Origin of the sequence: Rhizomicrobium sp., assembly GCA_037200985.1 — a bacterium.
GTDB lineage: Bacteria > Pseudomonadota > Alphaproteobacteria > Micropepsales > Micropepsaceae > Rhizomicrobium.
The window spans coordinates 4,439,925-4,495,269 of record JBBCGJ010000001.1; the positions used below are offsets into that span (position 1 = coordinate 4,439,925).

Consider the following 55,345-nt stretch of genomic DNA (forward strand, 5'->3'; position numbering starts at 1 on the left):
ATGCAGCCGCGTCGCGGCATGGCGCTGGATGACGAAGCGCGACTTGCCCTTGCCCTTGGCGACCTTGCCGCGCGGCTCGCGCGTGATCCCGAAATCGCGCTTGGCATAGTAAGTGGATAGTCCGGCCATGAAGCGGAAACTGTCACGGTCCGGTGGAAGTTCCCAGCGCCTTGCCGGCCGCCGCCTGCGCGAAGGGCAGGGCGGTCGCCACGACCTCCTCGACCGGCTCGGCGAAGCCGCGCTCGATCCAGGCCCGGGCGATGTCGATCACCGCGCCCAGCACGCCGGCGGACGCCAGCACGGTGCGCGTCCGGGGCGCGAAGAGCTGCACCAGCCGCGTCGCCGTCTCCTGCCCCGCCGCCTGCATCGCCGGCTCGCGGCCATGGGCGTCGAGCAGGAAGACCCGCGCCGGCCCCGGATGCTCGGCCAGGGCGGCGAAGAATCCGGTCAGGGCGCTCTTCACCGGATCGGCCGGATCGACCGCCGCGGCGAGCCGCGCCAGCAATTCGCGCTGCACCGCGCCATAGGCTTCCAGGAACAGGGCGTCGCGGCTCGGGAAGGATTCGTAGAAATAGCGCGCCGTCAGCCCCGCCTCGGCGCAGATCGCCGCCACCGTCGCGCCGTCGCGACCCGCCCGCCCGAACACGTCGATCGCGGCCCCGATCAGCCGTTCGCGGCGTTCGGACTGCCGGTCCGCGAAACTCGCCCCGCCATAGCGGCGGCGTTCTTTTTCCAGGGTCGCCATCTTGACTCCGGGATGCCATCTGACTATCTGATAATCAAGATTGTCAGATAGTCAGATCGAGGTTCCGCCATGGCCGACGTTCCCACCCTGGACCTGAACCCCCGCCGCGACTGGAAGGGCGCGTTTCACGCCATCCGTGCGCTGATCGCCGAGCCCAACGACACTGCCCAGGTCTTCCTGATCATGCGCGCCCTCAACGGCAGCGTAACGGCCCGCAATTATAACAGGCTGCTCCAGACCGCCGAAGGCGGCCGCATCGCCTATGAGCGGGTCGAGCTGGTCGACAAGTTCATGGATCCGGACTTCCTGCGCGGCTTCGCGCCGGGCACGGTCGGCGCCGCCTATCGCGCCTTCCTGGAGAAGACCGGCTTCTCGGCCGCCGGCCTGAAAGAGGTCGGCGAGCAGGTCCACGGCGCCGCTTTCGTCGCGCATCCCTATGCCTGGTTCGGCCGGCGCGAGCGCGACATCCACGATATCTGGCACGTGCTGACCGGCTATCAGGCCGACGATCCCTTGGGCGAGCTCTGCCTCGTCGCCTTCTCCTATGCGCAGACCAAAGGTCTCGGCTGGGGCTTCATCGCGGCGATGGGTGTGCTCGACAACCTGCGCGAGCCGCAGGGCCGCCTCGTCGCCCGCGCCGTGTGGGAGGGCTATACCCATGGCCGCGACGCCGCCTGGCTGCATGGCGAGGACATCGAGAAGCTGTTCGCCGAACCGCTCGACGCCGCCCGCGCGCGGCTCAAGATCGCGGAGCCGGTGGAATATCAGCGCCTCAAGGCGATGGAGACCGCGCCGTCTGCGTTGGCAGCAACGGCCTCGGCGTCGTAGCAAAAAAGTTGTCATGGCCCGCGAATGCGGGCCACCCAGGTGACATCTGCTCAGTCGGTTTCAACTGGGTCCGCCGCATTCGCGGCGGATGACACCTGTTGTTGTTGCCATTGTTGAATGCAGCGAACTTCAATCGCGCCGCTCAACCCTTCTTCACCCGCGCATCGCGCAGCGCCGTGCGCCGCACCTTTCCCGCGTCGTCGCGAACGTTCTCGTCCACCAGCTCGAAGCTGCGCGGCTGCTTGTAGATCACCAGCCGCTCCGCCAGATGCCGCTTCAGCTCCTCGATATCGAGCCCCGGCCGCGGCTGCACGATCGCGTGCACAAGGTTGCCCAGCTCCTCATGCGGCAGCCCGATCACCGCGCTCGACGCGACCAGCGGATGCTCGTCCAGCGCCGCCTCGATCTCCGCCGGATAGACATTGGCGCCGCCGACCAGGATCATGTCGGTGCGCCGGTCGGCGAGATAGAGATAGCCCTCTTCGTCGAACCAGCCGATATCGCCGATGCTCTCCCAGCCGCCGGGCAGGGTGCGCGCCTCCGCCCCGACATAGCGATAGGTCGGCGGCAGGCTGGGATCGTGGCGCATATAGATCTCGCCGGTCTCGCCCGGCGGCAGCGCCCGGCCCTGCGCGTCGAACGCCTTCATCTCGCCGCCCGGCATCACCCGGCCGACCGAGTCGCGATGGGTCAGCCATTCGGGCCCGGAAATCGTCGTCGCGGCCTGCGCCTCGGTGCCGCCATAGAGCTCCCAGATCGCGTCGGCGCCCAGCCATTCGATCCATTGCTCCTTCAGAAGCGGCGGGCAGGGCGCCGCGAGATGCCACACGGTCTTGAGGCTGGAGACGTCGAAATCCGTGCGGTTGGGCAGCCGCCAGATCCGGCTCATCATCGTCGGCACCAGATAGATCCAGTTCGCGCGATGGCGCTCGATCTCGCGGAGCGTCGCCTCGGCGTCGAATTTCGGCATCACGATGACATGCGCGCCGGCGTTCAGCGCGCCGAAGACATTGGCGAACGGCCCGTTGTGATAGAGCGGCCCGGGCATCAGCGCCACCGTATCGGCGGTGTGGCGCCAGAAGCTCGTCGCCCCGCCGCCCTTGGCCGTCAGGCCCGCGGTGCCCGAGACGATCAGCTTGGGCCGCCCGGTCGAGCCGCCGCTGGTCGGCGCCTTCCAGGACGGCGAGACCGCGTCGGGCAGGTCGCTCTCGTCGGCGGAGGCCGCCAGCAATTCGCCGCTCGACACCACCGGCCTTGGCGAGGCCAGCGGCGTATCGCTGACCACGATGGGCGCATCGGCGAGCTCGACGATCGCGGCCAGTTCGCTTGCCGGCAGGCGCGACGACACCGGCTGCGGCACCGCGCCGATCTTCCAGCAGGCATAGCAGACCTCGACGAAGGGCACGCCATTGGGCAGCGCGATGGTCAGGAAATCGCCGTGGCCGACGCCCTTAGCCAGAAGGCCGCGCGCCATCCGGTTGGAGCGCCGATGCAGTTCGGCCCAGGTCAGCGTCACATCCTGCGAGGTGATTGCGGGCGCGTCCGGCTTCTGCGCCGCGATCTCCGCCAGCCGCGCACCGATGGAGATGGCTTCGACGCCCGCTGCCGACATGATTCCGCCCGTTATCGATTTTGCCGCATCGTTACGGCGGGCACCGCGCGAGTCAAATCCGCTGCGGCGCGAGGCGCCAACAATCTCACGCGGAGCCGCGGAGACGCGGAGTTCGTCACGAACCTCCGCGACTCCGCGCCTCCGCGTGAATCCCATTAACGGAACAGCCCGCTGTCGCTGAGCCCGTCGAAGATGAACTGCATCGCCAGCGCCGCCAGCAGCACGCCGGAGACGCGCGCGATGACCGCGGCGCCGGTCTTGCGCAGCACCCGCATCAGCCGGTCCGACGCCAGCATCGCCAGGAAGGTCAAAAGGATGATCGCGCCCAGCGCCGCCAGCACGGCGGCGGCGTCCAGCGGTCCATGCGTCTTGCCCATCAGAAGCACCACCGCCGTCATGCTGCCCGGCCCGGCGGTCAGCGGAATGGCGAGCGGGAAGACCGCGACGTCGGTCTCATGGCTCTGCGCCTCGTTCGCCTCGGTCGGCGTGATGGAGGAGATCGCCGAATGCTGCGCCAGGAGGAGGTCCGCCGCCACCATGAGCAGCAGCACGCCGCCTGCGGTGCGGAAGGCGGGCAGGCCGACGCCGATCAGGTCCAGGAGCTGGACGCCGCCGAGCGCGAAGGCCGTCAACACCACCGCCGACACGATGGCCGAGACGATGGCGGTGTTGCGCCGCTCGGCCTTCGCCATGCCGGCGGTCAGCGCCAGGAACATGGACCCGACCTCGACCGGCCCGACGGCGACGAACAGCGTGGCGAAAGCGGTGGGAAAGAGATGGAACATGGCGGAGCCCATATCCGTCGTCGCGGCGCCCGGCAAGGGCCGCCGTGCTTGCACGTACGGCGTCCGTACGCTAGGTTCAGCCTTGGAGATACCACACATGGCCGGCCCCACTGCCATCCGCGACGACCGCATCGAACTGCGCGCCAGCAAGGAAGAAAAGCGCCTGCTGGTCGCCGCGGCCGCCGAGGAACGTCTGGACGTGACGAGCTTCATCATGCGCCGTGTCATGCCGGCCGCGCGCGAGGTCGTGGAGCGGTCGGAGCGGATTGCGCTGTCGGAACGCGATTCCGCACGGGTTCTGAAGCTTCTCGAGAATCCGCCCAAGCCGACGCCCGCTCTGTTGGCCGCCGCGCGCAGGCGCTTGCTGCGCAAGTGAGCGTTGCCTGGCATGAGACGGCCATCGGCAAGCAGCATGATCGCAGGCGGTTCGACTGCGGAGTCGCGGCGCTGAACGACTATCTCATGCGCTTCGCCCGGCAGAACCACGAGAGCGGCGGCGCCAAGACGTTCCTGGCGGTCGCCCCCGATGAGCCGAACCGCGTTCTCGGCTACTACACGATCAGCCCCGGCGCCGTCGCGTTTGCCAGCGTTCCGCCAAGGATGGCGCGCGGCCTCGGGCGCTATGAGGTGCCGGTTTTTCGGCTCGGGCGCCTGGCCGTCGATCGTTCGGCGCAAGGCCAGGGCCTGGGCGCCGACCTTCTGCTCGCGGCCGGCGAGCGATGTCTGGCGGTCGCCGCCGAGGTGGGCGGCATCGCGCTCGCGATTGACGCCAAGGACGACGCTGCCGCCCGATGGTATCTGCGTTTCGGCGCGTTGCGATTGCTCGACGAACCTCTTCGTCTGGTTCTTCCGCTCGACACCGTCGCGCAAGCCCTGGCGCGCGCTGCGCCGGGTCGATGACATTCACCCCTTGAGGAATTCCACCATGTCCGGCAGCGCGGCGCGGTCCTGGAGGATGAACATGTGGCCGCCCTCGTAGAACCGCAGCACCGATCCCGCGATCCGCGCCGCCATCTTCTCCTGCGTCGCCGGCAGCGCGACGCCGTCATAGCGGCCCGCCGCGATCATCACGGGACACGCGATCTGCGCCAACCGGTCATAGGTGTCGTGATGCGACCGGGCTTCGACCTGGCGGCGCGCGCCCATCGCATGGCCGGGCTCGCCGGCGTATGGATCGGTCGCGGCGACGAACTGCTCGTACATGTCCGGATTGGCTTTCTGCCAGGCCGCGTCGCGCCGCGTGTCGTAGACGGGGATGAGGCGCCGCGCCCGCTCCACGCGGTCCAGTTCCTCCAGCTCGTGGAGCGCAAAGGACGCGCCGCCCGCCCCGCCCGGCGAGGTGCAGCCGAGCACCAGCCGCTCGACCTTCGCAGGATGCCGGAGCACGAATTCCTGCGCCACCATCCCGCCGAACGACAGGCCGATCACCCGCGCACTCGCCCAGCCGACGGCGTCCATCAGCCGCGCCGCATCGTCGGCATAGTCGGCCATGGAATAGGGCACGTCCGGCTTGGAGGTCTGCCCCAGCCCGCGCTGGTCGTAGGACAGGATATCGAACGCCTTGGGAAACGGCCCGTCCATCGGACTGGGCTTCATCCGAAGATCGGAACCCGAGCCGGAAATGAACAGCAGCCGCGGCCCGCTGCCCGCCCGCTCGTAATAGATGTCGATGTCGCCGGCCGTTACGAATGGCATGGTGTTCTCCGATGCGGCCGTCCGGATCGTGATGCCGGACCGCCTTCTGACAGGTAAGACGAGGCGAAGAGCGTACGACGCCTCACCGCAGGTCGGCGAACTTCTTGCCCTCGGCCGCCAGCGTCTCCAGCAGTGCCGCGGGCTTGAACGCATCGCCCATCGTCGCCTGGAATTCCTTCAGCTTGGCGAGCACCTTGTCGAGGCCGATCTGGTCGGCGAAGAACATCGGGCCGCCGCGATAGACCGGCCAGCCATAGCCGTTCACCCACACCACATCGATGTCGCTGGGGCGGATCGCCTTCTTCTCCTCGAGAATCTTCGCGCCCTCATTGATCATCGGATAGAGGCAGCGTTCCAAAATCTCGTCGTCCGGAATCGTGCGCGGGTTCTTGCCCGACTTGGCGACGAAATCGCGGATGATCTTCTCCGTCACCGGGCTCGGCTTGGCGGCACGCGTTTCCGGGTCGTAGTCGTAATAGCCGGCGCCGGTCTTCTGGCCGCGGCGGTCCGCCTCGCACAGGACGTCGCGGATGGTCTCGCCATGGCTCTTCTCCTTCACCCAGCCGATGTCGAGGCCGGCGAGGTCGCTCATCGCGAACGGCCCCATCGGAAAGCCGAAATCGTAGAGCACGCGGTCGATATCCCACGGCATCGCGCCTTCCAGCACCATCTTCTGCGCCTCGCGCCCGCGCGCGCCCAGGATGCGGTTGCCGACGAAGCCCGGGCACACGCCTACCAGCACCGCGATCTTGCCGATCGTCTTGGCGAGCTTCATCGAGGTCGCGATCGCCTCCTTCGAAGTGTGATCGGCGCGCACGATCTCCAAGAGCTTCATCACATTGGCCGGCGAGAAGAAGTGCAGGCCGATGACGGCTTCCGGGCGCTTGGTCACGCTCGCGATCTCGTCGATGTCGAGGCCCGAGGTGTTGGTCGCCAGGATGGCGCCCGGCTTCACGATGGCGTCGAGCCTGGTGAAGATGTCTTTCTTGATGTCCATGCGCTCGAACACCGCCTCGATCACGAGGTCGCAATCGGCGAGCGCGGACATGTCGAGCGAGCCGGTGAACATCGCCATGCGCTTGTCGACCTCCGACAGCGGGAAGCGGCCGTTCTTGGCGCTGCGCTCGTAATTGCCGCGCACGACTTTGAGGCCGCGGTCCAGCGCGTCCTGCTTGACCTCCACGATGGTCACCGGAATGCCGGCATTGACGAAGTTCATCGCGATGCCGCCGCCCATCGTCCCGGCGCCGATGATGCCCACCTTCTTGATCGGGATGAGCTTGGTGTCGTCCGGCACGTCGGGAATCTTGTTCGCCTGGCGTTCGGCGAAGAAGTAATAGCGCTGCGCCGCCGATTGCGGCCCGGTCATCACCTCGATGAACAGCTTGCGCTCGACCTTGAGCCCGTCCTCGAAGGGCAGGTTCACCGCCGCTTCGATGCACTGGATGTTGGCTTCGGGCGCCTTGAAGCCGCGGAATTTGCGCGCATTCGCCTTGCGGAAATTCGCGAAGATCTCCGGACGGCCCTTGGCCGCGTCGGTCTTGGTGTTGTTGTCGCGCACCTTCACCAGCGGCTTGTTCTCGGCCAGCACCTTCCGCGCGAAGGCGATGGCGCCCTCCTTCAGCTTGCCCTCGTCGGCCAGCGCGTCGACCAGCCCCATGGCGAGGCATTCCTTGGCCGGCACATGGCTGCCGCTCGTCACCATCTCCAGCGCCTTCTCCACGCCGGCGATGCGCGGCAGGCGTTGGGTGCCGCCCGCGCCCGGCAGCAGGCCGAGATTGACCTCCGGCAGGCCGCAGCGCGCGCTTGGGCTCGCGACGCGGTAATGCGCGCACAGCGCGACCTCGAGCCCGCCGCCCAGCGCGGTGCCGTGGATCGCCGCGATCACCGGCTTCGGGCTGTCCTCCATCATCGCCTGCACGTCGAATAGCGAGGCGCCCTTCATGGCGCCGCCGAATTCGGAGATGTCGGCGCCGGCGATGAAGGTGCGGCCCTCGCAGATCAGCACGATGGCCTTGACCTCAGGATCTTCGATCGCCGCCTGGAAGCCGCCGAACAGCCCGTCGCGGACATTCGCCGACAGCGCGTTGACCGGCGGGGAGTTCAGCGTGATCACGCCGATCTCGCCGTCCTTGGAAAAGTCGGTCACGGAATTGATGGCCGTCATGGCGCTGCTCCCGGTGGTTTCTGGATGTTCGGCGGCCGACAAAAAATCAGGGCGGGGGACGGAAGTCGAGTCGTTTCCCAAGCTGACGCAGCGTCGCTATTCCGCCAGCGCGGCCGCCAGCGCCTTTGCGATGCGGCGCGAGAACGCCGCCATGTCCTCCTTGCCGCCGCTCTCGTACCAGCGCTGCGAGGCGACGCGCAGCGCGCCGACCGCCGTCATCGCCGCCAGCCGCGCCTTGAGGTCGTCCTTCTTGAGGCCCTTGCGCGCCGCGAGCGCCGCGGCCAGCGCCTCTTCCAGCCGCCCGTATTTCATCTGGCTGCGGTCCTTCAGCGCCGGCGTCTCGTTCACCAGCCGGGCCAGCGCGAAGGCCTCGTCGCGGCCATACGGCGTGGCGCAGGCGGCGATGGCGTTGGCCGCGATGGCGAGGAGCGGCTGGTCGGCGCGCTCGCGCGTCGCCGCCGCCACGATGTCGTCGCTGGTCGAATCGAGCCAGGCGAAGGCGAGGTCTTCCTTGGATTCGAAATAGTGGAAGAAGGTGCGCCGCGAGATGCCGGCGGCAGCGGCGATGTCGTCGAGCGTCGTGCCGTCGAAGCCGCGCTTGACGAACAGCTTGAGCGCACTCTCGATGATCCGCGCCCGCGTCTCGGCCCGCTTGCGCTCGCGGTGGCCAGCGCCCGGAGGCAACCCGGTCCTCACGGCGTCTCGCCGAACACGGCCACCGCGCCGCACAGCGCGGCGAAGTTGCCGCCGAATGACCCGTCGATCGAGACCAGCATCATATCCGGCTCCGCCGCGATAAGCTGTGCGGCGACGGGGCGAATGCGGTCGACATCATGGAGATAACAGAACAGAACGCGCCACGGATTGTCATCCGCGTCCCAGAGCAACTCCGGCATCGCGCCGAGACGATGGATGCGGATGTCGTTCAGGATGCCGCCATCGACGAAGTCCTGAAACCCGAAATGACGCACGTTCCGGAGCACGATCTCCGTGCGTCCGCCGCCGACAGGCGCGATGCCGAACCGGAATATGCCATCTCCTGAAAATCCGAAGTCACACAGATTTCCGTCATGATAGCGAGCGCCCAGCAGCAGTCCCTGCGGGTCGGTCGTCCAGGCGATTTCGGTGCGCATCGTCATGCCGGCAGCCTAGGGATTTTTGCCCTTCTTGCAAATTTGCACTCGGTGCATATATCATCGCGGCAACGCCGAAGGATCGCCCCATGCCCTGGACAGCCGCCGATATTCCCGACCTGTCGGGCCGCTACGCCGTCGTCACCGGCACGGGCGGGCTCGGCTACGAGACCGCGCTGGAGCTTGCCCGCCACGGCGCCGAGATCGTGCTCGCCGGCCGCAACCCCGCCAAGGGCGCCCAATCGGTCGCGAAGATCAGCGCCGCCGCGCCGGGCGCGAAGGTCGTTTTCGAAGCTCTCGATCTCGCCGACCTCAAATCCGTCGCCGCCTTCGCCGCGCGGATGAACGCGCAAGGACGGCCGCTCGATCTCCTCGTGAACAATGCCGGCGTGATGGCCTTTCCGACGCGGCGCGAGACCGTCGATGGCTTCGAGATGCAGTTCGGCACCAACCATCTCGGCCATTTCGCCCTGACCGCGCGGCTGCTCCCGCTGCTGCGCGGGGCGCGGCATCCGCGCGTCGTGACGGTCAGCAGCCATGCGCATTATATCGGCAGGATCCGGTTCGACGATCTCCAGGCGGTCCGGCGCTATTCCCCCAACCGCGCCTATGGGCAATCCAAGCTCGCCAATCTGCTTTTCGCACTTGAATTACAGCGCCGCAGCGATGCCAAGGGCTGGAACATCCTGAGCGACGCCGCGCATCCCGGCGGCGCCGCCACGGAGTTGATCCCGAACGGACCGGGGACCGGCGGCTGGATGGCCGCCACCAGCAAGTGGCTTCTCCAGCCCGCGGCGGACGGCGCATTGCCGCAGCTTTTCGCCGCGACCTCGCCGGATGCCAAGCCATCGGCCTATTACGGTCCGCAGAAATTCTTCGGATTGAACGGCCCGCCCGGCCTGGCCCGCCTGTCGCGGCGCGCCCGCGACCCCGAGGTCGCTGCGCGGCTGTGGGACGTGTCGGAAAAGCTGACGGGCGCAAGCTTCGCATAACCCGCCTTCGCTGCCGTGGCGGAACGCTTTCCTTGTGGCGCGGGCGGTCTATCCTTTCGGAAAAATCCGGGAGGTCCGCCATGGCTTACGAACATATCGTCTACGAAGTGAAGGACGGGATCGCGACCGTCACGCTCAACCGTCCGGACAAGCTCAACGCCTACACCGCGACCATGGGCAGCGAGCTCGAACACGCGTTTCTCGCCGCCGATGCCGACGATGCCGTGCGCGTCGTGATCGTCACCGGCGCGGGCAGGGGCTTCTGTGCCGGCGCGGACATCTCGGGCGGCGCCAGCGCGTTCGACACCAAGTCCGGCAGCGCCGCAATGTTCCAACCGGCTTCGGGCGAAGCGGCAGGCCGCAAGAGAGGCGGCTTCATCGGCGCGATCTACAATTGTAGGAAGCCCTCCATCGCCGCGATCAACGGCCCGGCGGTCGGCGTCGGCATCACGCTGACGCTGCCCATGGACATCCGCATCGCATCCTCCGAAGCGAAATTCGGTTTCGTCTTCGCCCGCCGCGGCCTGGTGCCGGAGGCCGGCAGCGCCTGGTTCCTGCCGCGCCTCGTCGGCCTGCAGCAGGCTTTGCGCTGGTGCCTCTCCGGCCGCGTCTTCGGGCCTGAGGAAGCCAGGGAAGGCGGCCTCGTCAGCGAGATCGCGGCGCCCGGCGAGCTTCTCGCCCGCGCCCGCGCCATTGCGGCCGAGATGATCGAGAACACCTCCGCGGTCTCGCTCGCGCTGACGCGCCACATGCTGTGGCAATATTCGGCGCAGACCGATCCTTCCGATCTGATCGCGATGGACGGCCCCTTGAGCGTCGAGCTCGGCGCCGGCCCCGATGTGAAGGAAGGCGTCGCCGCCTTCCTGGAAAAACGCAAACCGAACTTCCCCGGCAAGGTCTCGGCCGGCTGGCCGAAGAGTTACAAGCCGGCGGGACGGTGACCTTGGTGCACGGCGCTCTTAACAAGCGCTGTCATGCCCGCGCAGGCGGGCATCCAGAAATCGGGAGAGCGACGCGACTGGATTCCCGCCTTCGCGGGAATGACAGCATGTGTTGGGGTCACGCCCCCAGCATTCAATATGGCTGCTTCGGCCCGATCTCCCGCAACAACTCCAGCGCCTCGTCGGCGACATAGCCGTTGGTCTGGCGCTCGCGGCCGAAAGTCGACATCGGGCCGTGGCCGGGCACGAAATGCATGTCGTTGCCGAGCGGCCAGAGCCGCTGGGTGATCGAATCGATCAGCTGCTGGTGATTGCCGCGCGGAAAATCCGTCCGCCCGACCGAGCCCGCGAACAGCACGTCGCCGACGAACGCGACCTTCGCGCCCGCATGGAAGAACACGACATGGCCCGGCGTGTGCCCCGGGCAATGCCGCACGCCGAGCACCGCCTCGCCCACCGTCACCGTGTCGCCGTCCTCGAGCCAGCGCGTCGGGGTGCAGTTTTCGGCCTCGGCAAAGCCCGGCCGCTTGGCGTTGCGCCCCAGTTCGTCGAGCAGGTACTGGTCGTCGCGATGCGGCCCCTCGATGGGCACGCCGAACTCCCGCGCCAGCCGGGCCGCCCCGCTCGCATGGTCGAGATGGCCGTGCGTCAGCAGCACCTTCTCCAGCGTGATCCCCTCCTGGGCCAGCGTCGCCTTGATCCGGTCGAGCTCCCCGCCCGGATCGATCACCGCGCCGCGCCTGGTGCGCGTGCACCACACCACCGAGCAATTCTGCTGGTAGGGGGTGACCGGCAGGATCGCGGCCTTGATCGGGGTCTGTTCCATGCCATTTGAGATAAAGGCTCCGGCCGGCGAGGTCCATGGCGCCGCTCGGCAAGTCCCTGGAACAATTACCAATCCGGACGCATGTCGTGTTTGTAACTTAATTACGCCATGGCCTCGCGAGTAGATAGCGTAACCATGGCGCAACAACTGGCATAAAAGCCAGGAAAACGCCGGAGTTTGGTGGAAAAGTAAGCGTCACGCTGTTAAGTTGGCGAGGACCGGAAGGTCAGAGTGGGATCGAAGGTGTCATGAACGGATCGCTGCGCCGCGCACTTTGCGCTGCCGCGGGAGCGCTTGCGCTCACCGCGGGCGCCGCGCATGCGTCCGCGCCGGTGTTCGAGCCGATCGCCCTTTCGCTTCCCGAACTGTCCTATGGCCCGGTCCCGGATGCGCGTCCCGCGCCGGCCGATGGCGCGACCAGCGTGGCGCTGCTCGACGGCATCGCGCTCGAGGTCGGCGGCAAGGTCGACCTGGCCGGCCGCATCGCCCCCGTCGACATGTCGAACGCCCATGCCTTCGACGGATTGTTCATCTCCGCATCGTCGTCCGGCGTGCCCTATGCCGCGCTCGCCGGCGGCGGCAATTTCTTCGGCGCCGCGGCCACGCTGTCCAAGAATCTGCGCGTCAGCGCCGGCCTGCAGAGCGTCGTCGCCGGTGCCTCGACTTACGCGCCCAACGCCACGACCGCGGCCGTCCGGCTCGCCGAACCGGCGCCCTTCGCACAGCGCAGCGCAGACGCGCTGATCGCCGGCGTGTCCTGGGACGCGTCCAAATGGGCGAGCTTCGGGCTCACCGCCTCCAACGTGATGGAGCGCGACGGCATCCTCGGCAATGCGGCGCCGGGCGCCACCGCCAACACCACCGCGCTCGGCCTTTCCGCGCGGGTGCGCCTCGGCGGAGGCTGGAGCACCACGGCATCGTTCAGCGAAGGCATCAGCCAGCTCGACGTGAAGGCGGGCGTCGCGCCGGCGTTCGGCCCGGCGGATTCGCTGCGCACCCACGCCTACGGCATCGCCATCGCCAAGAACGGCTTGTTCGGCGACGACGCGCTGGGCGTCGCGGTCAGCCGTCCCGCGCTTGGCCAGGGCGAGTTCGTGGTCATGCCCGGCAATGCCGGCGCCGCGCCGTCCTTCTTCGCGCGCAACCATCTGCTGGAGCAGATCGGCGCCGCGCAGGAGACCGACGTCGAGATCGGCTATGTCACGAGCTTCCTGGACGGTTCGCTGGCGCTTCAGACCAACGCTTCGTTCCAGATGAACTATGCCGGCCAGAACGGCGCCAACGCCGTCTCGCTCTTGAGCCGGGCGCGCATCAAGTTCTGACGCGCAAATCCCGTTGAAAACTCGCCGAAGGCCGCGCGCGGCAAAGCGCACGACCGGGATTCCACGCAACGCATGCGTGCTGAGTCGCGGCTGCGGAGTCCTCGAATGCCCCTGGACACCTACGTCATCGGCGCCGTCGCGGCGGCGCTCTCTGATTGTCGCGCCGATCTGCGCCATCGCTTTCCGCACGGTCGTGTCGACGACCCCGTGCGAAACCCGTGGTTCCCCCGCCGTTAGATACTGTTCCGCAGCTTTTTCAGCCTTTCCACCTCGCGCTGCAGTCTGTTGTAGACGAGTTCCGGACTGTTGAACGACAAGCCCAGCGGGGCATACGGATTCGCTTTCCGAAACGCAATGGAATCATCGGCTGCCGCTTTTTCTCGCGACATCAATTCGCTCTTCGTATCGATGGCGGCGTCCAGGTTCTTGCGCAGCAACTCTGCTCCGCACAGCTCCTTTATAAATTCGACGCGCTGGGGATTTTCGTAGAAGCTGTTGAACTCCTTATCCGTCAAATGGTCGATCAACGTATCTTCAAATCTGCATGCATCCGCGGCGACGCCCTTGTGCACAAGGAGCGCTTTGGCAACGTCGTCGTTGAAAAGGAACGCATCGGGAAGACCTGTTTCACCGGGCTCGAAATCGACCAGGAAGCCCCAAAGGCCCGACTTGTCGAGCTTCATGCCTCCGGCCTGAAAAAGGAGGACGCCGCGCGTATCGCCGTCCCTCACGGCGCTGATGAAATCGTCGCGCGACCAGTGCATGCCGAGGTTGGCTATCTCCTTCCGCGGATCGTCGCTGGTCTCCTTCCCGACATTGTCCATCTTCTTGTCGATGTCGCCGAGAGTTTCGTTGGCTCGATCGACGCCTTGGCTGAGATGGCCGGTGTTTTCGCGAATTCCCCTCAGCACGTCGATGGCCGATTCCGGAAGATCGCTTCGGCTGGAGCCGAACACGGGAACCCCCGAGAGAAGCACCACGGCAACACTGTAGATGGCGACGCGTAACCTGTGTCGCCGGAGTGCGTTCGGCAGAAATGACGGAGCGAGCGCCGAAACGGCAAGCACGATACCGGACACGACGAGGATGACGATGCTGAAGTAAAAGTAGGGTTGAAACGCCGTGACGACTGTCACGAACAACCCGCCGACATCGGCAGCGAACGGCTCGCTCGGCTTCGCTGCCTTGCCGGATTCCTGCTGATCAGTCATCACGCCCCGCCCCGCTGACGGGCAACCATCGCATCAAGCCGTTTGCGTGTTCAAGCGATGCCGATCCGCGTGCCTTCGGCTGGCCCGTATCCGGGAGGAATAGCGGTGACCGTTCCGCGATAGGGCCGCTGGTTTGTCTTTCGGCAACGCCAGCCGGTAGACCCCTCTCGCAGGAGAAATTCCTGTCATTGCCCACCCTTGAGTGCAGGTTCGCGGACCGTTCGTTTTCCTGTGGACTTAGCAGATAGGGCGAGTATCTATGGCTTCAACTTCCGAACCCCGACAGCATTGAGGGAGCGCCTTCGCGCCCGGCTGCCAGGGTTCAAACTCGAAGGTCCGCGTGGCAGTGCAAGGAGCATTTTACGGAAGAGGCATGAAATCGCAGATTTCCGCCGTGTCGTCCTCCACAGTTCCTGCGTAGTCAATAACTCAATAAAAAGAGCGACTTAATGGCACACGAATTCGTCTATGTGATGAAAGGTCTGTCCAAGACCTATCCCGGCGGCAAGCAGGTCCTGAAGGACATCTGGCTCAGCTTCTATCCCGGCGCCAAGATCGGCATCGTCGGCGTCAACGGCGCCGGCAAGTCTACCCTGATGAAGATCATGGCCGGCCTCGATCCGGATTTCACCGGCGAGGCCTGGGCCGCCAAGGGCGTGCGCATGGGCTACCTGCCGCAGGAGCCGACGCTCAACCCCGAGAAGGACGTGCGCGGCAACGTCATGGAAGGCGTCGCGGCCAAGCAGGCGCTGGTCGACCGCTACAACGAGATCGCATCCAACTATTCCGACGAGACGGCCGACGAGATGGCCAAGCTCCAGGACGAGATCGAGGCCCAGGGCCTGTGGGATCTCGATTCCCAGGTCGACCAGGCAATGGACGCGCTGCGCTGCCCCGATCCCGACGCCGACGTCTCCACCCTCTCGGGCGGCGAGCGTCGCCGCGTCGCGCTGTGCAAGCTCCTGCTCGACGCGCCCGACATCCTCCTGCTCGACGAGCCGACCAACCATCTCGACGCCGAGTCGGTGGAATGGCTGGAGAAGACGCTGCGCGACTACAAGGGCTGCATCATCCTCGTCACCCATGACCGCTATTTCCTCGACAACGTCACCGGCTGGATTCTCGAACTCGACCGCGGCAAGGGCATCCCGCACGAAGGCAATTACTCCTCCTTCCTCGTGGTGCAGGAGAAGCGCCTGCGCCAGGAAGGCGCCGAGGAAGCGGCGCAGGAACGCGCCATCGCGGCCGAGCGCGAATGGATCCAGAAATCGCCCAAGGCGCGCCAGGCCAAGTCCAAGGCGCGCATCAACGCCTATGAAGAGCTGGTGGCCAAGAGCAACGAGCAGCGCAGCGTCACCAACCAGATCATCATCCCGGTCGCCGAGCGCCTGGGCGGCGTGGTGATCGAGGCCGAGGATCTCGCCAAGGGCTATGGCGATCGGCTTCTTTACGAGCATGTGAACTTCAACCTGCCGCCGGGCGGCATCGTCGGCGTCATCGGCCCCAACGGCGCCGGCAAGACGACGCTGTTCCGCATGCTGACGGGCCAGGAAAAGCCCGACGCCGGCGCGCTGCGCATCGGCCCTACCGTGCAGCTCGGCTATGTCGACCAGTCCCGCGACGCGCTCGATCCCAACAAGACGGTGTGGCAGGAAATCTCCGACGGCCTCGACGTGCTGGAGCTCGGCAAGCGCACGATGAATTCCCGCGCCTATGTCGGCGCCTTCAACTTCAAGGGCGGCGACCAGCAGAAGAAGGTCGGCCAGCTTTCGGGCGGCGAGCGCAATCGCGTGCACCTCGCCAAGATGCTGAAGTCCGGCGCCAACCTGCTTTTGCTCGACGAGCCGACCAACGATCTCGACGTCGACACGCTGCGCGCGCTGGAAAGCGCGCTGGAGGAATTCGCCGGCTGCGCCATGATCATCAGCCACGACCGCTGGTTCCTGGACCGCATCGCGACCCACATGCTGGCCTTCGAGGGCGACAGCCATGTCGAATGGTTCGAGGGCAACTACCAGGACTACGAAGCGGACAAGAAGCGCCGCCTCGGCATCGACGCCGACCAGCCGCACCGCATCAAGTACAAGAGATTCGCGCGGACTTAAGGAGCGCATCCATGCTGAAGGCCTTGCAGGGCATCCACCCCATCTTCTTCCTGATCGTGGCGACGACGCTGGAAGTCAGCGGCGATGCCGTCCTTCGCATGGCGATCTTCGATCATGCCGGGCTCTGGCGCATCGTCCTGTTCGTTGTCGGCGCTGTGCTGCTGTTCGGCTATGGCTCGTTTCTCAACCTGGCGCCGCTCGAATTCGGCCAGGTCGTCGGGCTTTATATCGCGACGCTGTTCGTGGTCTGGCAGGTCGTGAACTTCGCGTTCTTCCGCACCCTTCCGACGCCGCCCATCCTCATGGGCGGCGCGCTGATCGTCGCGGGCGGCGCCGTCGTCACCTTCTGGAAGGCGTAGCTGCCAAGCGGTTTGCCCGCGCCTAGACGTCGGGCGCGATCAGCGCAACGTCGGGAAAGTAAGTTCGGTAGCGCCGCACATCGCGCGTCAGGATCGGCAGGCCGGCGATCTGCGCATGCGCGCCGATGAAGAAGTCGGGAAGATTGCTGGTCCGCGTCCCGCCCGCGCTCCGATAGCGGCCGAAAACCGTTCCGGCGAGAAAATACGCGCTCTTCGGCATGGGATTGAGCGAAAGACCCGCATCCGCGAGCGCCAGATCGAGTTCGGCTTCGCTGGTGCTTTTCACTGCGATTTCGGAATAGACGATTTCGTTGAAACAGACCGGCCCCAGCGCGGCACGCTCATTGAGTCGTTCGATGGACCAATCGAGCCATTTCGGATCGTGATCCAGGAAATCGACCAGCACATTGCTGTCGACCAGCGTCACTCGCGGTTTCCGGTCGCCGGATCGATCGCGCCGCGAGTCATGTCCATGAGTTCGTCGGTGGTGATGCCGCGAATGACGCGCCGCTTGGCGATTTCATAGAGCCGCGCCTTGTACTCGCCGCTCGTTCCGGGCTTTTCGATGATGATCGCGCCCGATGCCGTGGCGCGCACCTCGACCTTGTCGCCGGGCCCGATGCCGACCGCATCGCGCACATCCTTGGGCAAGGTAACCTGGCCCTTGACCGTCACGGTGGTCGTCACGACACCCTCGGTATTACTCGGTTCAAAGAGTAATACTGCGCCTCCGTCCGGTCAAATCAGGCCGTCGCGCGCCGCCGTTACTTGACCGCCGTCGCCAGCAGGCTGGTGCGCTGGTTCCACTGGAACTGGTTCTGCACGAGCTGCAAGCCGATCAGCGCCATGGCGCCGAGCGCTTGGAGCTGTATTGCGGCGGCGGCGCGCCGCCTACGCCATCGCCACGAGCACGATCGCGCTCGCCATGGTCAGCACCAAGACCGGGATCGCCCAGGTCAGGTAGAGATAGGCCTGCTCCTGCACCCAGCGGCCGAACAGCTTCTCCACCACGTCGAAGCGGTAGAACACCACATTGATCAGAAGGCTGAGCCCCAGCGTGACGTAGTTCAGCGCGAACAGCCGGTTCACCGGATTGTCGCCGGTGCTCAGGACCTCATAGGCCTGGTTCACCGTGAAGTTCAGCGCGATGACCGCGAACAATCCGCCGATGATCAGGTTCACCAGCTCGAAGGTCTCGATCCCGAACTTGCCGTCCTCCATGTGGTTCAGCCAGATCGCCAGCAGGGGAATGAGCAGCGAGGCGAACAGCGGAATGAAGATCGACGCCAGGACCGAGCCCGGCTCCCGCGCGACGGTCAGCGAGGCCACGGCGCGCGTGTGCATCGCGCCGTACCAGCCCTTGAGCGGCTGGCTGGTCAGCGCCACGGTCTTGATCGACCAGCCGTTCAGCGACGCGTCGGGATCGGCCTGGCTGAAATCCAGATCGTCCTGGTCGTATTGCAGCACCACCTGGTCGGAGGTCTGGCCCCGGATCGCCGCCTCGATCTGCAGCTTCTGGCGGTCGAACGGGAATCGCGTCACCTCGTAAGGCGTCGCGAACTCGCCGGTGATGCGCTTGATCATCTCCACGTCGCCGCTGGGGAAGATCCGCAGGCCCAGATTGGTATAGGTCGGATCGCCCTTCTCGTTGGCGATCTCGATCGCCGGCACCCAGATGGTGGCGAGCTGCGCCTTCGCGTCGTCGCCGCGATAGACCTTGGGCGGATCGGTCTGTTCCTCGTCCGGCCGGCGCAGGCTCGGCACTTCCCAGCGCAGGCGCACATCGACCGTGCCCTTGAAGGTGCCGGCGTTCTCGTCGAAGGATTCGAGATCGACGAAGGCAACGCCCACCTTCACGATCAGGGGCGTGCCCTTTTCCATCGGCATCGTCGGCGGCATGGCCGTGGTGGTGGCCGGCGGCGGCTCCTGGCCGGCGAAGGCGATGCCGCCGAGGCCGAGCGCGATCAGCGCCAGCGCCAGAAGCGAGCGCTTCGTGCCGCCGCCCTTCAGGAAAGAGCGCTTCATTCGCCGTGCCCCGGCTTGACCGTGCCTTGCAGTTCCGCGAGGTCCCGGATCTCCTTGCAGAACTTGTCGGTATCCTCGGCCGGCTCCGCGCCGCCCGCCTCGGCGCGCAGCCGCTCGGTGACGATGCTCAAGGGACGCAGCAGGAAGCCGCGGATCACGATGATGATGGCGCCCGCCATCAGCACGATGCCGAAGATCGCCGCGGCGATCTGCCAGACGAAGGACTGGCTCGCCGCCGCGCGCGACGGGCTGAAATCGCGCGTCAGCGCGATCACGCCCAGCGACTCGCCGGCGCCGTTGCGCAAGGGGACCAAGAGCACGCCATAGGGGATGCCGTCGGCGTCGCGCGCGTAGCGCACCGGCTGGCTCACGCCAGCGAGGTCGGCGTCGCCGATCAGCGATTTCATCAGGACGGCGTTGGTCGTGTGATAGCGGATGAAATGGCTGACGCGGTTCTGGTCGCTGTAGATCGACGGATCGATGCCCTTGGCGATGTCGCGCAGCGGCTTCTCCTCGACATAGAGCGTCGCATCCAGGCCGTAGGTCGCCTTGAGCTGGTCGAGCACCGGGCCGAAATCCACGCCGAATTCGAAACTGCCGATATGGGCGCCGGCCTTGTCGTGGATCGGCGCGATGCCGAAGATCGCCGGGCCCGAGCGGGCGATGGCGAAGCCCTTGCGCGGCTGGTGGTCGCGGTTCACCGCCACCACCATCGGCCGGCTGCGCGTCAGGTCGTCGCCGAAATTGGTCGGCGCCTGCAGCCGCAGCAGCGACGTCGCGGGCGGCAGATGGAACTGCGACTGCGACACGCCGTGGCGGTCGCGCTGCACCGCGTACATCTCGCCGAACAGGGCGAGCAGCTTGTCGTGGTCCTTGGCCGCCACCGCTTCGCGCGTGATGTCGAGGTCCGCGACGATGTCGGCGCGGGCCAGCGCGCGCTCGGCCGCGCCGTCGAGCGACGAGGTCAGGATCGACTGCATGAGCTGGTACTGGCCCTGCTCGACGGAGTCGGTCAGGCCGCTGAACAGTTTGTTCGAAACGAAGGTCAGAGTGAGGATGACGATGGCGGATGCGACGATCAGCGCGACGGGCGCGCTGCGGCGGAAAGTCATGAATGCCCCCAAGAAAGCCGCGCCCAAACGGCCGGTGTCGCCAAGCTAATGGCGGTTTAGCCCAGCGCGATCAACAACCTTCGCGTTGCAGCATCGCGCGCGGCGGCGTTTCTTTTTGGAACGGTGCGCGCCGACGCGATCAGTTGGAATTGGTGCCCGCTTCGACCTGCTTGCGCTTGGCGTTCACGTCGGCGATCAGCTTGGCGATGCTGCCGTTGTTGTTGCCGAGGAAGCTGGTGAACTGCGCCTGTTCCTCGATCGCGATCCAGATGCCGGCGACGCCGAAGTCGATGATCACCATCCGTCCGTTGTCGTTGACGACGCGGAAATCGACCTCCAGCGGCTGCTTGCCGCTGGTGTCGCTCGGATCGATGAGATGGGTCTGGACGATGGTGTCGCCCGGCGCCCGCTCCTGGCTGCCGAACACCTGGAGCGTCTGCCCGGAATATTTCGCGAAATAGGACTGGTACACCGCGACGGCGTAGTTCTGGAACGCGGCGGCGAACTGATCCTGCTCCTGGGGGCTGGCGGTGCGGTAGTACTGGCCGAGCGTGAAATTCGCGATGCGGCGCATATTGGTCAGGCCGAGGATGAAGGTCTGGAACTGCGACTTGCGCTGCGCCTCGCTCGCGCCCGTGTTGTTCAGGATCGTGAGGCCCTTCGCGACGTTCGTCGCGATGAACGCTTCCGCCGGCGGGGCCGCGCTCGCGGGCGCGGCGGCGAACAGGTTCGCGGCCGCCACCATCAGGGCCAGGGCGCCGCGGCGCGCGATTGCGGGCATGCGAAGGGACATCTCGAACATGGAAAATCTTTCCTCGGCGGGACCCCCAGGATCAAGGCCCCTTGTGGCAAGTTCGTGGCAGGGCTTCAGAACGCCGGCAAATCCTCTACATCCGGCCGCCCATTGCGAATTTCGTTGTTGCGAAGCTGCCTGTAAAGGCTGCGCAACGACGCGTAGTAGTCCAGCGAGCCGCGCTCGATGCCGCCCACCGTCTCATAGGTCTGTCCGCGCAGGTCCAGCAGGTTGAAGGCATAGCGCCCGGCCTCCCACCACAGATGCTGCTTGAACCGCACGCATTTCCGGCGTCGGCGTCGCGCAGCCCGCAAGCGCCGACACGCCGACAGCGGCGAGCATTCCCCGTAGCTTGAACATCCCCACCTAGCCCGATTTCCGGCAGTCTATATCGGCAGAATGGTTGATGGCGCAAACACCCCGGCGGCAATGGAGACTGCCGGAATCGGCGTCCCATCGAAAAGGATTGCATAATCATATAAAGATATGTTTATATCCATCCGTCTTGGAGACGATGATGGACGAATTGGTGGCCATGCTGCGTGCCGCGGGCGATCCGACCCGCCTGCGCCTGCTGCTGCTCCTGCGCCAGGCGGAGCTGACGGTCAGCGAGCTGGTCGACATCGTGGGCCAGAGCCAGCCGCGCGTCTCCCGCCATCTGAAATTGCTGACCGAGGCCCATCTGATCGAGCGCTTCAAGGAAGGAAGCTGGGTGTTCTACCGCGCCTGCGACCGCGGCCAGGGGGCCGAGCTCGGCGCCACCATCGCCGGCATCGCCGCGCCGCAGGAGCCCGATCTGAAGCGCCTCGCCCAGGTACGCGAATCCCGCGCCGCCGAGGCCGCCGCCTTCTTCAAGGCCAATGCCGCGGAATGGGAGCGCATCCGCGGTCTGCATGCGCCCGACAAGGATGTGGAAGCGGCCATCGTCCGCCACATCGCCGAACAGCCGATGGATTCGCTGCTCGATGCCGGCACCGGCACGGGCAGCATGCTCGAACTGCTCAGCCCACACGTGAAGCGCGCTGTCGGCATCGACGTCAGCCCGGAGATGCTCGCCATCGCGCGCGACCGCCTCGCGCGCGCCGACATCCATCACGCCCAGGTGCGCCTCGGCGACATCTACCGCCTGCCGTTCCCGACCGGCAACACGCTCAGCGGCTTCGACGCGGTGCTGCTGCACCAAGTGCTGCATTATCTCGACGATCCGCAGGCCGCGGTGGTGGAGGCCGCGCGCGTCCTGCGCGGCGGCGGGCGCCTTTTGATCGCCGACTTCGCTCCCCACGCGCTGGAATTCCTGCGCGAGGATTTCGCCCATCGCCGTCTCGGCTTCTCCGACCGCGAGATCCACGGCTGGCTCGACGCCGCCGGCCTCAAATCGCTCACCGGCGAGACCGTGGTGCCGCGCGCCGCCGGCGCCGACAAGCTCATCGTCAAGATATGGCTCGCGCAGAAGTCCGCGGGCGCCAAGGCAGAGGCCGCATGAGTCTCCAGGAACTCGTCTCCGACACGCGCCCGATCTCGGTCAGCTTCGAATTCTCCCCGCCCCGCACGCCCGAGGCGGAGGACAGCCTGTGGAAGTCGATCCGCCGGCTGGAGCCGATGGCGCCCGATTTCGTCTCCGTCACCTATGGCGCCGGCGGCTCGACGCGCGAGCGAACCCACACCACGGTCAAGCGCATGGTCGATGAGACCACGCTCCGGCCGGCGGCGCACCTGACCTGCGTCGGCCATTCGAAGGCCGAGATCGAGGAGATCGTCCGCAACTACTGGGACGCCGGCATCCGTCACATCGTGGCGCTGCGCGGCGACATGCCCGACATGAGCGGCCCCTATCGCCCGCACGAAGACGGCTATGCCTCGACCCCCGACATGATCCGCGGCATCCGCGCCATCGCGCCCTTCGAGATCAGCGTCTCCTTCTATCCCGAAGCACATCCGGATTCGCCGAACTTCGACCACGACATCGCGCTCCTGAAGCGCAAGGTCGATGCCGGCGCGACCCGCGCCCTCGGCCAGTTCTGCTTCTACAACGACTATGTCGCGCGCTTCCGCGACAAGGCCGCCGCCGCCGGCATCGCGATCCCCATCGTCCCCGGCATCATGCCGACCACCGCCTTCCGCGGCATCGAGCGCATGGCGGGGCGCGCCGGCGCCTCGGTCCCGACTTGGCTGACCCGCGCCTATGGCGGCCTCGACGACGACATCGAGACCCGCCGCATCGTCGCCGCCGCCGTCCTGGCCGAGCAGGTGCACGAGATGCGCGCGCGGGGCTTTCACCATTTCCATTTCTACACGCTCAACCAGGCGAACCTGACCTACGCGGCGTGCCGCATCATGGGGCTGGTGCCGAAGGGCCCGCTCCAATGATCCTTGCACGGAACATTCCCTCCCCCGCTGTTGCGGGGGAGGGGAACCGCGAAGCGGTGGAGGGGGCCCGACTGGGCTCGCTCTATCCGCACGGCCCCCTCCGTCTCGCTTCGCTCGACACCTCCCCCGCAAACGCGGGGGAGGAAAAGGAATACGCATGACATTCGACCGCACCGCGCGCCTGAATTGGCTGCAACAGGAAGCGAAGAAGCGCATCCTCCTGCTCGACGGCTCCTGGGGCGTCCTGATCCAGGGTTACAAGCTCACGGAAGACGATTTCCGGGGGCAGCGTTTCGGCAACCACAAATCCGACCTCAAGGGCAACAACGACCTCCTGACGCTGACGCGCCCCGACGTCATCCGCGACATCGGACGGCAATATCTCGACGCCGGCATCGATTTCCTCGAAACCAACACCTTCACCTCGACGGAATCCAGCCAGGCCGATTACGGCCTCGAACATCTCGTCGGCGAGCTGAATTTCGAAGGCGCCCGCCTGGCGCGCGAGATCTGCGACGAAGCCGCGACGGGCGACCGCCCGCGCCTCGTCGCCGGCGTGCTCGGACCGACCAACCGCTCGGCCGGCATCTCGCCCGACGTCAACGATCCGGCCTTCCGCAACATCACCTTCGACGACCTGCGCCGCACGTATAAAGAGGCGACGCTCGGCCTCATCAAGGGCGGCTCCGACGTCTTGATGATCGAGACGATCTTCGACACGCTGAACGCCAAGGCCTGCATCTTCGCCATCGAGGAAGCGTTCGACGAGCTTGGCCTGCGCCTGCCGATCTGGATCAGCGGCACGATCACAGATCTTTCCGGCCGCACCTTGACCGGCCAGACGCCGGAAGCGTTCTGGAATTCGGTCCGCCACGCCAAGCCCTTCGCCGTCGGCCTCAACTGCGCGCTCGGCGCCAAGGAATTGCGTCCCTATATCGCCGAGCTGTCCGCCGTCGCCGACACGCTGGTCAGCGCCCATCCCAATGCGGGCCTGCCCAACGAATTCGGCGGCTATGACGACACGCCCGAGAACATGGGCGGCCTGATCGAGGAATTCGCCCGCTCCGGCCTCGTCAACATCGTCGGCGGCTGCTGCGGCACGCGCCCCGAGCATATCCGCGAATTCGGCCGCCTGGTGAAGGACCTGCCGCCGCGCGAGATTCCGCAGCCGGCGAAATACATGCGGCTCTCGGGGCTGGAGCCCTTCACGCTCACGCCCGAGCTCAATTTCGTCAATGTCGGCGAGCGCACCAACATCACCGGCTCGGCCAAGTTCCGCAAGCTGATCGCCGCCAACGACTACGAGGCGGCGCTGGAGATCGCGCGCGGCCAGGTCGAGAACGGCGCCCAGATCATCGACATCAACATGGACGAGGGCCTGATCGATTCCGAGGCGGCGATGACGCGCTTCGTCAACCTGATCGCCGGCGAGCCCGCCATCGCGCGCGTGCCCTTGATGATCGACTCCTCGAAATGGAGCGTGATCGAAGCCGGCCTCAAATGCTGCCAGGGCAAGCCGATCGTCAATTCGATCAGCCTGAAGGAAGGCGAGGAGGCGTTCGTGTCGCGCGCCCGCGAGGTGCTGCGCTTCGGCGCCGCCGTCGTGGTCATGGCGTTCGACGAGCAGGGCCAGGCCGACACCAAGGAGCGCAAGATCGCCATCTGCAAGCGCGCCTATAAAATATTGGTCGACGAGATCGGCTTCGCGCCGGAAGACATCATCTTCGATCCCAACATCTTCGCCGTCGCCACCGGCATCGAGGAGCACAACGAATACGGCAAGGCCTTCATCGAGGCGACGGAAATCATCCGCCGCGAATGCCCGCGCAGCCACATCTCGGGCGGCCTTTCGAACTTCTCCTTCTCCTTCCGCGGCAACGAGCCCGTGCGCGAGGCGATGCACTCGGTCTTCCTATTTCATGCCATCAAGGCGGGGATGGACATGGGCATCGTCAATGCCGGCCAGCTCGGCGTCTACCAGGACATCCCGACGCCGCTCCGCGAAGGCATCGAGGACGTGCTGTTCAACAGGAAGCCCGAGGCGACGGAAAATCTCCTGACGCTCGCGCAGCGCTACAAGGGCGACGGCTCCGTCGCGGCGGTGGCCGATGCCGAATGGCGCAAGCTGCCGGTGCAGGAACGCATCACCCATGCGCTGGTCCACGGCATCGACACCTTCGTCGCCGAGGACACGGAAGAAGCGCGCGCCCAGGCGACGCGTCCGCTCGACGTGATCGAAGGCCCGCTGATGATGGGCATGAACGTGGTCGGTGACCTCTTCGGCTCGGGCAAGATGTTCCTGCCCCAGGTGGTCAAATCCGCCCGCGTGATGAAGAAGGCCGTCGCCTATCTCTTGCCCTACATGGAAGCCGAGCAGGCGAAGAACCAGACCAAGGAACCCGCCGGCAAGATCGTGATGGCGACCGTCAAGGGCGACGTGCACGACATCGGCAAGAACATCGTCGGCGTGGTGCTCCAGTGCAACGGCTACGAGGTGATCGATCTCGGCGTGATGACGCCGACCCAGAAGATCCTCGACACCGCGCGGGAGCAGGGCGCCAACATCATCGGCCTCTCCGGCCTGATCACGCCCTCGCTGGACGAGATGGTGCATGTCGCCTCCGAGATGGAGCGCCAGGGCTTCGACATCCCGCTGCTGATCGGCGGCGCCACCACCAGCCGCGTCCACACCGCGGTCAAGATCGATCCCGGCTATCGTCGCGGCCAGACGGTCTACGTCACCGATGCGTCGCGCGCCGTCGGCGTCGCGTCGAGCCTGCTCAGCAAGACGCAGAACGCCGATTTCGTCGCCGAGGTGCGCCGCGAATACGAAGCGATCGCGGTCAAGCACGCCGCCCAGCGCAGTCCCGAGCGGCGCCTGTCGCTGTTCCAGGCCCGCGCCAACAAGCTGAAGCTCGATTGGAAAAACTACACGCCGCCCCGGCCGAAATATTTCGGCACCCGCGTGTACGACGATTACGATCTCGCGGAGCTGGCGAAATACATCGACTGGACGCCCTTCTTCCAGACCTGGGAGCTGGTGGGAAAATTCCCGTCGATCCTGGAAGACGACAAGGTCGGCGAAGCCGCGCGCAGCCTTTACAACGACGCGCAGGCGATGCTGAAGAAGATCGTGGACGAGAAATGGCTCACCGCCCGCGCCGTCGTCGGATTCTTTCCGGCCAACAGCGTCGGCGACGACGACATCGCCGTCTATGGCGACAAGGCGCGCAAATTCCCCATCGCCACGCTGCACACGCTGCGCCAGCAGATGAGCCGAGAGAACAACCGCCCCAACATGGCGCTGGCCGATTTCATCGCGCCCGCCGGGACGGAGGACTATATCGGCGCCTTCTGCGTCACCGCCGGCATCGGCGAGGAGGTCCGCGCCCAGGCGTTCAAGGACGCGCATGACGACTACTCCGCGATCCTGCTCAGCGCGCTGGCGGACCGCCTCGCGGAAGCCTTCGCCGAGCGCCTGCACGAACGGGTGCGCCGCGACTTCTGGGGCTATGCGCCGGACGAAGCCCTCGCCAACGAGGACCTGATCGCGGAGAAATACCGCGGCATCCGCCCCGCCCCCGGCTATCCGGCGCAGCCCGAGCACAGTGAAAAGGCCGCGCTGTTCAAGCTGCTCGATGCCGCGGACAAGATCGGCGTGACGCTGACGGAGAGCTATGCGATGTGGCCCGGCTCTTCGGTAAGCGGCTTCTACTACTCGCATCCCGAAAGCCGCTATTTCGGCACCGGCAAGATCGAGCGCGACCAGGTCGAGGATTACGCCAAGCGCAAGGGCTGGGACCTGGCGACCGCCGAACGCTGGCTCGGCCCGATCCTGAACTACGATCCCCGCGCCAAGAACGCGGCTTAGGCGCCGCACCGCAGCATCGGCCTGGATTATTTGTCCTCTCCTTGCCTTCGCACTATGCTTTTCTCCGGCGGCACTGGGGCGATGTGCACATGGGGCGGGGAACGGGGCGCTTATGCGTCCTTGCGGCAGGCTTGATCCTGTGGACGACGCCCGCCTGGCCCGACGAGACCTGCACGCTCTATCGGATCGCCACGGTGGATATGGGCATCGACGCCGGCGGCCGCATGACGGTGCCGATGACGGTCGGCGGCCAGACGGTGAACATGCTGGTCGACACCGGCGGCCTGGACACGATGCTGTCCGAATCCGTCGTGGCGTCCCTCGGCCTGCACAAATCGCGGATATGGAACACGCGCATCACCATCTACGGCGGAACCCCGGTCGAATTTTTCGCCGAAGCGCACGACATCTCGTTCGGCGGCCTCAAGGCGGCGTCGATGAAGTTCCTCGTCCTGCCGGAGGAGCGGGCCAGGAGCGGCATCGGCGGATTGCTCGCGCCGGACATCCTGCGCGCCTATGACGACGATTTCGATTTCGCCAACGGCAAGTTCAGCCTGTTCTCGCCCGACCATTGCAAGGGCCGGGTGGTCTATTGGACCAAGAACCCGGTGGTCGCCAAGATCGATATTGCGATCGATGCGAGCGGCCACATCAGGCTGCCGGTCACGATCGACGGCCGGGAGGTGCGTCTCACCTTCGACACCGGCGCGGAGGACACCACGATGAGCCTGGATCAGGCGGAAGACCTGTTCGGCTTCGACGAAAAATCCCCGGATCTCAAGGTGGTCGACGGCGAAGGCGACAACGCCATCTACCAATATCCGTTCAAGACCCTGACCTTCGGCGGCGACGACACGGGCAGGGTCACGGTCAACAATCCCCACATCTATCTGACGCCGCGTTCGGTGTCGAAGCTGTCGGATGCGGAATCGGGTCTCCTCGGAATGGGCATCCTGCGCCAGCTTCATCTCTACATCTCCTATAAGGAGCATCGCATCTTCGTCTCGCCGGCATCGGCGAATTGACGGTGCGCGCGATGCGGCGGATCCTGCTGGCCCTCCTGCTGTTCGGCGCGATGACGGGCCCGGCGCCCGCCGCCGGCTATGACGATTTCGCCCGCGGCCTCACCGCCGCGGCGCGCGACGATCCCGACGGCGCCATCGCCGCCTTCACGGCGGCGTTGGGCGACGGCGACCTCAGCGCCGCGCTGGTGCCGCAGGCCTATCGCGGCCGCGCCCGCGCCTATTTGGCCAGGGGCCGCTGCGCCGATGCGCTGGCCGATCTGGACGCGGCGCTGAAGCTGAAGCCCGGCGAGGGCGATCTCGTCGCGCAGCACGGCTTCGCCGCCGCCTGCCTCGACAAGCTCGACGTCGCGCTGGCCGATTACGACGCCCTGATCGCCGCGAAGTTCTCGACCGACATCTATCGCGCGCGCGGCGTCCTGCGCTGGCGCATGGGCGATCCCGCCGCCGCGGTCGCGGATTTCTCGACCTATGTGTCGCTCTTCGGGAAGGATCCCTATGGCGTGCTCTGGCTGGAGATGTCGCGGGCGCGCGCCGGCGCGCTCGATCTATCGGTCGCCGCCGACGATGCGCGCCATTTCGACGCCGACAAATGGCCCGTCGCGCTGCTGAAGCTCTACGCCGGAAAGCTCAAGCCGGACGGCATCGCCGCCGCCGCCGCCGCGGGCGATGCGTCCGAACGGGACGACCGGCAATGCGAGGCCGATTTCTATCTCGGCGAGTGGTGGCTGACCCAGGCGGATACGTCGCCGGCGCGGCCGCTGCTGCAGCGGGCCCGCGACGCCTGCCGGCACGATTTTCTCGAATGGGGCATGGCCGGGGCGGAGCTGCAGCGCCTCAAATAGCCGGCGGCGTCACCACGGCAGGTCCTTGCCCGCATAATCGCGGAACGTGCCGCTGTTCTTGAGCGTCAGCTCCGCGATGCGGGCGCGCAGGCCTTCGACGCTCTCAGGCGGCGTCAGCGTCGCGCTGGCGCCGCCCATGTCCGTCTGCACCCAGCCGGGATGGAAGATGCCGACAGCGATGCCGTCGCGCGCCCATTCCTTGGAGAGGCCGCGCATGAAGGAATTCACCGCCGCTTTCGACGCATGATAGGGATAGGCGCCGCCGCTGTGGTTTGCGATGGAGCCGAGCTGGCTGGTGATCGTGACCAGCTTCTTGTCCGTGCCGGCCTTGAGATTGTCATGGAACGCCGCCGCCACCGTCACCGGCGCGACGCTGTTGACCGCGAAGACCTGCAGCCAGGCCTCCGCATCGATGATGCCCTTGGCGGGTTCGCGCGGCCCGCCCACGCCGGCATTGTTGATCAGGATGTCGATCGGCGTGTCGCCGAGATCGGCCTTCAGCGATGCCACCGATTTGGGATCGGCGACGTCGACCGCCGCGACCCGCACATTGCGCGCGGTCTTCACCAGCGCGTTGAGCGCGTCGGCCCTGTCCGGCTCGCGGCAGCCGGCGATGATGTCGGCACCCTCGGCGGCGTATTGCCTGACGAATTCCAATCCGATGCCGCGATTGGCGCCGGTAATGAGAATGGTGGTCATGACTGAACTCCTTGAATTGCTTGCACCACTGTCATCCCCGGCGAGCACCGCGCGCGTAGCGCGGCTCGCCGGGGATGACAGTCATTTTCCAAATCCGCCGCCGCCGGGCGTTTCGATTTCGATGGCGTCGCCCGCCGCCACCTCGATCTCGTCGCATCCTTTGAGCACAACGCGCGAACCGTCGGCGCGGATAAGCGTGTTGCGTCCTTTTGCGCCCGCTGCGCCGCCGCCAAGGCCGAACGGCGCGGTTTGGCGCCGCGTCGACAGGATGGCGCAGGTCATCGCTTCGCGGAAGCGCACGCGCCGAACCGCCCCGTTGCCGCCGACATGTGCCCCGCCGCCGCCGGAGAAATCGCGGATGCGGAACGCCTCCAGCAGCACGGGATAGCGCGTCTCCAGCACTTCCGGATCGGTCAGCCGCGAATTGGTCATATGCGTGTGCACGGCCGACTGCCCGTCGAAGCCGGCACCGGCGCCCGCACCGCCGCAGATCGTCTCGTAATACTGGTGCCGCGCATTGCCGAAGGTGAGGTTGTTCATGGTGCCCTGCGACGCGGCCAGCACGCCCAGCGCCCCGAACAGGCAATCGACCACGGCCTGGCTCGTCTCGACATTGCCCGCCGCCACCGCGCCCGGCGGACGCGGCTTGAGCAGCGAGCCCTCCGGCACGACGATCGCAAGCGGCCTGAGGCAGCCCGCGTTCATCGGGATGTCGCTCTCGACCAGGCAGCGGAAGACATAGAGCACCGCCGCTTTCGTCACCGATCCCGGCGCGTTGAAATTGTTCGCCGCCTGCGCCGACGTGCCGGTGAAGTCGATCGTCGCCGCGCGCGCCGCGCGGTCCACCGTCACCGCGACGCGGATGACGGCGCCGCCGTCCATCTTCATCTCGAACGCGCCGTCCGACAGCTTGCCGATGACCTGGCGGACGGCGTCCTCCGCATTGTCCTGCACATGCCGCATATAAGCCGTGACGACGTCGAGGCCATGCGCCGCGCAGGCCCGGCGCAAACCCTCCGCGCCCTTGGCGCAGGCTGCCGCCTGGGCCCGCAAATCCGCGAGGTTCTGCTCGGGATTGCGCGCCGGCCACGGCCCTTTCGCCAGCACCGCGCGCACCGCGTCCTCCGCGAAGACGCCGCCGCCGATCATGCGGATGCCGTCGAACAGCGCGCCTTCCTGCGCGATGTCCGTCGAGAAGGGCGGCATCGAGCCCGGCGTGATGCCGCCGATATCGGCGTGGTGCCCGCGCGACGCGACGAAAAAGGCGCAGGCGCCGTCCACGAACACCGGCATAACAACGGTCACGTCGGGCAGATGCGTGCCGCCGTCGTAAGGCGCGTTGGTGACGAAGGCGTCGCCCTCGCGCATCTGCGGATGCTTTGCCATGATCGCGGTCACGCAATCGCCCATCGATCCCAGATGCACCGGCATATGCGGCGCGTTGGCGACGAGGCCGCCCGCTTCGTCGAACACCGCGCAGGAGAAATCGAGCCGCTCCTTGACGTTCACCGAGGTGGCCGTGTTCTGCAGCACCACGCCCATCTCCTCCGCGATCGCCATGAACAGATTGGCGAACACTTCGAGCAGCACCGGATCGACGTCCGTGCTTTTTGCCGCGATCGATGTGCGTTCCGCGACGCGCCGCAGGATCGAGCCCTTGGCCGGATCGATGTCGGCGCGCCAGCCCGGCTCGACCACGATGGTCTGGTGCGCCTCGACGATGAGGGCAGGGCCGTCGATGCCGCGCGCCTCGCCCGCGAAAACGACCGGCGCCGCGTGCCAGGCACCGTGCGAGTAGAAGCGAACGCTTACTTTTCCTCCCCCGCTTGCGGGGGAGGTGGCACGCGAACGAAGTGAGCGTGACGGAGGGGGAAAGTCCGTCGCGGTTTCTGCACCGGACTTTCCCCCTCCGTCGCTGTCGCTTCGCTCCAGCGCCACCTCCCCCGCAAGCGGGGGAGGAACGTCCCGCGCTTCGACCTCCACCGACTCCGCGATCAGCCCGCGCCCCTCGAACCCAAATCCGAATTGCCGCGCATGCGCCTCGGTGAACGCCTCCGCCATCTCGGCGATCTCGCCGAACGCCACGGGCAGCGCCGTATCGCTACCCTCATAGCGGACATGCACGCGCACGCTGCTCGCGATCACCGTGGCGCCCTGCGCGATCAGCGCATCCTCGGCGGCGCGGCGCAGCTCGGCCTCCGTCCGCGCCAGCAGCTTCTCGCTGTCCGCCAGCGGTTTGCCCACCGCGCGCTGCCGCGTGGCGCGCAGCGCCGCGCGCTTCATCCCATAGGCCGACAGCAATCCCGACAGCGGATGGAGGAACACCGTCGTCATGCCGAGCGCGTCGGCGACCAGGCAGGCGTGCTGCCCGCCCGCCCCGCCGAAGCAGGCGAGCGCGTAGTCGCGCACATCGATGCCCTTGGCCACCGAGATGCGCTTGATGGCGTTCGCCATGTTTTCGACCGCAATGCGGATGAAGCCGTCGGCGACCTCTTCCGGCGCACGCCCGGTCTTCGCCGCCAATTCGCCGAACGCCGCCCGCACCCGCGCCGCATCGAGCGGCGCGTCGCCGGCCGGCCCGAAGATCTGCGGGAAATATTCGCCGTTCAGCTTGCCGACCATGACGTTCGCGTCGGTCACCGTCAGCGGCCCGCCCTGGCCATAGCTCATCGGTCCCGGCCGCGCGCCGGCCGAGCCGGGCCCTGCGCGGAAGCGCGCGCCATCGAAGGCGAGAATCGATCCGCCGCCGGCTGCCACGGTATGGATCGCCAGCATCGGCGTGCGCAGCCTGACGCCCGCGACCTCGGTCTCGTAGACGCGCTCATAGTCGCCGTCGAACCGCGCGACGTCCGTCGAGGTCCCGCCCATGTCGAAGCCGATGACGTGGTCGAACCCCGCCGCGCGCGCCGTCTCCGCCATGCCGACCACGCCGCCCGCCGGTCCCGAGACGATCGCATCCTTGCCGCGAAAGAAGTCCGGCGCCGCCAGCCCGCCGTTCGAGGTCATGAAGCGCAGGTTCACCCCCTGCAAGGCATCCGCGATCTTGCGCGTGTAGCGCGCCAGCACCGGCGAGAGATAGGCATCGGCCACCGTGGTGTCGCCGCGCGACACGAATTTCATCAGCGGCACGGCCTCGTGGCTGGTCGAGACCTGCGCGAAGCCGCAGTCCCGCGCGATCTCGGCCGCGCGCCGCTCATGCGCGGCAAAGCGGTAGCCGTGCAGGAACACGATGGCGCAGGCGGCCATCCCGCGCGCCCGCGCCGCCGCCAGCTCGCGCGCCAGCGCGGCCTCGTCGAGCCGCGTCAGCGTCGCGCCCTCCGCCGTCATCCGCTCATCGGCCTCGATGACGCTTTCATAAAGCATGTCCGGCAACTCGATCTTGAGCGCGAACAGTTTGGGCCGGTTCTGGTAGCCGATGCGGAGCTGGTCGCGGAAGCCCCTGGTGGTCACCAGCACCACGGGCTCGCCGCCGCGGGTGAGCAGGGCGTTGGTCGCAACCGTGGTTCCCATCCGCACCTCGCCGACCAGGCCCGGTGGAATGGCGCTTCCGCTTTCGATGGCCAGGGCGCGCCTTATCCCTTCCAGCGCCGCGTCGTCATAGTGTGGACTTTCCGACAGCAATTTCAGCGTCGACAGCGCCCCATCCGGCGCTTCCGCCACGACATCGGTGAACGTGCCGCCGCGGTCGATGTAGAAATTCCACCTGCCGGATAAAGCTGACATGGGCGCGAGATTGTCCTATTGCTTCGACCCATGTCCATCTTCGGAAAGCTCGGCGGCGCCGCGGCCGGATTCGTGCTGGGCGGCGGCCCCATCGGCGCGCTGATCGGCGCGCTGGCAGGCCATTTCCTCATCGACCGCGAGATGCCGCAGCTCGACCCCGGCGACGCGCCCGGCGTGGTCTTCACCATCGCCATGATCGCGCTCGCCGCCAAGATGGCGAAGGCCGACGGCACCGTGACCGACGACGAGGTCGAGGCCTTCCACCGCCTGTTCCGAGTCGCGCCGTCCGAGCAGGCGAGCGTCGACCGCGTCTTCCGCCTGGCGCAGCAGGACACCGCCGGCTTCGAGGCCTATGCCGGCCAGATCGCCAAGATGCTCGCCGGCAATCCCGCGCTGCTGGAGGACATCCTCGACGGGCTGTTCGAGATTGCCAAGGCCGACGGCGTGTTCCATCCGGGCGAGGCCGCGTTCCTGGAGCGTGTCGCCGACATCTTCGGCTTCACGCCGAACGCCTATCGCCGGCTGCGCGCCTCGCATATCGGCACGGACAAGGGCGATCCCTATGTCATCCTCGGCGTGGATTTCGAGGCCGGGGACGACGAGATCAAGGCGACCTATCGCATGCTGGTGCGCGAGAACCATCCCGACAAGCTGATCGCCCGCGGCGTGCCCGAGCAATTCATCCGCGTCGCGACCGATAAGCTCGCCGCGATCAACGGCGCCTATGACAGGGTTGGTAAGGAGAGAGGGTGGAAGTGACCCTTACCCTTCCTCAAGGGGACGGTAGGGCGGTCAATTCCATCTGACCGGCGCGACATCGTAAGGATGCACCACCGCCACGGGATGGCCCGTCGCGTCGGCGATCTCGATCTGCTTGCCTTCGAGCGCATCGGCATGCTCGGCGAGCAGCATGCGCACCGTCTCCACCGTCGCGTCGCGCGCGTCCTGCGCGGTCGGGAAGTGATAGACCTTCGGGTCGCGCATCACGGCTTCGCCGCTGCGCACGATCAGGGTGAACTGTGCCATCTCGATACCTCTGAGGCGGGAACGGTGCGCCGCACAAACGGTTCCGCGCCGCGCCCCTGCGATATTATCCCTACCCTTGGCAACCGTTTGATCCTGCGCCTATAATCGCCCATCCGGCGGGGGCTGGAAGGGCAAGATGGCGCCGGAGCCGTCGACGCAATACCCCGCGCCCTGGTGGCGCCTGCCGCGCGTGCTCGCCGCGATTGCCGTGGTCGCGCTGCACGGCACCTTCATCGTCTTCGTCCTGTCGTCGCAATCGGGGCCGGCCGCGCTGGCGCCGACGCCGCGCGAGATGTTCTTCCTCTTCCATCCGGTGGCGCCGCGCCTGCCGCGGCGGATCGAGCCGCCGCAGACGGCGCCCGCCCGCTCCCGGCCGCTGTTCCGCTACGCGCCGTCGACCGCGATCACGCTGCCGCCGCCGGTGGAGAACGCCCTCGCCCATTCGCTGTTCGATTGCGCGCCGGACAATCTCGCCAGGCTCGCGCCGGACGAGCGCAAGCGTTGCGGCGCGCTGATGGCCGCCATCGGCTTCGAAGCACCCTATCCGGGCGCGACGCCACGCGACTCGGCGCTGCAATCGGCGCGCTGGCAGGCCGATCTGTCGGCGCGCCGCGCGCCCTCCCAGATCGATTGCGCGGGCACCGTCCCGGGTCCCGGCGCGAATGGCGGCGTGGCCGTCACGGTCGACCCGCTCTGCGCCGCCCGTCATCTCATCGACCATTCGGACCGCTAGGCCCCGGCAGCGCTTGATATTGGGACTATATTCACATACTCTCAAGGCATGACCTTGGGATGGCTGTGGTTCTTCTTGAGTCTGGGTGCCGCGCTCATGGTCGCGGCGCTGCAGCAGCTCGCGCCTTTCGCCCTTGTTTTCTGGGCCGGCGTGTTCGCGCTCGGCGCCGCGATGATCCTTCTTTCCGCCACCGCCTATCTCCTGCGCCATTATGGAACATAATCCTATGATGATTATTTGATGACTCCCCTTGACGAACGAGCCTTTGATGACTTTATGATGATCACAAGGCCCGCAGACAGGGCCGGCTCAAAGACAGGAGTTTTTCATGAGCAAAATCGGAGTGGGCGTCGGCGATGAATTTCCGCTCGACGACGGCGCGGCCAAGTCCGCCGCCGGCGAAACCCCACGCACCCCTGAAGACGACCGCGCCGAATTCGAGGAATGGAAGCGCCGCCGCGATGCCCATCGCGCCCAGCGCGAAGCCTGGCGCGCCGGCCGCGAGGAATGGCGCCGCCGTCGCCACGAATGGAAGGAACAGTGGCGCGTCCAGCGCCGCCAATGGCGCGACGAATACCGCTATGGCCCCGAAGCCGGCCCCTATGGTCATCCGTTTTTTTTTGGACATGGGCCCTGGCGGCTTGTCGGGATCGTCGCGGCGATCGCGCTGATCGTGTTCGCCCTTAGCCATATCGGCTACATCATCGTGGGATTGGCCGCGCTCGCCCTGCTGTTCGCGGCCTATCACCATTTCGGCCACGATCCCCTGGATTGCGGCCCGCGCGACTATGCGCGCCCCGTCACCACCCCGCCGCCCGCGCCGCAGGCCTCCGTCGAGAAGCCCCGCGATCCGGCCGAAAAGGATCTGAAATGAGACATCGTCACGGTCACCGCTTTCATGGCGCCGCCGCGGAGGCCATGCGCGCCGCCGCCGACGCCATGGAAACCGGCGAACGCACCACCACCCGCGTCCAGCTCGAATTGCCCCCCCAGGCGATGGAGCGCCTGCAAAAGCTGAAGGAGAAGACCGAGGCCGCCTCCTACGCCGAAGTGATCCGCAACGCCCTGCGCCTGTTCGAGGCGCTGGTGCAGGAGCACGAAGCCGGCGCGGAATTTTCCCTCAAACGCGCCAATGGCGAGGTCGTCGCCTACCGGATCTTCGTGTAGTTCCCCTTCAACACCAACACTGTCATGCCCGCGCAAGCGGGCATCCAGTGCCGCCCCGCGACCCAGACTGGATTCCCGCCTTCGCGGGAAGGACAACAGAATAGAGACCGACCGAATGACCGTCGCCGAATCCCCCTCCGCCTTCTCGCAGCTCGCGCTCTATCTCTCGCGCAAGGGCCGCCCCCTCTGGCCGTTGACCGTGCAGGACAAGCGCCAGCTAACCCCGCGCATGACGCGGGTGACCTTCACCTGTCCCGCGCTCGGCGACCTCGTCTGGAAGCGCGGCCAGGACCTGGTGCTGGAGCTGCCGCTCGCCGGCGGCGAGATCGCGCGCCGCCACTACACGATCCGCGACATTGCCGGCACCACGCTCGCGATCGATTTCGTGCGCCATGGCGCGAGCCCCGCCGGCCGCTGGCTTGACGCGGTCGAGCCGGGCGACCTGTTGAACGCCGCCGGCCCGCGCGGCCATACTTATATCCACGACGCCGACTGGCATCTCTTCACCGGCGACGAGACCGCGATCCCCGCGATCTTCGCGATGCTCGAAGGCCTCGACTCCGGCGCGCAGGCGCACGCCTTCATCGAGATCGCCGACGACCGGGACCGGCAGGAGGCGCCGCGAGGCGCCGCCGTCACCTGGCTCTCGCGCAACGGCGTCCCGCCCGGCCCGAGCCGCCTCCTCTACGACGCGGTGGAGGCCTTCGCCCTGCCGAAGGGGCGCGGCCACGCTTATATCCTCGGCGAAACCTCGAGCGTGCGCGCCATCCGCCAGCGCCTGATCGCGCGGGGCCTTGGCAAGGAGCAGACTTGCGCCGAAGGTTACTGGCGACCCGGCCGCGTCGGCGGCCACGACCACGCCTGAACGGCCATGAGTCTGAAACTCGTCTCCTGTCCTTCGCCGAACCATGACGCGCGGCCCGCCGGCGCGAGCGTCGACATCCTGGTGCTGCACTACACCGGTATGAAGACGGCGGACGAGGCGCTGGCGCGGCTGTGCGATCCGGCGGCGAAGGTCTCGGCGCACTACACCATCGGCCGCGACGGCCGCGTCTATGCCCATGTCGCGGAAGAGCGCCGCGCCTGGCACGCCGGCGTCTCGTATTGGGCAGGGGAAACCAACGTCAACGCGCGCTCCATCGGGATCGAACTGGTCAATCCCGGCCACGAATTCGGCTATGAGCCGTTCCCCGACGCGCAGATCGCGGCCCTGATCGATCTGGCGAGCGGCATCCTGAAGCGCCATCCGATTCCGCCGCACCGCGTGCTCGGCCATTCCGACGTCGCCCCGGCGCGCAAGATGGACCCCGGCGAGTTCTTCCCCTGGCGGCACCTCGCCGAATACGGCATCGGCCTGTGGCCCGGAAAGCCTCTTTCCTCCCCCGCCGTTGCGGGGGAGGGGAACCGCGAAGCGGTGGAGGGGGCCCTCGCCGCCTCCGATCTTGCGAAATTCGGCTACGGCATCCCTCCGCACACGGACGTTCCGCTGGGTGCGGTCGTCACCGCCTTCCAGCGCCGTTTCCGCCCCGCCGAGATCGACGGACGCTGGGACGACGAATGCGCCGCGACACTCGCGGAACTGCTTGTCTCTTGCCCTCACTAACCTTTCCCGCGAGCGGGAGAGGACGCAAAATCCTGCACTTAGCGTAGCGCATGTGTGGACGGCCCCGGTTTGGCAAGGAGATTTTGGGCTGTGACGGGAGCGGTGGATGCGGTCATGTGTACGGCCTTTTGGTGCGGTACGCGGACCGCTGGCCCTGATGAAATCCGCGGACGCGCCATTCCATCAGCGAAGCGGGCTCGAAGGCTCCTTGCGCTTTGCGAATTGAGCGGTCCCCGGCTCGACCGGTTCGTCGTCATGGCTCAAGCATTTCCCTGCCTTCCCGGAGCGGTTTGCGCCCCGGGAATTGCGTGTGCCCTATGCGGTGAGGGGCCTGCGGTAGGTTCCGCCTTTGACCAGGATCGCCCAGACGATACGGGCCATTTTGTTGGCGAGGGCGACGGCGGCGACGAGTGCCGGCCTGCGGCCGAGCAGCGAGAGCAGCCAGGGCGAGGCCTTTTCGGGATCGGTCCGTGCGCGCCGGATCATGGCAAAGGCACCCATCACGAAGAGGGTCCTCAAGGTCCGGTCGCCGGCCTTGGTGATGCGGCCGAGCCTGGTCTTTCCGCCGGAGGAGTCCTGTTTGGGCGTCAACCCGACCCAGGCGGCGAAATCGCGGCCCGAGGCGAAGCGCGAGACATCGCCTGCCAACGCCGTGACCGTGCTGGCGGTGATCGGTCCGACGCCCGGGATCGTGCGCAAGCGTTTGCAGGCTTCGTTCGTCTCGGTGTCGGCGGCGATCTTGCGGTCGAGGCCGACGAGGCGCGCCTCGACGGCTCGGATGGCAGCGGCCATCATGGCGTAGACATCGCGCGCAAGCTCCGGAATGCGGGCGTCGCCGGCCTGGGCGATCTTGAGGATCTCGTTGGCGCCGCGTTGCCCTTGCGCGGACACGATGCCGAACTCGGCCAGACCGGCTCGAAGGGCATTGAGCATGGCGGTACGCTGGCCCACCAGCTGGGTGCGGACCCGATGGACCAATGCCAAAGCCTGGGCCTGCGGCGTCTTGATCGGCACGAACCGCATGGTCGGCCGCGTCACCGCCTCGCAGATCGCCTCGGCATCGGCGGCGTCGTTCTTCTGCCGCTTCACATAAGGCTTCACATAGTGCGCCGGCATCAGCCGCACCTCGTGGCCCAGCGCCGTGAGCTGCCGTGCCCAATGGTGGGCCGTGCCGCACGCTTCGATCCCTATCAGGCAGGGCGGGAGCCGCTCGAAGAACGCGAGAACCCGGCTGCGCGCCAGGCGCTGACGAACGACCACGGCGCCGGCGCCATCAACGCCGTGTACCTGAAACACCGACTTCGCAATATCCAATCCGATCGTGCTAACTTGCATGGGGCGGCTCCTTCCCGTGTGGGTCCTGAAACGGCCACACCTTGGCACATCGATGTCGTAAGGAGGGGCCGTCCACCCCATCAGCGAAGGCGTGACGGAGGGGGGCCGCCCCGCACAGGCCCCCTCCGCTTCGTTCGCTTCGCTCTCTCAGCACCTCCCGCAACAGCGGGGGAGGAAATTCACCGCGAAAACACGCCCATCAGCATCGGCTTGGCGTACAGCGCCGGCGCCTCGGAGGCCGCCACATCGGGGATCGTGAAGGGCAGGTCCGACGCCGCGTTCAGCGTCGCGTTCAGCATCTGCGCCGCGATGTAGGGATCGACCGCGCGGATCGAGCCGTCCGCCACGCCGTCGCTGATCATCGCCGCGAAGCGCTCCGAGACGCGGTTGGCGCGCTCGACCATCTTTCGCCGCATCGGCTCGGGCAGGGCGCTCAGCGCCGAGGAGCGCAGCAGGGGCCCGCGCTCCGACAGCTGGAACTCGACCAGCGTCGCGGCGGCGGACGAGATCTTGTGCCAATAGTCGCCGCCCTCCGCCAGCGCCGCCGACTGCACCCGGCGCATGACCTCGAAGCTGCGCGCGAAGCACTCGACCACCAGGTCGTCCTTCGCGTCGTTGTGGTGATAGAACGAGCCCTTGGTGACGTTCAGCTGCTCGGAGATCTTCTCGACCGAGGCGCCGCGATAGCCGCGCTGGTTGATCAGCTTGGTCGCGGCGGTGAGGAAGGTCTGGCGCTGGCCCTCCTGCGCGTCGTCCGGCGGCGGCAATTCGGGCAGCCGCGACGGCCGCCACACCGCCCCACGCGGCGCCACGCCATGCGCCAGGATATCGAACATGCGGTCGCGCACCCGCCCGTAATCGTCGAGGTCGTGGCGTGGCAGCCAGGTGACGGACCAGTAGATCTGCTCCAGCAGCATATGCGTGCGCGCCGTCGACATGCGTCGGTCCAGCCACTCATAGCCCGGCGCCTTGAATAGCGCGCGCACCTTGCGGAAGAACGGCGCATAGGCCTTGGCCACGACCGGCAGATGCGGCTCCTTCAGGGCGCGGATGTCGTTGAACACCGCGATCGGCGCCTCGTCGCCCTCGCGGATGCGCCGGTGCAGCGCCAGATAGAGGTCGAGGAATTTCAACAGCCGGCGCGGCGGGTCTTCCTCGCCCAGCGCCGCGGCGATCAGCGCGTCGAAGCGCTCGATGCCGCTGAGATAGCAGGCGACCGCGAGGTCTTCCTTCTTCTTGAAATAATAGGTGACGCTGGTGGTGATCAGATCGACGCTCGCCGCCACGTCGGCCAGCGTCATGCCGCGCACGCCGCGCCGGTTCAGGATGCCGGCCGCCGCCGCCAGGATTGCTTCCTTCTTCTTGTTGTAGCGGTCGGTGGCGCTGCTCAAGGATGCTCCGAAGCGGGCACGTGCTCGGCCTCGGCGGCGAGCTTGCGCAGGTTCTCCTCATGGTCCCGGCGGTCGATCGGAAAGCGAGAGATGACGAGGATGCCCAGCCCGTACAATAGCACCACCGACGGCAGGTAGACGAGCGCCATGTTGCGGATGACGGCGGGATCGACATGTCCGGGCACCGCATTGTCGGGAAAGCCGACGAGCCCGAGCAGAAGCCCTGAGAGCAGGATGCCGAGCCCCGACACCGCCTTCGCCATGAAGCTCGATCCGGCGAAGAAGAGGCCCTCGGAGCGCCGCTTGGTCTTGAGCTCGCTGTCCTCGACCACGTCGGCCAGCATCGCCGACATCAGGATCGAGCTGGCGATGGTCATCGCGCCGGACAGCACGGCGAACAGGAACAGCGCCGGCACCAGGACGGGCGAGCCGTTCGCCCAGAACAGGCCGAGCAGGCGCAGCAGGATCGGGAAGATCGAGATGAACAGGCCGCACGCGAACAGCGTGACCGCGCCGATGCGCTTGCCCAGCCGCTTGGCGACCGGCAGCGCGATCAGGAAGGCGAGGAAGAAGGCGACGACGGTGCCGAAGCCCAGGATCACGATCTTGTCGCTGGGAAGCTCCCAGAAATAGGTCGCCAGGTAGATCGCCATGGCGAAGACCAGGCCGGTGGCCGCGCCGAACGCGACCTGCGCCAGCATCAGGATCAGGAAGGCGCGGTTGTTCATCGTCGCCAGCATCTGCCTGGCATATTCCCAGAGCGACGGCGCGCGCGCCGGCGGCTGGCGCAGGATGGGGATGAATCTGTGCGTGCCCCAGGCCGAGATCAGGATCGCCGCGAACATCAGCAGCGCGGCGAGGATGCCGTAATGCGTATAGCCGGTCTCGTTGAGCTGACCGACCTTGTGGGTCGAGTCGGGCCTCAAGAAGACGCCGAGCGCCAGCAGGTACATCGTCATCCCGCCGGTCCAGGCGAAGAACACGCGATAGGCCGACAGCGCGGTGCGCTGGTCGTAATCGTCGGTCAGTTCGGGGTTCAGCGCGGAGCTCGGGATCTCGTAGAAGCTGATGAAGGTGCGCACCACGACCGCGACGATGAAGAGATAGATCAGAAGCGCGTCCTGGCTCCAATGCGGCGGGTTCCATAGGAGAAGATAGCTGACGGCGACCGGCAAGGCCGAAAGGTAGAGCAGGGGATGGCGCCGTCCCCAGCGCGTATGCAGGTTGTCGGAGAATTGCCCGATGATCGGATCGAACAGCGCGTCGATGCACAAGGCCGCGAACAGGATGCCGGCGACCTTGCCGGGCGGCAGGTGCATGACCTGGTTGTAGAACAAGAGGAGGATGGTCTGGAAACCGTTGTCCTTGATGCCGAAGGCGATGGAGCCGAAGCCGTAGAACAGCTTGGTGCGCAGGCTGCCGACCTCGCGCTGCAGGCGAGCGGTATCGGCGATCGGTTTGGTGTCCATGGGTTCCGTTCTCAAGGTTGGTTCGATGCGGCCCGCGCCGCGAGCGGGATATCGCCCGCGTCTTCCGCGCCGCCGGGGACGATGGCGGCCAGCGGCGAAACCTCCGCCAGCGCGGCCGCCTGGGCGAGGCGCGCCAGGTTGCTTTCATGCGTCTTGCGGTCGATGCGGTAGCCGCCGATCAGCGTGAAGGCGACGATCCACAGCGCGATCTGGATCGGCATGTAGAGCAGCACCAGGTTGCGCACCGCATGCGGCGCGACGGCCTCGATGGTCGCCGGCGCCGCATGGGTCGGAAAATGCACGATGTCGATGAGCGCCCCGGCCATCAGGATGCCGAGCCCCGACGTCGCCTTGTTGACGAAGCTGAGCGAGGCCGAGAACAGCCCCTCAGACCGTCGCCCGGTCTTGATCTCGCTGTCCTCGACGATGTCGGCGATCATCGAGGAGATCAGGATGCCGGCCGTGATCGTGAAGGCGATCCCGACCGTGATGGTGACGAAGAAGGCGAGCAGCAGCGCGTTCGAGCCGTCCGGCGGCAACAGGCCAAGCAGCTTCAGCGTCATGGTGATGTTGTTGACGAACAGCGAGGCGAACGCCATGACGACGAAGCCCCTGCGCTTGTCGAGCCGCGCCGACACCGCCGGCGCCAGCCCGACCGCGATCAGCGCGGCCAAGAGCGCGCCCAGGCCGATCACCGTGAGCTGCTGCGGGCTGAACCGCCAGAAATAGGTCCCGAAATAGGTGTTGAGCGAAGATCCCAGCCCGCCCGCCATGCCGCTGAACAGGCTCGCCAGCGTCACGATCAGGAGCGAGCGGTGCGACAGGCTCTCGAACATCTCGCGCGCGAGTTGGCCGAGGCTGGGGCGCGGGCGTGGCGGGATCTGCCGCATGTATTTGATGCGCGAATGCGTGCCCCAGGCCGAGACCAGGATGGAGGCCATCATCACCAGCGCCGCCATGACGCTGTAGGAGAAATAGCCGCCGCGGTTGAGGATGCCGGTCGGCTGCGCCTTGGTCGCGACCATGAAGAAGCCGAGCGCGATCACGACGGTGACGCCGCCGCCGACCGCGCCGAACAGCCAGCGGAACGCCATCAGCGAGGTGCGCTGGTCGTAGTCGGGCGACAGCTCCGGCGCCAGCGCGGCGCTCGGGATTTCATAGCAGGCGATGGCCATGCGCACGAGGATCGCCGTCACCACGAGATAGCCGAACAAGGCCGCGCCGTGCCATTGCGGCGGATTCCACAGGAGGAAATAGAACACCGCGATCGGCAGTGCGGCGCCGTACATGAAGGGATGGCGGCGGCCCAGCCGCGAGCGCCAATTGTCCGATATCTCGCCGATCAACGGATCGAACACCGCGTCGGCGAACAGCGCGACCATGATCGCGAAGCTGACCAGCGTCGCGGAAAGCCCCAGCACCTGATTGTAGAAGATGAGCAGGAACGTCGCGAAGCCGAAATCCTTGGTGCCGAACGCGATCGAGCCGAAGCCGAAGACGAGCTTTGTGCCGAGCCCGAGGCGCGGGGCCGCATCCGCCATCCTTTCTCTCCTCCCGTCCGGCTCGGCGCCGGCTGTCGTTCTCTCCCGCCTGCCTTCGTTGAGGCCGGCGGATCGTCAGGCAATTGGGATATCGCGTGCGGGGCCGTAAGATTGCCTTAAGGGAAACGCCTTGCGAACGCTCAAGCGATCAACCGCGCGATCTTCGCTTTAGAAGGTGTGGTACGGAACAAGGCGTGTCAACAGCACCGCGCCGCGCCGCATTCGCGAACGGACCCGGACGTCTATGGCGTCCGAAAATGGCCACACCGCGCCGGCGCTTTGGTCCATGATGCGCGACATGGAAATGCCGCCGCACGACGTCTGCTACCGCGCGCTCGCGACGCGCGACGCCCGCTTCGACGGAAGGCTGTTCGTCGGCGTGAAGACGACCGGCATCTACTGCCGCCCGATCTGTCCCGCCCGCACGCCCAGGCGGCAGAACGTCACCTTCTGGCCCAGCGCCGCCGCGGCGCAGGCGGCGGGCTTTCGTCCCTGCCTGCGCTGCCGGCCGGAGATCTCGCCCGATGCCGCGGCGTGGCGCGGCACCTCCAACACGGTCTCGCGCGCGCTCGCGCTGATCGCCGAAGGCGGGCTCGACGGCGATCCGCTGCCCGCCCTGTGCGAGCGGCTCGGCGTCGGCGAGCGCCAGCTTCGCCGCCTGTTCGACAAGCATCTGGGCGCGTCGCCCGTCGCGGTGGCGCAGACCCGCCGCGTCCTCTTCGCCAAGCAATTGATCCAGGAGACGCGGCTGCCGATGGCGGCGGTCGCCGACGCCGCCGGCTTCGGCTCAGTCCGCCGCTTCAACGACACGTTCCGGAAGCTCTATCGCCGCTCGCCCAGCGAATTGCGCCGCCGCGCGCCGGCCGCGCTGTCGAGCGTCACGCTGCGCCTGGGCTATCGCGCGCCCTACGACTGGGACGCGATCCTCGCCTTCCTCGCCGCGCGGTCCATCGCGGGCGTCGAGCTGGTGGAGAACGGCCGCTATGCCCGCACCATCGAGATCGACGGCGTCTTCGGCAGCATCCTTGTCGAGCCCGGCCGCGGCCATCTGCGCGCCACGATCCGTTTTCCGCGCGTTGCCGCGCTGCTCGCCATCGTCGCGCGCCTCAGGCGCCTCTTCGATCTCGACGCCGACATCCAGGCCATCGGCGCGCATCTGTCGGGCGACAGCGCCCTGGCGCCGCTGATCGCGCGCCGCCCGGGCCTGCGCACGCCGGGCGCCTGGTGCGCCTTCGAGCTCGCGGTGCGCGCCATCCTCGGCCAGCAGATCGCCGTCACCGGCGCCCGCCGCCTCGCGGTCCGCATCGTGGAGCTCGCAGGCTCCGACATCGCGCCGGAGCTCAGCGGCGACGAGCGTCTCGCGCGCGTCTTCCCCTCCGCCGCGCGGCTGGCGCGCACCGATCTCTCCGCGCTCGGCATGCCCAGGGCGCGCATCGCGGCGCTCGGTGCGCTGGCGCAGGCCGTGGCCGCCGATCCGAAGCTGATCGAGCCGGCCGGCTCCTATGACGAGACCGTCGCGCGCCTGCTCGCGCTGCCCGGCTTCGGTCCCTGGACCGCGCAATATTGGGCGCTGCGCGCGCTGCGCGACAGCGACGCCTTCCCCGCCGCCGACGTGGCGCTGCTGCGCAGTCCGCTGGTCGCCGAGAAGGGCCGGCGCCCGACTCCGAAAGCGCTTCTGGCGCGCGCCGAATCCTGGCGCCCCTGGCGCGCCTATGCCGCGCAGCATCTGTGGACCGCCGATGCCGAGCCTGCCTGAGACGCTGTTCCTCGACCGCCTCGCCACGCCGATCGGCGAACTCCTGCTCGTTGCCGACGCGCAAGGACGGCTGTGCCTGCTCGAATTCGGCGACAAGCCCGAACGCTGGCGCCCCGCTTTCGCCCGCCGCTTCGGCGCGTTGACCGAAAGGCGCGATCCGTCCGGCCTCGCTTCCGCGCTCGCCCGGTATTTCGACGGCGACCTTGGCGCCGTGGACGCGCTCGCGACCGGCCCCGCCGGCACGCCGTTCCAGCACGCGGTCTGGACCACCTTGCGAAAAATCCCGGCGGGCACGACGACAAGCTATGGCGCGCTGGCCAAGGCGCTCGGCAAGCCGGCCGCGACGCGCGCGGTCGGCCTTGCAAACGGCGCAAACCCGATCGCCATCGTCGTGCCTTGCCATCGCGTCCTGGGCGGCAATGGTTCTCTCACCGGTTACGGCGGCGGGCTCGAACGCAAGCGCTGGCTGCTCGACCACGAACGGAAACACGCCTGACGACCCGATAAGAGCGGTGTCGTCCGTCGCATGCGCGGACCGTGACGGTCGCTCGATGCATTGCAATATCTGTGAACGGATCAGTGACTGCGCGCGCGCACGAACAAACCGTCACGAAAGCGGCTATGATGGCCGCTTTGCAAGGGCCGCATGGACCGTACACAAACCTATTGGACCGACGTCGCGCGTTATCTCTGGCCGGGGCTGGCCGGGGTCGTGCTCGGCGCCGCCGTGCTGCTCTGGCGCGGCAAGACGGATCTGTGGGTCTTCGCCGGCGGCCTGACCGTGGTGGCGCTGGTCGCCACCTTCCTGGCGCGCGAAGGCCGGCGCCTGCTGGAGCAGCGGTCGGAGCTCGGCGGCGCCGCGGCCGGCCTTCTCAGCCCCCTGGCGCGCGAGGTGCTCGCCCATCTCCCCGATCCCCTGATGCTGCTGGACGAAAGCGGCCGCGTCCTGTTCGCCAATGGCGCGATGCAGACTGTCATCGGCATCGGGCCCGAGAACAAGCACATCTCGCTCCTGCTGCGCACGCCCGCGGTGCTGGAGGCAGTCAGCCACACGAGCGCGAGCGGCGAGGATTCCTCGGTCGAGTTCATCATTCCCGTGCCGGTGGAGCGGCACTACCAGGCCTATGTTCGCCGCCTGTCGTCGCAGCCGCCCGTCACCACGCTGCTGCTGCACGACCTGACCGCCGCCAAGCGGACCGAGCAGATGCGGGCCGATTTCGTCGCCAATGCCAGCCATGAGCTGCGCACGCCGCTGGCCGCGGTGTCCGGCTTCATCGACACGCTCAAGGGCCATGCCCGCGACGACGCCCAGGCCCGTGACCGCTTCCTCGACATCATGAGCGTGGAGGCCGGCCGCATGCGCCGGCTGATCGAGGACCTGCTCTCGCTCACGCGCATCGAGCTCAACGAACATGTCCGCCCCTCCGGCCGCGTCTCGCTGGAAGCCATCGTGCGCGAGGCTTTCGCCGCGCTCAGCCCGCTCGCCCAGATCGACGGCATCGCGCTGGTGCTGACCGCCGCGCCCGGCCTGCCGCCCGTGACCGGCGAGCGCGACGAGCTGATCCAGCTTTTCCAGAACCTGATCCACAATGCGATCAAATACGGCCGCACCGGCGGCCATGTCTGGGTGACCATCGCGCCGGCCCCCGTCTCGGGCGGCCGCGGCGCCGCCTCCATGCTGGCCGTCAGCCTGCGGGACGACGGCGAGGGCATCCCCCAGGACGCCATTCCGCGACTCACCGAGCGGTTCTACCGGGTGGATGTGAAGCGCAGCCGGGAAAAGGGCGGCACCGGCCTCGGCCTCGCCATCGTCAAGCACATCGTAAATCGTCACCAGGGCCGCCTGACGATCGAGAGCAAAGCCGGCGAAGGAAGCACGTTTACCGTGCTCTTGCCCATCGCCGCCCGCCCGCCGGACACTGCTGTCGCATAAGTGTTATATAACTGTCGCATATCCATGCGGCTGGGGCGCTAAGCACCGGTTGCGCCACGCGGACGGAAAATATGAGCGATCATACGGTTAAGGCCTTCAGCGAGCAGCTCGAAGGATTGTCCGCGTCCATCGCGCAGATGGGCGGGCTGGCCGAGGCGCAGTTCGCCGCCGCCGTCGACGCGGTGGCCAAGCGCGACACCGACCTCGCCGAGGGCGCGGTTGGCGGCGACAAGCGCATCGATGCGCTGCAGACCGAGATCGAGGACAAGGCCCTCAAGCTCCTGGCGCTGCGCCAGCCCATGGCGGTCGACCTGCGCGAGACCCTGGCCGCGATCAAGATCGCGTCCGAGCTGGAGCGCATCGGCGACCTCGCCAAGAACATCGCCAAGCGCGCCATCGTCTTGAACCGGGAGCCGCCGATCCGCCTGACCGCCTCGCTCGCCCGCATGGGCAAGGTGGCGCTGTCGCAGCTCAAGCAGGTGCTCGACGCCTATTCCGACCGTAACGCCGAGGCCGCCGAAGCGGTGTGGCGCCAGGACGGCGAGATCGACGAGCTCTACAACAGCCTGTTCCGCGAGCTCCTGACCTACATGATGGAAGACCCGCGCACCATCGGCTCGTCCACGCACCTTCTCTTCATCGCCAAGAACATCGAGCGCAGCGGCGACCACGCCACCAACATCGCCGAAGTCGTCTATCACATGGTCCGCGCCGACCACCTCTCGTCCAATCGTCCCAAGGCCGACACCACCAGCGAGACGAACGTGCCCTTCGAGAGGAAAGCATGAGCCTCAAGCCCGCCGTTCTGGTCGCCGAAGACGAAGGCGCCCTCGTCACCCTGCTGCGCTACAATCTGGAGCGCGAGGGCTACCGCGTGCTCGAGGCGCGCGACGGCGAGGAAGCGCTGCTGGTCGCCTCGGAAGAAAAGCCCGACCTCGTCCTGCTCGACTGGATGCTGCCGCAGCTTTCCGGCATCGAGGTCTGCCGCCGCTTGCGCGGCCGCCAGGAGACCCGCAACGTCCCCATCATCATGCTGACCGCGCGCGGCGAGGAAAGCGATCGCATCCGCGGCCTCGACACCGGCGCCGACGATTATCTCACCAAGCCCTTCTCGATGACCGAGCTCTTGGCCCGCCTGCGCGCCGTGATGCGCCGCATCCGCCCGTCGCTCGCGCCCGACACCGTCGCCATCGGCGACATCGAGATGGACCGCGCCGCCCACCGCGTGCGCCGCGCCGGCAAGGAAGTCCATCTGGGGCCGACGGAGTACAAGCTGCTCGACCACCTGATCCAGCATCCCGGCCGGGTCTTCTCCCGCGAGCAGTTGCTCGACGCGGTATGGGGCTCCGACGTCTATGTCGAGGCGCGCACGGTCGACGTCCATGTCGGCCGCCTGCGCAAGGCGCTGAATATCGAGGGCGTGAAGGATCCGATCCGCACCGTCCGCTCCGCCGGCTACTCCCTCGACGACGCCGTCGCCGCGAATTAGAGACGTTTCGGCGTGACGCTACCTTCATAAAAGTCGTCATTGCCCGGCTTGTCCGGGCAACCCATTTTTCTCGCGGCCAAATTGGGTCGCCCGCATGAAGCGGGCGATGACGGTTTTTTGAATGAAAATGGCTCAAAGACATCCAATCGCTGTCATGCCCGCGAAGGCGGGCACCCAGGGGACTGGGCGGCCAGCCAAAGGCCTACCGCGCCGACACCGTCTCCCGCATCGATCGCAGCGCGTCTTCGACCACCGCCGGATCGACGCGCGGCCGCTGCAGCATGTCCGCCCAGGCGATCAGGTCGGTGACGCCCGCCAGCCTGCGCCAATTGCCGGGCAAATGGCCGCCGCTATCGCGATAGCCGGCCTCGACCGCGCCCAGGAAATCTTCGTGCGGATGGTTGCGCATCAGGTTGCCGAAATCCGCCGAAGGCGGGCCGGCGAAGGCGAACTCCCAGTCCAGCACGCCCACGATGCGGCCGTCGCGCACCAGGATATTGGTGCCGTTGAAATCGCTATGGACCAGGCAATGCGGCCCGCCCCATGCCAGGTCGCCGTAGCGCTCGGCATAGGCCATCACCGCGTCGACCAGTTCGCGCGGCACGAAGCGCGCCCCGCCGCCCTCGACCAGCGAACCGCGCAGATAGTCGACCAGGAACGCCTTGTCCGCGACAAAGGGCCGGACGATCTCGAGCCGGGCGTCGAGGAATCCGGACTGCGCGAAATGCACGCCATGGATGCGCGCCAGCACCGCGCCGGTCTCGCGCCCCAGCGCCACGCGCGCCTCCGCATCTTCCAGCACCCGATGCAGCGGCTCGCCCGCGACCCATTCGAGCACCGCGAAGCGCTGACCGTCCCGCATTCCCAGATGCAGATAGCGCGGCACCGGCACGAGCCCATGCAGCCGGCGCGCGATCGCCGCTTCCTTTCCGGCCTGCGCCGGGTCGTGCTGGTAGAGCCTGAGGAGAACGCGCCCGCCTTCGAGATCGACGCGGAGATTGGTGTTCAGGAGCCCGCCGTCGAGCGCCGCGAAGCCGGCGACGCGCGCGCCGGGCACGGCCTCCCGCACCATCGCCGCGACCGCCTCCGCGCCCGGCGAAAGCGGCGGCACGCCGCGCTGCCAGCGCTCGCGCATCTCAGATGACCTTCGCGATGGCCTTTTCGATATCCTCGGGCTTGGTCGTCGGCGCGAAGCGGCCGACCACCTGGCCGGCGCGGTCGACCAGGAATTTGGTGAAATTCCACTTGATGTTCCGCGTGCCCAGGATGCCGGCCTTCTCGTGCTTGAGGAATTCATAGAGCGGATGCGTCCGCGGCCCGTTGACGTCGATCTTGGCGAACATCGGAAAGCTCACGCCGTAATTGATCTGGCAGAAGGCACCGATCTCCGCCTCGCTTCCCGGCTCCTGCGCGCCGAACTGGTTGCACGGAAAGCCCAGCACCACGAGCCCGTCGGCCCGACGCTCGCGGTAGAGCTTCTCCAGCCCCTCATATTGCGGCGTGAACCCGCATTTGGAGGCGGTGTTGACGATCAGCATCGCCTTGCCGCGATACTCGGCCAGCGAGACGTCGTTGCCCTGCAGCGTCTTCGCCGAGAATTCGTAGATGGAGGTCATAAGTCGTCCCGTGGCTTTCGAAGGAATTGTCGGTCGCGATATAGGACCAGATCTCCACCATATCGCGGTCGGCGTCGGAGGTACGAAGTATCCGAGGCGCCACCACCGGTCAGCTGCGCGACCTGTGAAAGCGTCGCGCATCCTTCAGAAGCTCCTCCAGGGGAGGCATCGGCGCCACGTCGCCGCGCGCGATGCTGTCGCGCGCTTCCTGCAATTTCTCGGCGATCGAGTCGTGCCTGTCGCGCGGGAATTTTTCGATCTGCGCATCCGTGACGTCGCCGTCCGGGGCCAGCGGCAGTTTGCGCTTGGGCTTCGCGACACGCTTGTTCATGCCGCGAAGCTTAGCACAAAGCCACTGGAACTTAACCGGCCATCCGGCCCCCCCGCGGGCGTCAGCCCGCCATCCGACCTCTGTCCCGCCGCTGCTGTTGCGGCTGGTAGGCCTTGCGGGCATGCGCCTCGCAATAGGGCGAGCCGCTCTTCGGGTTGCGCCCGCAGAAGTGGAATTCGTCCGCGCTCGGATCGCCGATCGGCCAGCGGCACATCCGGTCGTTGATCGTCAGCACGGTGGCATGGCTGCCGTCGCTGAAGGTCAGGGGATCCTCCTCGACCACCGGGGCGGGCGGGGTGTGGCTGCGCAGCGAGACCTTCGGCGCCATCGGCAGGCGCGGCCGCTCGGTCCGCGACGGGCTGGCGCGTCCGGCCAGGCCGAGCCGGTGCACCTTGCCGATCACGGCATTGCGGGTGACGCCGCCCAGGGCGCGGGCGATCTGGCTGGCGGACAGCCCCTCGGTCCAGAGATTCTTGAGCTGCTCGACCCGGTCGTCGGACCAGTTCATCAATTGGGTGTTCACGGGTTCCTCATGGCTCAGGCCACAAGATATCGTATCGCTCATGTGACAACGTACAAGCGGCACGGAGGTATCCCAACCCCTTGTCCACAAGAAGGCGAGTCGCACGCATGGGGGCCATTCGCTTGCCCGATTCGGGGTTTGAGTAGATAAACCGGGCGGCGCGCGCGGACTTGGCCCAAGCGCCAACCCATGGAGAGTCCAGTGTTTCCCTCGGTTTTGCCGACCTATAACCGGGCCGATGTCGCATTCGTGCGGGGCGAAGGGCCCTACCTCTACGCCGAGGACGGCAAGCGTTACCTGGATTTCGGCGCCGGCATCGCGGTCAACGCCTTCGGCCACGCCCATCCGCGCCTGGTCGCGGCGCTGACGGTGCAGGCGGGCAAGCTCTGGCACACCTCCAATCTCTACCGCGTGCCGGGGCAGGAGGCGCTCTCCAAGACGCTGGTCGAGAACACCTTCGCCGACACCGTCTTCTTCACCAACTCCGGCGCCGAGGCCTGCGAATGCGCCTTCAAGATGGCGCGCCGCTACCACTTCGTGAACGGCCGCCCGGAGCGCTTCCGCATCATCACCTTCACCGGCGCCTTCCACGGCCGCACGCTCGCCGGCATTGCCGCCGGCGGCCAGGAGAAATATCTCGAAGGTTTCGGTCCCAAGGTCGAAGGCTTCGACCAGGTGCCGCCTAACGATCTGAAAGCCCTCGAAGCCGTGATCGGACCCGAGACCGCCGCCCTGATGATCGAGCCGATCCAGGGCGAGGGCGGCCTTCACCCGATGCCGCCGGAATTCCTCCGCGCCTTGCGCAAGCTCTGCGACGATCGCGGCCTGCTCCTCATCTTCGACGAGATCCAATGCGGCGTCGGCCGCACCGGCAAGTTCTTCGCCTATGAATGGATCGGCGTGCGCCCCGACATCATGTGCGTGGCCAAGGGTATCGGCGGCGGCTTCCCGCTCGGTGCCTGCCTCGCCACCGCCGAGGCGGCGAAGGGCATGACGGCCGGCACGCACGGCTCGACCTATGGCGGCAATCCGCTCGGCATGGCGGTCGGCTCCGAAGCCATCGCCATGGTGCTGGAACCAGGCTTCCTCGAGCATGTCCAGAAGATCGGCGGCTTCCTGCGCCAGCAGCTCGCGGGCCTGATCGCCGAGCATCCCACCGTGTTCGAGGAATTGCGCGGCCAGGGCCTGATGCTGGGCCTGAAGCTGCGCGTGCCCAACACGGAGTTCGTCGCCACCGCGCGGCAGCACGGCCTTCTCATCGTCGGCGCCGGCGAGAATGTCGTGCGCCTCCTGCCGCCGCTGATCGTCGACGAGGATCAGGTGCGCGAAGGCATCCGCCTCCTCTCCGGCGCCGCGCGCGATTTCGAGGCCAAGGCGGCGCAGAGCGCGACGGTGGCGGCATGAACGCGCCGACGGGACGCGTCAAGGACGTGAAGCACTTCCTCGACCTCGCCGATTTCGACGCCGGCACGCTGAACGGCCTGATCGCCGCCGCGCGCCGGCGCAAGGCGGCACGCGCCGGCTTGGCCCACGGCGTGGAAGATGCCGACAAGCCGCTCGCCGGCAAGATGCTGGCGTTGATCTTCGACAAGCCGTCGACGCGCACGCGCATCTCCTTCGACGTCGGCATGCAGCAGCTGGGCGGCAAGACCATCATGCTCACGGGCGCGGAGATGCAGCTCGGCCGCGGCGAGACCATGGCCGACACCGCGCGCGTGCTGTCGCGCTATGTCGACGCGATCATGATCCGCACTTTGGACCAGGACATGCTGCACGAGCTGGCGGAGAACGCGAGCGTGCCGGTGATCAACGGCATGACCAAGCTGACCCATCCCTGCCAGGTCCTGGCCGACGTGATGACCTTCGAGGAGAAGAAGGGCTCGATCGCCGGCCGCGTGGTCGCCTGGACCGGCGACAGCAACAATGTGCAGGCGAGCTGGGTGCAGGCCGCGGCCCTGTTCGGCTTCACCCTGCGCATCGCGACCCCGAAAGAGCTCGCCCCGCGCGAGACGCTGCGCGACTGGGCGGAGGCGGCGGGCGCCAAGGTGCAATTCCTGGAAGACCCCGAGGCGGCGGTGGCCGGCGCCGACTGCGTCGTGGCCGACACCTGGGTCTCGATGGGCGACGAAGACACCACCCGCCAGCGGCACAATCTCCTCAAGCCCTACCAGGTGAACGAAAGGCTGATGGCGCACGCCGCCAAAGACGCGATCTTCATGCACTGTTTGCCCGCGCATCGCGGCGAAGAAGTGAGCGACGACGTGATGGACGGGCCGCACTCAGTGGTGTTCGACGAAGCGGAGAACCGCCTGCACGCGCAGAAGGCGGTGCTGGTTTGGGCGTTGACCTAATACCTCTCCCGCTCCGCGGGAGAGGTCGAAAAATGCGCAGCATTTTTCGGGTGAGGGCACGCTCGGTCTAAATTGGGGGGCAGCAATGCGCGACACCGAACGCACCTCCCGCCCCCGCGCCAAATCCCTCCGTCGCGACATGACGCGCGCCGAAACCCTCCTCTGGAACACGCTGCGCGAAGCCAACCTCCACGGCTTCAAATTCCGCCGCCAGCATCCGATCGGCAGCTACATCGCCGACTTCGCCCACATCCGCGGGCAATTGGTCATTGAGATCGACGGTGCAACACACGGCACGGACGACGAGATCGCATACGACCGCCGCCGCACGGCATTTCTGGAATCGCAAGGCTGGACGGTGCTGCGATTCTCCAACACCGACGTCTACGAGAACGTCTCGGGCATAGTCGAAGTCCTCACCGCGCGGCTTGGCCCTCACCCGAACGTCGCTCCGCGCCGTTCGACCTCTCCCGCAGGCGGGAGAGGTAACGGAGCGCAATGATCGCTCCCCGCCCGCGAAGGTCGGCATGAATACCTCTCCCGCGCAGCGGGAGAGGTCGAAATTTGCGCAGCAAATTTCGGGTGAGGGCGTGCGGATTGTTATAGTTTATTTCGGACACAGTAATGCGATCAGATTTGCACCATTGCCCTCCGGCGGAACATATTTCCAATTCAACGGCGTATCTCGTGATATTGAGCCAATGGCTGTACTCAGCTCACGCATCATTCGTTTCGAACAATCGATCTCGTAGAAGATTTGAGCATTGGGTGTGATATCGCCAACATCCGCAATCGATTCATACGTGATGGCGGTCATTAGCTGGTCACTATTCATCCGCTCAATTCTGGACATCGGTGGCATGTAGAAATGGGCAATCCGATTTGCCGACATATCTACGACGGATCGATAATAGCGTGCCGTTGGCCCAACGGAATCCAAGTCCGATTGCGCCAAACACTTTGTCCAGGCGCGCACTCCCTCGCTATTTTTAGCGATGCTTTTTTCGTCGTAAAAGCAGTAGCCGTTTCCGTTTGGCGTAAGCGAGACACCGCCATAAAGTTTCCAATCGACATTTGCGGCTCTTGCAGAAACGCAGCAGACGATTGCCAGCGCCGGCCCCACGAAGATTGCTGACTGACGCACTAGCTGCCTCGATACAAATTCACGCCGCATCCCTCAACCCAATCGTCAATTCCTTCCCCGGCACCGCCGCCGCCCGTCCCATCGTCTCTGCAGCGTCACAGACGTATTCTCGCATCGAGCAGCCGGTCCACCGCAGCGCGGCTCGTCTTCATCCGCTTCGCCATTTGCGCTTTCGTGATGCGCTGCGTCTTCATCATTTCGGAAATGCGCCACGCCAGCACGCTCTTGATCGCGCGCAGCGTCACCTCTTCCAGGATGCCTTCCTCCTCGAGAAAGGAATCTAGCGTCGAGCCACGATGAGGGTTTTTCTTCTCTTTGCTCACGTCACGTATGGCTTCAATCGTCTGCGCACCAATGCGAGTTCGGCGTCGAGTCCCTGTCCCAAAAAATATATTCTCCCCCGCCCCTTGAACTCAAGGTTGCATCACCCCACCTCAGATCCTCACCAACAAGGGAAGCCTCTCCATCCCGTCCCGCACATCGTGCCGGCCGGGCGCCGGGCCGGCGTGGGCCGACGGATCGCGCGAGACATACAGGGCAAGGCGGCGCGCTCGTGCGCCGCCGCGCGGGGGACGCGCCGGGCTCGCTTCGCGGGCGATGCCGGCAAGGCCGCCGCTCCAACCGAGGTGGTGACGCGAAGGTGCCGATTGTCGCCGCGAGAAGCGGTGCCGGCCGGCCCGCCTGTCGAGCGACGCACCAGGGCGGGCGCATCCGCGCCGTAGGGAACAACGTTCCGCCGGCGGCTGCGGCCCGCCTTTT

General features: G+C 66.8%; 57 protein-coding genes (1 of these 57 running past the window's edge). 28 read left to right on the plus strand and 29 right to left on the minus strand.

The window, feature by feature from the left end; genetic code table 11:
• Positions 1 to 129, minus strand: the 5' portion of a protein-coding gene (locus WDN01_21765) for a DNA polymerase ligase N-terminal domain-containing protein (protein ID MEJ0028661.1). The gene continues 573 nt to the left of window position 1, outside the view; the window shows 129 of its 702 coding nt (coding positions 1-129); it begins with the start codon at positions 127 to 129; its stop codon lies off the left edge, out of view.
• A 13-nt stretch (positions 130 to 142) separates the two neighbouring features.
• Positions 143 to 745 carry a TetR/AcrR family transcriptional regulator gene (locus WDN01_21770; GenBank protein ID MEJ0028662.1) on the minus strand — a complete coding sequence of 201 codons (603 nt, stop codon included), beginning with the start codon at positions 743 to 745 and terminating at the stop codon, positions 143 to 145.
• Between the two features lie 69 nt (positions 746 to 814).
• Here WDN01_21770 and WDN01_21775 point away from each other — a divergent pair, with 69 nt between their 5' ends.
• Positions 815 to 1,573 (plus strand): Coq4 family protein, encoded by a 759-nt coding sequence (locus WDN01_21775; protein ID MEJ0028663.1) that lies wholly within the window; start codon positions 815 to 817, stop codon positions 1,571 to 1,573.
• A 142-nt stretch (positions 1,574 to 1,715) separates the two neighbouring features.
• Here WDN01_21775 and WDN01_21780 read toward each other — a convergent pair whose 3' ends face one another.
• The gene (locus tag WDN01_21780) at positions 1,716 to 3,185 is read right to left on the minus strand and encodes an AMP-binding protein (GenBank protein ID MEJ0028664.1); all 1,470 of its coding nucleotides are present in this window, start codon (positions 3,183 to 3,185) and stop codon (positions 1,716 to 1,718) included.
• A gap of 155 nt (positions 3,186 to 3,340) precedes the next feature.
• Positions 3,341 to 3,970: a MarC family protein gene (locus tag WDN01_21785; protein ID MEJ0028665.1), complete on the minus strand. Its 630-nt coding sequence runs from the start codon at positions 3,968 to 3,970 to the stop codon at positions 3,341 to 3,343.
• Here WDN01_21785 and WDN01_21790 point away from each other — a divergent pair.
• Together WDN01_21790 and WDN01_21795 are read left to right on the plus strand one after the other, a co-directional pair.
• Positions 3,969 to 4,346 (plus strand): DUF1778 domain-containing protein, encoded by a 378-nt coding sequence (locus WDN01_21790; GenBank protein ID MEJ0028666.1) that lies wholly within the window; start codon positions 3,969 to 3,971, stop codon positions 4,344 to 4,346. The two genes, WDN01_21785 and WDN01_21790, sit on opposite strands and share 2 nt — an antisense overlap.
• Positions 4,343 to 4,870: a GNAT family N-acetyltransferase gene (locus WDN01_21795; GenBank protein ID MEJ0028667.1), complete on the plus strand. Its 528-nt coding sequence runs from the start codon at positions 4,343 to 4,345 to the stop codon at positions 4,868 to 4,870. The genes WDN01_21790 and WDN01_21795 overlap by 4 nt, the downstream gene beginning before the upstream one ends.
• Before the next feature lie 3 nt (positions 4,871 to 4,873).
• Here the strand turns inward: WDN01_21795 and WDN01_21800 are convergent, their stop codons facing one another.
• From WDN01_21800 to WDN01_21815, 4 genes are all read right to left on the minus strand, one after another.
• Positions 4,874 to 5,665, minus strand: a complete 792-nt coding sequence (locus WDN01_21800; protein ID MEJ0028668.1) for an alpha/beta hydrolase — start codon at positions 5,663 to 5,665, stop codon at positions 4,874 to 4,876.
• An 82-nt stretch (positions 5,666 to 5,747) separates the two neighbouring features.
• On the minus strand, positions 5,748 to 7,832 hold the full coding sequence (locus WDN01_21805; protein ID MEJ0028669.1) for a 3-hydroxyacyl-CoA dehydrogenase NAD-binding domain-containing protein: 2,085 nt from the start codon (positions 7,830 to 7,832) through the stop codon (positions 5,748 to 5,750).
• Between the two features lie 96 nt (positions 7,833 to 7,928).
• Positions 7,929 to 8,516, minus strand: coding sequence for a TetR family transcriptional regulator (locus tag WDN01_21810; protein MEJ0028670.1), 588 nt, complete (start codon positions 8,514 to 8,516; stop codon positions 7,929 to 7,931).
• Positions 8,517 to 8,524: 8 nt separating this feature from the next.
• On the minus strand, positions 8,525 to 8,971 hold the full coding sequence (locus WDN01_21815; protein ID MEJ0028671.1) for a hypothetical protein: 447 nt from the start codon (positions 8,969 to 8,971) through the stop codon (positions 8,525 to 8,527).
• 83 nt (positions 8,972 to 9,054) lie between these two features.
• On the opposite strand from WDN01_21815, the gene WDN01_21820 reads away from it, so the two are divergent.
• Together WDN01_21820 and WDN01_21825 are read left to right on the plus strand one after the other, a co-directional pair.
• Positions 9,055 to 9,957, plus strand: a complete 903-nt coding sequence (locus WDN01_21820; protein ID MEJ0028672.1) for an SDR family oxidoreductase — start codon at positions 9,055 to 9,057, stop codon at positions 9,955 to 9,957.
• An 80-nt stretch (positions 9,958 to 10,037) separates the two neighbouring features.
• Positions 10,038 to 10,898: an enoyl-CoA hydratase-related protein gene (locus WDN01_21825; protein MEJ0028673.1), complete on the plus strand. Its 861-nt coding sequence runs from the start codon at positions 10,038 to 10,040 to the stop codon at positions 10,896 to 10,898.
• Positions 10,899 to 11,031: 133 nt separating this feature from the next.
• On the opposite strand, the gene WDN01_21830 is transcribed toward WDN01_21825, so the two are convergent.
• Complete coding sequence (locus tag WDN01_21830; protein MEJ0028674.1) at positions 11,032 to 11,724, minus strand: MBL fold metallo-hydrolase; 693 nt, start codon at positions 11,722 to 11,724, stop codon at positions 11,032 to 11,034.
• 248 nt (positions 11,725 to 11,972) lie between these two features.
• Here WDN01_21830 and WDN01_21835 point away from each other — a divergent pair, with 248 nt between their 5' ends.
• On the plus strand, positions 11,973 to 13,046 hold the full coding sequence (locus tag WDN01_21835; protein MEJ0028675.1) for a hypothetical protein: 1,074 nt from the start codon (positions 11,973 to 11,975) through the stop codon (positions 13,044 to 13,046).
• Positions 13,047 to 13,279: 233 nt separating this feature from the next.
• Here WDN01_21835 and WDN01_21840 read toward each other — a convergent pair whose 3' ends face one another.
• A complete protein-coding gene (locus tag WDN01_21840; GenBank protein ID MEJ0028676.1) occupies positions 13,280 to 14,257 on the minus strand; it encodes a hypothetical protein in 978 nt (325 codons plus the stop codon).
• A 449-nt stretch (positions 14,258 to 14,706) separates the two neighbouring features.
• On the opposite strand from WDN01_21840, the gene ettA reads away from it, so the two are divergent.
• Entirely contained in the window at positions 14,707 to 16,362 is a 1,656-nt protein-coding gene (ettA, locus tag WDN01_21845) for an energy-dependent translational throttle protein EttA (protein ID MEJ0028677.1), read from the plus strand.
• Between the two features lie 11 nt (positions 16,363 to 16,373).
• Positions 16,374 to 16,721: a hypothetical protein gene (locus tag WDN01_21850; protein MEJ0028678.1), complete on the plus strand. Its 348-nt coding sequence runs from the start codon at positions 16,374 to 16,376 to the stop codon at positions 16,719 to 16,721.
• Positions 16,722 to 16,743: 22 nt separating this feature from the next.
• Here the strand turns inward: WDN01_21850 and WDN01_21855 are convergent, their stop codons facing one another.
• The 6 genes from WDN01_21855 to WDN01_21880 all read right to left on the minus strand — a co-directional run bounded on the left by WDN01_21855 (position 16,744) and on the right by WDN01_21880 (position 20,932).
• Positions 16,744 to 17,148: a type II toxin-antitoxin system VapC family toxin gene (locus WDN01_21855; GenBank protein ID MEJ0028679.1), complete on the minus strand. Its 405-nt coding sequence runs from the start codon at positions 17,146 to 17,148 to the stop codon at positions 16,744 to 16,746.
• Positions 17,145 to 17,408 carry an AbrB/MazE/SpoVT family DNA-binding domain-containing protein gene (locus WDN01_21860; protein ID MEJ0028680.1) on the minus strand — a complete coding sequence of 88 codons (264 nt, stop codon included), beginning with the start codon at positions 17,406 to 17,408 and terminating at the stop codon, positions 17,145 to 17,147. Before WDN01_21860 ends, WDN01_21855 begins: the two co-directional genes overlap by 4 nt.
• A gap of 204 nt (positions 17,409 to 17,612) precedes the next feature.
• On the minus strand, positions 17,613 to 18,746 hold the full coding sequence (locus tag WDN01_21865; protein MEJ0028681.1) for a hypothetical protein: 1,134 nt from the start codon (positions 18,744 to 18,746) through the stop codon (positions 17,613 to 17,615).
• Positions 18,743 to 19,858, minus strand: coding sequence for a cache domain-containing protein (locus tag WDN01_21870; protein MEJ0028682.1), 1,116 nt, complete (start codon positions 19,856 to 19,858; stop codon positions 18,743 to 18,745). Before WDN01_21870 ends, WDN01_21865 begins: the two co-directional genes overlap by 4 nt.
• 139 nt (positions 19,859 to 19,997) lie before the next feature.
• Positions 19,998 to 20,660, minus strand: coding sequence for an ABC transporter substrate-binding protein (locus tag WDN01_21875; GenBank protein MEJ0028683.1), 663 nt, complete (start codon positions 20,658 to 20,660; stop codon positions 19,998 to 20,000).
• A 65-nt stretch (positions 20,661 to 20,725) separates the two neighbouring features.
• Positions 20,726 to 20,932 (minus strand): hypothetical protein, encoded by a 207-nt coding sequence (locus WDN01_21880; GenBank protein MEJ0028684.1) that lies wholly within the window; start codon positions 20,930 to 20,932, stop codon positions 20,726 to 20,728.
• Positions 20,933 to 21,168: 236 nt separating this feature from the next.
• Here WDN01_21880 and WDN01_21885 point away from each other — a divergent pair, with 236 nt between their 5' ends.
• From WDN01_21885 to WDN01_21905, 5 genes are all read left to right on the plus strand, one after another.
• The gene (locus tag WDN01_21885) at positions 21,169 to 22,134 is read left to right on the plus strand and encodes a metalloregulator ArsR/SmtB family transcription factor (GenBank protein ID MEJ0028685.1); all 966 of its coding nucleotides are present in this window, start codon (positions 21,169 to 21,171) and stop codon (positions 22,132 to 22,134) included.
• On the plus strand, positions 22,131 to 23,018 hold the full coding sequence (gene metF, locus WDN01_21890) for a methylenetetrahydrofolate reductase [NAD(P)H] (GenBank protein MEJ0028686.1): 888 nt from the start codon (positions 22,131 to 22,133) through the stop codon (positions 23,016 to 23,018). The genes WDN01_21885 and metF overlap by 4 nt, the downstream gene beginning before the upstream one ends.
• Before the next feature lie 157 nt (positions 23,019 to 23,175).
• Positions 23,176 to 26,889 (plus strand): methionine synthase, encoded by a 3,714-nt coding sequence (gene metH / locus WDN01_21895; GenBank protein ID MEJ0028687.1) that lies wholly within the window; start codon positions 23,176 to 23,178, stop codon positions 26,887 to 26,889.
• 131 nt (positions 26,890 to 27,020) lie between these two features.
• Positions 27,021 to 27,914 carry an aspartyl protease family protein gene (locus WDN01_21900; GenBank protein MEJ0028688.1) on the plus strand — a complete coding sequence of 298 codons (894 nt, stop codon included), beginning with the start codon at positions 27,021 to 27,023 and terminating at the stop codon, positions 27,912 to 27,914.
• Between the two features lie 11 nt (positions 27,915 to 27,925).
• Complete coding sequence (locus tag WDN01_21905) at positions 27,926 to 28,756, plus strand: hypothetical protein (GenBank protein MEJ0028689.1); 831 nt, start codon at positions 27,926 to 27,928, stop codon at positions 28,754 to 28,756.
• Between the two features lie 9 nt (positions 28,757 to 28,765).
• On the opposite strand, the gene WDN01_21910 is transcribed toward WDN01_21905, so the two are convergent.
• Entirely contained in the window at positions 28,766 to 29,455 is a 690-nt protein-coding gene (locus WDN01_21910; GenBank protein MEJ0028690.1) for an SDR family oxidoreductase, read from the minus strand.
• A gap of 81 nt (positions 29,456 to 29,536) precedes the next feature.
• Positions 29,537 to 33,178: a hydantoinase B/oxoprolinase family protein gene (locus tag WDN01_21915; GenBank protein ID MEJ0028691.1), complete on the minus strand. Its 3,642-nt coding sequence runs from the start codon at positions 33,176 to 33,178 to the stop codon at positions 29,537 to 29,539.
• 30 nt (positions 33,179 to 33,208) lie between these two features.
• Here WDN01_21915 and WDN01_21920 point away from each other — a divergent pair, with 30 nt between their 5' ends.
• Positions 33,209 to 33,937 carry a TerB family tellurite resistance protein gene (locus WDN01_21920; protein ID MEJ0028692.1) on the plus strand — a complete coding sequence of 243 codons (729 nt, stop codon included), beginning with the start codon at positions 33,209 to 33,211 and terminating at the stop codon, positions 33,935 to 33,937.
• Between the two features lie 33 nt (positions 33,938 to 33,970).
• Here the strand turns inward: WDN01_21920 and WDN01_21925 are convergent, their stop codons facing one another.
• Entirely contained in the window at positions 33,971 to 34,204 is a 234-nt protein-coding gene (locus tag WDN01_21925) for a hypothetical protein (GenBank protein MEJ0028693.1), read from the minus strand.
• 136 nt (positions 34,205 to 34,340) lie between these two features.
• On the opposite strand from WDN01_21925, the gene WDN01_21930 reads away from it, so the two are divergent.
• The 6 genes from WDN01_21930 to WDN01_21955 all read left to right on the plus strand — a co-directional run bounded on the left by WDN01_21930 (position 34,341) and on the right by WDN01_21955 (position 37,707).
• Positions 34,341 to 34,937 (plus strand): hypothetical protein, encoded by a 597-nt coding sequence (locus WDN01_21930; GenBank protein ID MEJ0028694.1) that lies wholly within the window; start codon positions 34,341 to 34,343, stop codon positions 34,935 to 34,937.
• A gap of 48 nt (positions 34,938 to 34,985) precedes the next feature.
• The gene (locus WDN01_21935) at positions 34,986 to 35,159 is read left to right on the plus strand and encodes a hypothetical protein (protein MEJ0028695.1); all 174 of its coding nucleotides are present in this window, start codon (positions 34,986 to 34,988) and stop codon (positions 35,157 to 35,159) included.
• A gap of 106 nt (positions 35,160 to 35,265) precedes the next feature.
• Positions 35,266 to 35,811 (plus strand): hypothetical protein, encoded by a 546-nt coding sequence (locus tag WDN01_21940; GenBank protein ID MEJ0028696.1) that lies wholly within the window; start codon positions 35,266 to 35,268, stop codon positions 35,809 to 35,811.
• Complete coding sequence (locus WDN01_21945; GenBank protein MEJ0028697.1) at positions 35,808 to 36,104, plus strand: ribbon-helix-helix protein, CopG family; 297 nt, start codon at positions 35,808 to 35,810, stop codon at positions 36,102 to 36,104. The genes WDN01_21940 and WDN01_21945 overlap by 4 nt, the downstream gene beginning before the upstream one ends.
• A 115-nt stretch (positions 36,105 to 36,219) precedes the next feature.
• Complete coding sequence (locus WDN01_21950; GenBank protein MEJ0028698.1) at positions 36,220 to 36,969, plus strand: siderophore-interacting protein; 750 nt, start codon at positions 36,220 to 36,222, stop codon at positions 36,967 to 36,969.
• Positions 36,970 to 36,975: 6 nt separating this feature from the next.
• Positions 36,976 to 37,707, plus strand: coding sequence for an N-acetylmuramoyl-L-alanine amidase (locus WDN01_21955; GenBank protein ID MEJ0028699.1), 732 nt, complete (start codon positions 36,976 to 36,978; stop codon positions 37,705 to 37,707).
• 315 nt (positions 37,708 to 38,022) lie between these two features.
• Here the strand turns inward: WDN01_21955 and WDN01_21960 are convergent, their stop codons facing one another.
• The 4 genes from WDN01_21960 to WDN01_21975 form a co-directional block, all read right to left on the minus strand.
• The gene (locus WDN01_21960) at positions 38,023 to 39,042 is read right to left on the minus strand and encodes an IS110 family transposase (protein MEJ0028700.1); all 1,020 of its coding nucleotides are present in this window, start codon (positions 39,040 to 39,042) and stop codon (positions 38,023 to 38,025) included.
• 179 nt (positions 39,043 to 39,221) lie between these two features.
• Positions 39,222 to 40,433: a TetR/AcrR family transcriptional regulator gene (locus tag WDN01_21965; GenBank protein MEJ0028701.1), complete on the minus strand. Its 1,212-nt coding sequence runs from the start codon at positions 40,431 to 40,433 to the stop codon at positions 39,222 to 39,224.
• Positions 40,430 to 41,902 carry an MFS transporter gene (locus WDN01_21970; GenBank protein MEJ0028702.1) on the minus strand — a complete coding sequence of 491 codons (1,473 nt, stop codon included), beginning with the start codon at positions 41,900 to 41,902 and terminating at the stop codon, positions 40,430 to 40,432. Before WDN01_21970 ends, WDN01_21965 begins: the two co-directional genes overlap by 4 nt.
• An 11-nt stretch (positions 41,903 to 41,913) precedes the next feature.
• Positions 41,914 to 43,443: an MFS transporter gene (locus tag WDN01_21975; protein ID MEJ0028703.1), complete on the minus strand. Its 1,530-nt coding sequence runs from the start codon at positions 43,441 to 43,443 to the stop codon at positions 41,914 to 41,916.
• Between the two features lie 244 nt (positions 43,444 to 43,687).
• Between WDN01_21975 and WDN01_21980 the strand changes: the two genes are divergently transcribed.
• From WDN01_21980 to phoB, 5 genes are all read left to right on the plus strand, one after another.
• Entirely contained in the window at positions 43,688 to 45,199 is a 1,512-nt protein-coding gene (locus tag WDN01_21980) for an AlkA N-terminal domain-containing protein (GenBank protein ID MEJ0028704.1), read from the plus strand.
• A complete protein-coding gene (locus WDN01_21985) occupies positions 45,183 to 45,695 on the plus strand; it encodes a methylated-DNA--[protein]-cysteine S-methyltransferase (protein MEJ0028705.1) in 513 nt (170 codons plus the stop codon). Before WDN01_21980 ends, WDN01_21985 begins: the two co-directional genes overlap by 17 nt.
• 150 nt (positions 45,696 to 45,845) lie before the next feature.
• Positions 45,846 to 47,132: an ATP-binding protein gene (locus WDN01_21990; GenBank protein ID MEJ0028706.1), complete on the plus strand. Its 1,287-nt coding sequence runs from the start codon at positions 45,846 to 45,848 to the stop codon at positions 47,130 to 47,132.
• A 71-nt stretch (positions 47,133 to 47,203) separates the two neighbouring features.
• Positions 47,204 to 47,920 (plus strand): phosphate signaling complex protein PhoU, encoded by a 717-nt coding sequence (phoU, locus tag WDN01_21995; GenBank protein ID MEJ0028707.1) that lies wholly within the window; start codon positions 47,204 to 47,206, stop codon positions 47,918 to 47,920.
• On the plus strand, positions 47,917 to 48,621 hold the full coding sequence (gene phoB, locus WDN01_22000) for a phosphate regulon transcriptional regulator PhoB (GenBank protein ID MEJ0028708.1): 705 nt from the start codon (positions 47,917 to 47,919) through the stop codon (positions 48,619 to 48,621). Before phoU ends, phoB begins: the two co-directional genes overlap by 4 nt.
• 202 nt (positions 48,622 to 48,823) lie before the next feature.
• Here the strand turns inward: phoB and WDN01_22005 are convergent, their stop codons facing one another.
• The 4 genes from WDN01_22005 to WDN01_22020 all read right to left on the minus strand — a co-directional run bounded on the left by WDN01_22005 (position 48,824) and on the right by WDN01_22020 (position 51,091).
• Positions 48,824 to 49,756, minus strand: coding sequence for an aminoglycoside phosphotransferase family protein (locus WDN01_22005; GenBank protein ID MEJ0028709.1), 933 nt, complete (start codon positions 49,754 to 49,756; stop codon positions 48,824 to 48,826).
• A 1-nt stretch (position 49,757) separates the two neighbouring features.
• On the minus strand, positions 49,758 to 50,237 hold the full coding sequence (locus tag WDN01_22010) for a glutathione peroxidase (GenBank protein ID MEJ0028710.1): 480 nt from the start codon (positions 50,235 to 50,237) through the stop codon (positions 49,758 to 49,760).
• A 109-nt stretch (positions 50,238 to 50,346) separates the two neighbouring features.
• Positions 50,347 to 50,568, minus strand: coding sequence for a hypothetical protein (locus WDN01_22015; protein MEJ0028711.1), 222 nt, complete (start codon positions 50,566 to 50,568; stop codon positions 50,347 to 50,349).
• 61 nt (positions 50,569 to 50,629) lie between these two features.
• Complete coding sequence (locus tag WDN01_22020) at positions 50,630 to 51,091, minus strand: GcrA family cell cycle regulator (protein ID MEJ0028712.1); 462 nt, start codon at positions 51,089 to 51,091, stop codon at positions 50,630 to 50,632.
• A gap of 201 nt (positions 51,092 to 51,292) precedes the next feature.
• On the opposite strand from WDN01_22020, the gene WDN01_22025 reads away from it, so the two are divergent.
• The 3 genes from WDN01_22025 (at position 51,293) to WDN01_22035 (ending at position 53,944) form a co-directional block, all read left to right on the plus strand.
• Positions 51,293 to 52,495, plus strand: a complete 1,203-nt coding sequence (locus tag WDN01_22025) for an aspartate aminotransferase family protein (protein MEJ0028713.1) — start codon at positions 51,293 to 51,295, stop codon at positions 52,493 to 52,495.
• Positions 52,492 to 53,442 (plus strand): ornithine carbamoyltransferase, encoded by a 951-nt coding sequence (gene argF, locus WDN01_22030; GenBank protein MEJ0028714.1) that lies wholly within the window; start codon positions 52,492 to 52,494, stop codon positions 53,440 to 53,442. The genes WDN01_22025 and argF overlap by 4 nt, the downstream gene beginning before the upstream one ends.
• A gap of 85 nt (positions 53,443 to 53,527) precedes the next feature.
• Positions 53,528 to 53,944 (plus strand): DUF559 domain-containing protein, encoded by a 417-nt coding sequence (locus WDN01_22035; protein MEJ0028715.1) that lies wholly within the window; start codon positions 53,528 to 53,530, stop codon positions 53,942 to 53,944.
• 105 nt (positions 53,945 to 54,049) lie between these two features.
• Here WDN01_22035 and WDN01_22040 read toward each other — a convergent pair whose 3' ends face one another.
• Both WDN01_22040 and WDN01_22045 read right to left on the minus strand, forming a co-directional pair.
• Entirely contained in the window at positions 54,050 to 54,616 is a 567-nt protein-coding gene (locus WDN01_22040) for a hypothetical protein (protein MEJ0028716.1), read from the minus strand.
• A 65-nt stretch (positions 54,617 to 54,681) separates the two neighbouring features.
• The gene (locus tag WDN01_22045; protein ID MEJ0028717.1) at positions 54,682 to 54,909 is read right to left on the minus strand and encodes a hypothetical protein; all 228 of its coding nucleotides are present in this window, start codon (positions 54,907 to 54,909) and stop codon (positions 54,682 to 54,684) included.
• Positions 54,910 to 55,345: the final 436 nt, after the last annotated feature.

Coding starts and splice junctions, on each gene's coding strand:
- WDN01_21770 (MEJ0028662.1), bottom strand. CDS start 745: ATGGCGACCCTGGAAAAAGAACGCCGCCGCTATGGCGGGGCGAGTTTC.
- WDN01_21775 (MEJ0028663.1), top strand. CDS start 815: ATGGCCGACGTTCCCACCCTGGACCTGAACCCCCGCCGCGACTGGAAG.
- WDN01_21780 (MEJ0028664.1), bottom strand. CDS start 3,185: ATGTCGGCAGCGGGCGTCGAAGCCATCTCCATCGGTGCGCGGCTGGCG.
- WDN01_21790 (MEJ0028666.1), top strand. CDS start 3,969: ATGGCGGAGCCCATATCCGTCGTCGCGGCGCCCGGCAAGGGCCGCCGT.
- WDN01_21785 (MEJ0028665.1), bottom strand. CDS start 3,970: ATGTTCCATCTCTTTCCCACCGCTTTCGCCACGCTGTTCGTCGCCGTC.
- WDN01_21800 (MEJ0028668.1), bottom strand. CDS start 5,665: ATGCCATTCGTAACGGCCGGCGACATCGACATCTATTACGAGCGGGCG.
- WDN01_21805 (MEJ0028669.1), bottom strand. CDS start 7,832: ATGACGGCCATCAATTCCGTGACCGACTTTTCCAAGGACGGCGAGATC.
- WDN01_21815 (MEJ0028671.1), bottom strand. CDS start 8,971: ATGACGATGCGCACCGAAATCGCCTGGACGACCGACCCGCAGGGACTG.
- WDN01_21820 (MEJ0028672.1), top strand. CDS start 9,055: ATGCCCTGGACAGCCGCCGATATTCCCGACCTGTCGGGCCGCTACGCC.
- WDN01_21825 (MEJ0028673.1), top strand. CDS start 10,038: ATGGCTTACGAACATATCGTCTACGAAGTGAAGGACGGGATCGCGACC.
- WDN01_21830 (MEJ0028674.1), bottom strand. CDS start 11,724: ATGGAACAGACCCCGATCAAGGCCGCGATCCTGCCGGTCACCCCCTAC.
- WDN01_21835 (MEJ0028675.1), top strand. CDS start 11,973: ATGAACGGATCGCTGCGCCGCGCACTTTGCGCTGCCGCGGGAGCGCTT.
- WDN01_21840 (MEJ0028676.1), bottom strand. CDS start 14,257: ATGACTGATCAGCAGGAATCCGGCAAGGCAGCGAAGCCGAGCGAGCCG.
- ettA (MEJ0028677.1), top strand. CDS start 14,707: ATGGCACACGAATTCGTCTATGTGATGAAAGGTCTGTCCAAGACCTAT.
- WDN01_21850 (MEJ0028678.1), top strand. CDS start 16,374: ATGCTGAAGGCCTTGCAGGGCATCCACCCCATCTTCTTCCTGATCGTG.
- WDN01_21865 (MEJ0028681.1), bottom strand. CDS start 18,746: ATGAAGCGCTCTTTCCTGAAGGGCGGCGGCACGAAGCGCTCGCTTCTG.
- WDN01_21870 (MEJ0028682.1), bottom strand. CDS start 19,858: ATGACTTTCCGCCGCAGCGCGCCCGTCGCGCTGATCGTCGCATCCGCC.
- WDN01_21875 (MEJ0028683.1), bottom strand. CDS start 20,660: ATGTTCGAGATGTCCCTTCGCATGCCCGCAATCGCGCGCCGCGGCGCC.
- WDN01_21885 (MEJ0028685.1), top strand. CDS start 21,169: ATGGACGAATTGGTGGCCATGCTGCGTGCCGCGGGCGATCCGACCCGC.
- metF (MEJ0028686.1), top strand. CDS start 22,131: ATGAGTCTCCAGGAACTCGTCTCCGACACGCGCCCGATCTCGGTCAGC.
- metH (MEJ0028687.1), top strand. CDS start 23,176: ATGACATTCGACCGCACCGCGCGCCTGAATTGGCTGCAACAGGAAGCG.
- WDN01_21905 (MEJ0028689.1), top strand. CDS start 27,926: ATGCGGCGGATCCTGCTGGCCCTCCTGCTGTTCGGCGCGATGACGGGC.
- WDN01_21910 (MEJ0028690.1), bottom strand. CDS start 29,455: ATGACCACCATTCTCATTACCGGCGCCAATCGCGGCATCGGATTGGAA.
- WDN01_21915 (MEJ0028691.1), bottom strand. CDS start 33,178: ATGTCAGCTTTATCCGGCAGGTGGAATTTCTACATCGACCGCGGCGGC.
- WDN01_21920 (MEJ0028692.1), top strand. CDS start 33,209: ATGTCCATCTTCGGAAAGCTCGGCGGCGCCGCGGCCGGATTCGTGCTG.
- WDN01_21925 (MEJ0028693.1), bottom strand. CDS start 34,204: ATGGCACAGTTCACCCTGATCGTGCGCAGCGGCGAAGCCGTGATGCGC.
- WDN01_21930 (MEJ0028694.1), top strand. CDS start 34,341: ATGGCGCCGGAGCCGTCGACGCAATACCCCGCGCCCTGGTGGCGCCTG.
- WDN01_21935 (MEJ0028695.1), top strand. CDS start 34,986: ATGACCTTGGGATGGCTGTGGTTCTTCTTGAGTCTGGGTGCCGCGCTC.
- WDN01_21940 (MEJ0028696.1), top strand. CDS start 35,266: ATGAGCAAAATCGGAGTGGGCGTCGGCGATGAATTTCCGCTCGACGAC.
- WDN01_21945 (MEJ0028697.1), top strand. CDS start 35,808: ATGAGACATCGTCACGGTCACCGCTTTCATGGCGCCGCCGCGGAGGCC.
- WDN01_21950 (MEJ0028698.1), top strand. CDS start 36,220: ATGACCGTCGCCGAATCCCCCTCCGCCTTCTCGCAGCTCGCGCTCTAT.
- WDN01_21955 (MEJ0028699.1), top strand. CDS start 36,976: ATGAGTCTGAAACTCGTCTCCTGTCCTTCGCCGAACCATGACGCGCGG.
- WDN01_21960 (MEJ0028700.1), bottom strand. CDS start 39,042: ATGCAAGTTAGCACGATCGGATTGGATATTGCGAAGTCGGTGTTTCAG.
- WDN01_21970 (MEJ0028702.1), bottom strand. CDS start 41,902: ATGGACACCAAACCGATCGCCGATACCGCTCGCCTGCAGCGCGAGGTC.
- WDN01_21975 (MEJ0028703.1), bottom strand. CDS start 43,443: ATGGCGGATGCGGCCCCGCGCCTCGGGCTCGGCACAAAGCTCGTCTTC.
- WDN01_21980 (MEJ0028704.1), top strand. CDS start 43,688: ATGGCGTCCGAAAATGGCCACACCGCGCCGGCGCTTTGGTCCATGATG.
- WDN01_21985 (MEJ0028705.1), top strand. CDS start 45,183: ATGCCGAGCCTGCCTGAGACGCTGTTCCTCGACCGCCTCGCCACGCCG.
- WDN01_21990 (MEJ0028706.1), top strand. CDS start 45,846: ATGGACCGTACACAAACCTATTGGACCGACGTCGCGCGTTATCTCTGG.
- phoU (MEJ0028707.1), top strand. CDS start 47,204: ATGAGCGATCATACGGTTAAGGCCTTCAGCGAGCAGCTCGAAGGATTG.
- phoB (MEJ0028708.1), top strand. CDS start 47,917: ATGAGCCTCAAGCCCGCCGTTCTGGTCGCCGAAGACGAAGGCGCCCTC.
- WDN01_22005 (MEJ0028709.1), bottom strand. CDS start 49,756: ATGCGCGAGCGCTGGCAGCGCGGCGTGCCGCCGCTTTCGCCGGGCGCG.
- WDN01_22010 (MEJ0028710.1), bottom strand. CDS start 50,237: ATGACCTCCATCTACGAATTCTCGGCGAAGACGCTGCAGGGCAACGAC.
- WDN01_22015 (MEJ0028711.1), bottom strand. CDS start 50,568: ATGAACAAGCGTGTCGCGAAGCCCAAGCGCAAACTGCCGCTGGCCCCG.
- argF (MEJ0028714.1), top strand. CDS start 52,492: ATGAACGCGCCGACGGGACGCGTCAAGGACGTGAAGCACTTCCTCGAC.
- WDN01_22035 (MEJ0028715.1), top strand. CDS start 53,528: ATGCGCGACACCGAACGCACCTCCCGCCCCCGCGCCAAATCCCTCCGT.
- WDN01_22040 (MEJ0028716.1), bottom strand. CDS start 54,616: ATGCGGCGTGAATTTGTATCGAGGCAGCTAGTGCGTCAGTCAGCAATC.